This window comes from Rugamonas fusca (assembly GCF_014042365.1).
GTDB lineage: Bacteria > Pseudomonadota > Gammaproteobacteria > Burkholderiales > Burkholderiaceae_D > Rugamonas > Rugamonas fusca.
The window spans coordinates 56,462-113,305 of record NZ_JACEZS010000016.1 but is presented as its reverse complement, the minus strand read 5'-3'; the positions used below and the strand labels follow the sequence as shown (position 1 = coordinate 113,305).

Below are 56,844 nucleotides of genomic sequence, written 5' to 3'. Positions count from 1 at the left end.
GTGCATCTTGGAGTAGCGGTAATCGACCAGGGTGTTGACGTTGCGGTCGGCGATGGCCCAGATCGAGCCGCCTTTGCCGCCGTCGCCGCCGTCCGGGCCGCCGAAGGGTCTAAATTTTTCACGGCAAAAAGAGGCGCAGCCATTGCCGCCGTTGCCGGCGATGACTTCAATTTTTGCTTCGTCGATAAACTTCATAGTGTGCCGCCATAAAACTAAAAAGGCTCTACCTTGGGCAGAGCCTTTCGATTGAAGGCTTGCGCCTTACGGGGTGGCATGCCGCGCGGGCATGCCGGTACCAATTACGCTGGTACGACGGTCACGAACTGGTGCGAGTTCGGGCCCTTGACAACGAACTTCACCTTGCCGTCCACCAGGGCGAACAGGGTGTGGTCCTTGCCCATGCCTACGCCTTCGCCGGCGCGCACTGGGGTGCCGCGTTGACGAATGATGATGCCGCCGGCGTTGATCGCCTGGCCGCCGTAGACTTTAACGCCCAGACGTTTTGATTCTGAGTCGCGGCCGTTTCGCGTAGTGCCGCCGCCTTTTTTGTGTGCCATTCTAAAGCTCCTTCGATACTAGTGTGATTCGGGCAAGCAGCGATTAGCCGTTGATCGAAACGATTTGGATTTCGGTGTAATTCTGGCGATGGCCCTGATGCTTCTGGTAGTGCTTACGACGACGCATCTTGAAAATCTTCACCTTATCGTGACGACCGTGTGCCACAACAGTTACCAGTACCTTCGCACCTTCGACCAATGGAGCACCAAACTTGATGCTGTCGCCCGCGCCAACGGCGAGAACCTGATCGATGGTGATTTCGGAACCAATGTCTGCCGGTATCTGTTCTACTTTGAGTTTTTCGCCAGCGACAACTTTATACTGTTTGCCACCGGTTTTTATGACCGCGTACATGATTTGAAACCTCATCAAATGTTTAGAAAAATTCCCTCCCGGCTCGGCGTTGCAAGCAGGCTGAAAACGGGGGAACCGCTGATTATACATGCGTTGGGATTTCGCGTCAAAAACTATTCACAAACTTGATGCGGCGTGGTATGTCACTCCGGGCGGCCAGCGGTATCGTTATGCGAATGACATCCAAGTTGCAGGCCCTGGCGGCCAAATGCCCCTTGGCGCAAGGCCATGTCGTATAATCGCGGCACCCTATACAGTCCATCGCAGGTTCGCCTTGTCCGACGCTACCCAACACACCAAGCAAAACACCATCGCCCAAACGATCGCCGCCGACATGGACGCGGTCAACACGGTGATCCGCCAGAAATTGCATTCCGAGGTCAGCCTCGTCAACCAGATCGCTGAATACATCATCAGCGCCGGCGGCAAGCGCATCCGGCCGGTGCTGGTGCTGCTGGTGGCCAACGCCTATGCCTACCAGGGGCGGGCGCACCACGAGCTGGCGGCCGTGGTCGAATTCATCCACACGGCGACCCTGCTGCACGACGACGTGGTGGACGAATCGTCGCTGCGCCGCGGCCGCGCCACGGCCAATGCGCTGTTCGGCAACGCCGCTTCCGTGCTGGTGGGTGACTTCCTGTACTCGCGCGCGTTCCAGATGATGGTGGGCCTGAACAACATGCGCGTGATGCAGATCCTGTCGGACGCCACCAACGTGATCGCCGAAGGCGAAGTGCTGCAACTGCTGAACATGCACGATCCGGACGTGAACGAGGAACGCTACCTGCAAGTGATCCGCTCCAAGACGGCCAAGCTGTTCGAGGCGGCGGCCGAACTGGGCGCCCTCGTCTCGGGCGCAACGGACGCCCAGATCGCGGCGGCCGGCGAATACGGCCGCTCGCTGGGCACGGCCTTCCAGCTCATCGACGACGTGCTCGACTACGCGGGCGACGCCGGCGAGATCGGCAAGAACGTGGGCGACGACCTGCGCGAAGGCAAACCCACCCTGCCGCTGATCTACCTGATGGAAAACGGCACGGAAGAACAGCGGGCGCTGGTGCGCAGCTGCATCGAGCAGGGCGACGAACAGCATTTCGACACCATCCTGGCCGCCATCACCACCAGCGGCGCGCTCGAATACACGCGCCAGCAAGCCGTGACGGCATCCCAGCGCGCGGCCGACGCCATCGCCGACCTGCCCGACAGCGTCTACAAGCAATCGCTGCTGCAGCTGGCCCACTTCGCCGTCGACCGCACGCACTGACGCCGCACGGCGGCTTTCAGGGCCGCCGGCGCAGTGACAGGATACTTACAGGATCTCTTTCACCAGATCGGATGGACGGCACAGGCGCACGCCCTTGTCCGTCACCACGAACGGACGGTTGATCAGGATGGGATGGGCCATCATCGCATCGAGCAAGGCTTCGTCCGGCAAGCTCAGGTCCGACAGGCCCAGTTCATTGTACAAATCGCCCTTGTCGCGCATGGCGCCCCGCACCGTGAGGCCGGCCGCCGCGATCATCTGCTGCAGCGCCGCCCGCGTGGGCGGCGTTTTCACGTAATCGACGATCTGCGGTTCCACGCCGGTGGCGCGGATCAGTTCCAGCGTGTTGCGCGAGGTGCCGCATGCCGTGTTGTGATAGATGGTGATGCCCATGTTGATCCTTGCTTGTTCTGGTTAGTCTGAAAACGAGGCAGGCATTATCGCCGAAATGGTGGCCGGGCGCCGGCGCCCGCCGCACTCGCTTAGCTGGCCGGCGCGGGAGCGGGCAGCAACGCCAGCAAGCCCTTGGCCAGGAACACGACCAGCAGCGTGCCGGCCAGGTCACCGATGAACATCACGGCGAAACCGCGCAGCAGATTGGCGTCGCCATGCAGCGCGAACCAGATATGGTGCAGCAGCGGGCTGGCCACCGAGCTGGCCACGGTGCAGGCGAACAGCGTGGCCGGCGCGATCCCGGCCAGCGTGAAGCGCGAACCGAGCTTGTGGTGCAGAACCAGATACACCAGATACGGGCCGATGGCGCCGGCGATGGCGCCCATGGTGGCGCGCAGCGCGTCGCCGGGGAAGTAATACCAGTAGCAGGCGACCCAGCCCGTCAACAGCAGGCCGATGGCGCCCATGCGACCAAACAGCAAGGTGCACAGCAGCCGCGTGCCGGCCGGCAGGTAGATCCAGCCTATGCCCTTCAGGTATTCGGCCTTGAAGATGAACAGCTCGTTGGCCAGCATCATCAGGCCATGCATGGCGACGGTGGCGAGGATCAGGTACAGGTTGCTGCGTAACTGCGCGGATGGCTGGTGCATGCTTTGGGACCGGGGCTTGGGGTCGGGAGCCTGATGGAATAAGGCACACTACCACAGCGCCAAGCGGGCGTCGCATCAATTTCGATTAAAAATTGCAGTTCGATAGTTGAACAATCCACAAATTTCTGGTGTAATTGTTCCTAAGCGGGGTGTAGCTTAGCCTGGTAGAGCGCTACGTTCGGGACGTAGAGGCCGGAGGTTCGAATCCTCTCACCCCGACCACAGGATTCCTTCAAAAACAGCGGCTCATGCGACCCGCTGTTTTTTTTTTGCAGGTCGATCAGTGGCAAATCCGTGGCACTGCGCAGTTTATTGCAGGCGGCGCATGTCAGCGGACTGTTTCATCGACCGCCGCAGTGCGACCGCGTCGGCCTGGATCACAGAACCATTATCCAATCGGAATACTTGCATGGTCTCGGCGACGGACTGCGCCGTCCCCTCCAAAGAACCGGCGGCCGCCGAAATCTCCTCCACCATCGCCGCGTTCTGTTGGGTAATCCCGTCAAGTTCAGTGATGGCGCGGTTCACTTCCGAGATGCCCGTCAGCTGCGCGTGGGATGCGCTGCTGATGTCGCTGACCAGGGCCGACACTCTGCGCACGCCTGCCACAGCCTTGTTCAGCGTGACCTGGGCGGCTGTCGTTTTCGCATGCCCCTGTTCCACTTTGCCGCCGGAGTCGTCGATCAAATGTTTGATCTCCTTGGCCGCGCTCGAGGTGCGCTGCGCCAGGGCGCGCACTTCACTCGCCACCACCGCGAAGCCGCGCCCCTGCTCGCCGGCCCGAGCAGCCTCGACCGCGGCATTCAGCGCCAGGATATTGGTCTGGAAGGCAATGCTGTCGATGACTTGGGTGATTTCACTGATGCGTCCCGACGCGGCCTGGATTTCCTGCATCGTGCTGTTGACTTCATCCACTGCCAGGCGGCTCTGTTCTGCCACTTCGGAAACCTGCTCAGACAGTTCATTCGCTTGGTCAGCCGCGTCAGTTGTTTGACGCACAGTTGCACTTATTTGTTCTATGGCGGCAGCGGTCTTTTCCAGATTGGCCGCTTGCAGCTCGGTTCGGCTGGAAAGTTCCAAATTGCCTTGGGCGATTTCATGCGTCCCCTGGAGCATCGCCATGCTCTGTTCGCGCGCATCCCGCACGATAGACAAAATATTGACATTCAATTGTCCTAAGGCCTGCTGTAACTGGCCCAATTGATCGTCACGCGTGCGCGCCACGATCTGCGTCAGGTCTCCCGCCGCCATCGTATTGGCAGCCGTAATAAGTCCATCCAGCGGCTTGACCATCAGCCAGCTCAGATAGCGCCAGCCGCACAACAAGGTAAATAATTTGAAGAGGAAAAGTCCAGGCCCTGCCATCGGCAGGTTGGCGGGAATCAACGCCGCCACCGCGGCATTAATCACGACGACAACTAACAAAGCCAACAAGATATTTGTCGACAGTCCAAAACGGAACAGCCGCGCCAGTCGCCCCTTGAGGGTGTCGCTCTCTACCAGGCCGCCCGATAGCCGCAAGGTCCGCTTTCCACTCTGCTTCTCAGCGCGCATCCTGGCATACAACTGTTCGGCGGCACGGATCTGGTCGCGCGTCGCCTCTGTGCGCACCGACATATAGCCGACCGGCTTGCCATCGCTCATCAGCGGGGTGGCGTTCGCCATGACCCAATAATAATCCCCGTTGCTGCGGCGGTTCTTCACCGGCGCAGACCATGGCTTTCCGGCGCTGATCGTGGCCCACATGTCGCGATAGGCTTCTTCCGGCATGTCAGGGTGCCGCACCAAATTATGGGGCTGGCCTAACAACTCCTCCTTGCTAAATCCACTGACCTCGATAAATGTTGAATTACAGTAAAGAATACGTCCCTTGGTATCTGTCGTCGAAACTAGCGTCTGCCCTCTAGGGAAAGGGTATTCGTTCTGGGTGACGGGAAGATTTGTACGCATGCGCTAACCCTCGGAAATAGCAAACCTGCTCTACTGATCCATCAACTCCCCTGACCGCGACAACACAGGTCGCCAGGTCAAGCCATTTGGTTGACGCATGGAAACTTTACATGCTGCAACATGCATTCCGCTACTCATTCCACGACAGGAAACATCCAATTTGCGACATTTCAAGTCCTCCATCCCCCCTGCGCTTCGTCAACATGGCGAAGTTCGACAGCCGGCTTCATCCACTGGCGGCGCCTTGTGCGCTGACGGGCACGTCATGAGGCGGCGCGGTGTCCCCAGCGCTACAAGCACCATCTCCCGCAGGCGACAGGACTGCCCAACACTCAAGCGACTCGGCGACGCCACTTTGTCGGCGATTCGCCAAATTGCTTCGAGAACCAGCGCGTAAACGAGTTGGGCTCGGTATATCCCAATAACGACGCGATCTGGCCGATATCGAAACGTCCGCTTGTCAGGTACTGCCGAGCCTGCTCCCGACGGGCTTCATTGAGCATCTCGGAGAATTCGCTGTGCTCAGCAGCCAAGTCCATCTGCAATTTGTGCACACTGACGCCCAGCGACTGGGCCACCGCCTTGATACTCGCACGTTGTATCGGCATGTGCAAATGGATCAGACGACGCACGCGGGCCGTCATGGAACCGCGCGCCGCCGCAGGGATCGATTCGATCAGGCTGCTGGCATAGCGTCCGAGAATGGGATCTGCCATCGGATTGGGGGCGTCCAGATCGGCACGGGCAAAGCGCATGCCGTTGATCTCCGCATCAAACACGCAGCGACAGCGAAAGATGCGCTGATGGTCATCCAACTGACGCGGTGCGCTGTGCTGCAGATAGACCACGCGCGGCGCCCAATTCGGACCGAGCAGTGTGCGAAACAGGTTCAGATTCGACGCCAGCGCCAATTCGATGGACTGCCGTTGAGGCTGGGCGTGGCCGGTCAATACTTCCTCAACCAGCAATGCCGAGTCGCCCTCTTCTTCGATACGCAGGGCGACGGACTCGTTGATCATGGACAGATAGCGATGCACCATGCTCCACGCGTCGCGCAAGTTGCGCTGATGGGCTAACAGCAAGCCCACCACGCCGAAGGCCGACATGCTGCGCGGTTGTGACATGCGCAGGCCAACGGTCTCGCACTGGCTGATCCGCGCCGTTTCTTCGATCAGCTTGGCGACGGGATCGACCGGAATGAGCGCGTCAGGGGTATCGATAATGTGCGGGCGCAGGCCGACCCGCAGCATTTGGGCGGCCCCGTCCACACCCAGCTGCTCGGCCACGTTCAGGTAATTGGCTAATACGGCCGCTCGCACACAGCCCATCGGATATCTCCAGCGTAGATCAAATGATAGATTTCATGAACGAAATGATAGGTCCGATTTTAGCAGCATCATTACACTGTTTCGTACGGCAGCATGCTGACCAGAGAAAAATGACCTTACTGGAGGATGACCATGAAAATTGAACAACTGACCTGTGCCCTGGGCGCGGAGCTGAAAGACGTACGCCTGGCCGATGCCATCAACAATGACGACCTGTTTGCTTCCATCAAGCAGGCGCTGCTCGACCACAAAGTGCTGTTCGTGCGCGACCAGCCCATGAGCGACGCCGAACATGCGGCTTTCGCCAGGCGTTTCGGCCAGCTGGAAGACCATCCGCTGGCCAACAGCGCGGACGGCGAGCCGGGCATCATCCACATCTGGAAAACCCCGGACAACCCGCCCGAGCGTTACGAAAACGCCTGGCATAACGACGCCACCTGGCGCGAGGTTCCGCCCATGGGTTCCGTGCTGCGCTGCGTCGAATGCCCGCCCGTGGGCGGCGACACCATGTGGGCCAACATGGAACTGGCGTACGAGCGCCTGCCCGAGCACATCAAGCAGACCATTGAAGGCCTGCGCGCGCGCCACAGCATGGAAGCATCGTTCATGGCGGCCCGTCCCATCGAAGACCGGCTGGCGATGAAGGCGCGCTACCCCGATCCGGAACATCCGGTGGTGCGCACCCACCCGGAAACGGGCCGCAAGAGCTTGTTTGTCAACGCCTTCACCACCCATTTCACCAACTTCCACACGGCCAAGAACGTCCGCTACGGCATGGACTTTCATCCGGGCGCATCCGATCTGCTGGAATACCTGATCCGCCAGGCCAGCATCCCGGAATACCAGGTGCGCTGGCGCTGGAGCAAGGATGCGGTGGCGATCTGGGACAACCGCTGCACCCAGCACTACGCCGTGATGGATTACGCGCCATGCATCCGCCGCATGAACCGCGCCACCATCGTCGGCGATAAGCCGTACTGATCAGGAACACGCAGGTTCGCCCTGCTGACCGAGCTGGCCTTCGTCGCCGTGCTGGCCGTCCGCGGCCGCCGTGGACGTAGCGGCCGGCGGTTCGCATCCTCTCACCCCGACCAAAATTCCATGACAAAACAGCGAGCCGCGGCTCGCTGTCTTGTTTTCGGGGTGCACGCACTGACACCACCATCGGTTGCCCCCGACGCCTTCCCCTCCCCTTCGATCTCAACATCGCCCGCCCGGCCGCTGCCGGCCGACCGCTCATCTCCCGGCGGCCGGTTATTCCTGCAATGTGACTATTTTTGTTGTTTTTAAGCCATTATTTAATAAAAGACAGCCCCGCTGGCGAACTCAAGCAACTGTTTTCAATATAGTATTCTGGACAAATAAATAAGTTTCTAAAATTCAAGTTGTTTGTATTGCAATAAACCAATAAAGATAGCTAAGATGACAAAATCTTACAGCCATTACGATAGCCTCAACGTCACACGCGACGCGCCGGCCGAGGTCATCCGCGCGGCCTATCGTTCGCTATCGCAAAAGCATCACCCGGATAAGAACGTCGGTGACCAGGCCGCCGCCCAAGTGATGATGCGGCTCAACGCTGCCTACAGCGTGTTGTCGGACGAAGAGCAAAGAAGACGATACGATCTGCAATTTCAAGACGCTCCGGATGGCAACCCCGGCAACAGAGCGCACGCCCTGCTGCGGCAGGTCCGCCGTCTGGCGCGCGGCCGCAATGGGCGGCTCGCCGCTGTGCTGCTCGGCGCGACCGCCATGGTCTCGGCGCCGATCACCTGGCTGATCTGGAAGGACCACCAAACCACGCTGCGCATCGAACAGGGCTTGATCGATGCCGCTGGCCATGCGCCCTCCCCTGCCGCCGAATGGCCTGGCACCGCGGATCAACAACGCGCCATGCCGGCCACGGGCAACGCCCGGCCCACCGGGCCTGCCCGCACCGCGGTGATCCAGATTACTGCCCCGCCGGCCCTGGAGACAAGCTCGGCTGCACGACTGTCGCCGGCGCCGGCAGCGGCGAGCAAGATGACCGATTATGCGCGCCTGAGCGCCATGTTAAAAAGCATGGGCCTGGGCTTGTACAAGCTGGACTCGTCCGCGCCTGCCAAGCCGGCCCAACCGGCGCCGCCGCAAGCGCCCGAGGTGGCAAAGGCGGAACCGGCGCCGCCAGCGTCCATGCCCGCCCCCGTTGCCGCGCCAGCCAATAGCCTCGTGCGCGACGAGACGGCACGCCCCGCCGCGCCGCCGGCCCCCGTGCGCGGCGACGTGAAGTCCGCCACCGAAGCCAGCCCTGTCATCGCTGCGTCGCCGGCCAAAGCGGACGCGGCCGCCGCCAGCCAGGCAGCGCGTGCCGCCGTCGTCGCCGACGCGCACAATTGCGTTGCGCCGCCCTACCCGCTCAATGCCTACCGCAGTGGCAAGACCGGCTCGGTCTTGCTGGCCATGTTGATCGGCAACGATGGCCGGGTCATCGAATCGAAAGTGCAAAAGTCGAGCGGCTCATCCGAACTGGACAGGGCAGCGCGCGATGCGCTCGCGCTGTGCAAATTCAAGCCAGCTGACGGCCAGACCACGCCGGCCTGGGCCAACCTGACCTATGTCTGGTCGATAGACTGACGGCCGGCACGCGGCACACCAGCCTGCCCTTGTAAGGCTCCCGTCAGCGGACGCTGCCAGCATGGAAGGTGTCTAGCGAGGAGCATACGATGGTTCCATTCCGCAAGTGCATGGCGCTGGCCGCCCTGGCCGTCAGCGGCGCCGCGTCCGCCGAGGTCTATTGTTCCGACCCCATCGCCGACTGGCAGCCGCGCGAACAACTGCAGCGCGAAGTCGAACGGCGCGGCTGGACGGTGCAGCGCATCAAGATCGACGACGGTTGCTACGAACTGCGGGCCATCGACCGCAAGGGCAACAAGATCAAGGCCAGGTTCGCGCCCGCATCGCTGCGCATCCGCACACTGGCGGTGGAATTCGACCCCGCCGGCGATGCATCCGACTACCTGCCGGACCTGGCGCCCCCCGGCCCTCGCCGGCAACGTCTCGGCCCCAACTCCCACGGAGAGATCAAATGAAAATCACAACCGCCTGCGCCTGCCTGGCCGGCAGCCTGGCGCTGCCCGGCCTGGCCCAGGCGCGCCCCGTCACGCTTACGGCCCAGATGCAAAACTATGGCGGCAACGGCGCCTACCTGGCCGTCTATGTCACCGACGCCGCCGGCAAGTACAAGAAGACGCTGTGGGTGGCCGGCAAGAAGGTCAAGTATTACAAGCACCTGAGCGACTGGGCCCGCGGCAGCGGCATGAATCCGCGCGAATTCGATGGCGTGAGCGGCGCCAGCGTCGGCAGCGGCAAGGCGCTCAAGGTGACGGTGGAACTGGCCGATGCCCTGATCGACGCCGGCTATGAAATCCGCGTCGACAGCGCCGTCGAGGATGGCCGCGATCATCCGGCCGACGCACGGGCGCCGCTGACGAAACAGGGCGCCGGCAAGCCGGTGGGTGGACGCGGCTACGTCAAGTCCTTCACCTACGACATGTAAGCATCCGGTATGCTGCGCCAGCTGCACGCGCTGCCCGGCCTGATCAGCGCACTGCTGGTGATGCTGATCGGCCTGACGGGCGCCGTGCTGTCCGTCGATCCCGCGCTCGACCGCCTGGGCGCCAGCGTGCCGTCCGGCGTCAGCGTGGCCCAGCTGGCGGACCGGGTCACGCGCCATTACCCTGGCGTGGAACAGATCCAGCGCTCGCCATCGGGCGCCATCATCGTCTACTACAGCGCGGGCGAGAAGTCTGGCGCGGACCTGGTCGATCCGGCCAGCGGCCAGCGCCTCGCAGCCTATGTGCCGCCCGTGTATGCGCGCTGGTTCAAGGAGCTGCACCGTTCCCTGTTCCTCGACACGGCCGGCAGCGCGGCGACCGGCATCACGGCGCTGGCCATGCTGCTGTTGTCCGTCACCGGCCTGCTGTTGCTGGTCAAGCGCGTGGGCGGCTGGCGCCAGCTGGCGCGCCCGCTGCACGGCAACCGCAGCCAGCGCTGGCATGCCCAGGTCGCGCGGCTGGCCGTAGCCGGCCTGCTGTTGTCGGCACTGACGGGCAGCTACATGTCGGCCGCGACCTTCAGCTTCGTGTCCGACGGGGCGCAGGAGGAACCCGATTTCCCCGCCACCACCGCCAGCGGCCCGCCCTTGCCGGCCGCGCACCTGGCCGCCCTGCTGGCCACCGACCTGGGCGACTTGCGCGAACTGGTGGTGCCGGTGCCCGGCAACCAGCCCGCCGTCTACACCTTGCGTACCGTGCATGGCGACGGCTATGTCGATCCCGTCAACGGCGCGCTGCTCGGCTACCGTCCCCATAGCGCGGTGCGCGACGTGTACGACCTGATCTACCAGCTGCATACGGGCGAAGGCTTGTGGTGGCTGGGCCTGCTGCTTGGCCTGTGCGCGCTGGGCGCGCCGTGGCTGGCCGCGACGGGCGCCATCGTCTGGTGGCAGCGCCAGCGCGCCAAGCCTCGCCTGCCCGGTAACAGTGCGCTGGCCTCGGCCGACGCCGTGATCCTCGTCGGCAGCGAGAACAACAGCACCTGGGGCTTCGCGCGCGAACTGCATGCAGGTTTGCGCCAGGCCGGCCTGCGCGTGCATACGGCGGCCATGAACCGTTTCTCCGCCCGCTACGGCGCCGTGCGCCAGTTGTTCATCCTGACCTCGACTTACGGCGACGGCGACGCACCCGCCAGCGGCAGGCAATTCCTGGCCCATCTGGAAGGCGTCCAGCCCGGCCCGGACGCCAGCTTCGTCGTGCTGGGATTCGGCGACCGCCAGTTTCCCAAGTTCTGCCAGTTCGCCCATGACGTGGATGCCGCGCTGGCGGCCCATGGCTGGCGCCGCGCGCTGGCGCTGACCCTGATCGACCGCCAGTCATCGCAGGACTTCGCGCGCTGGGGCGTTGAAGTGGGCAAGCTGCTCGGCCATGAACTCGCGCTCGCGCATACGCCGGCGCATCCGCGCACCCATGCGCTGCAACTGCAGGAGCGCCACGATTACGGCCTGCAGGAACAGGAGCCGACGGTGGTGCTGCGTTTTGTCGCCGCGCCACCGCCGTCCGATGCGGGCTGGCTGGCGCGCCTGGTTGCACGGCGCCACCTGCCCCATTTCGAAGCGGGTGACCTGGCCGGCATCATCCCGCCCGGCAGCCCGATACCGCGCTTCTACTCGCTGGCCAGCGACGCACGCCATGACGTGCTCGAAATCTGCGTGCGCAAGCAGCCGGGCGGCGTATGTTCGGGCTACCTGCATGGCTTGCGTCCGGGCCAACGCATCGAGGCCTTCATCCAGCCCAATCCCCAGTTCCGCCCCAGCTCGGGCAAGGCGCCCGTGATCCTGATCGGCGCCGGCACCGGGATCGGGCCGCTGGCCGGCTTCATCCGCAACAATACCGGCCGCCATCCGATGTTTCTGTACTGGGGCGGGCGCGATCCCGAATCCGATTTCCTGTACGAGCCGGAACTGCGCAACTACCTGGCCGACCGCCGCCTGACCCAGCTGCACACGGCGTTCTCCCGCGTCAAGGATGGCGTGCGCGTGCAAAACCGCCTGCTGGAGGACGCCGACCACATGCGGCGCCTGATCGACAGCGGCGGCCAGGTGCTGGTATGCGGCAGCCGCGCGATGGCCGCCAGCGTCCGGCAGGCCATCGACGAGATCCTGGCGCCGCTGAAGCTGGACGTGCGCACATTGCAGGAACATGGGAGGTATCGTGAAGACGTCTTCTGAGCCATCGCCGGCCCCACTGGAGCGCTACAGCCTGAATGGCCAGACCATGGGCACGCGCTACACGGCCATCTTCTACGGGCCGCCGGGACTGGACCGCGCGGCCATCGGCGCCAGCCTGTTCGCGGCCGTGGACCAGGTCGACCGCCAGATGTCGACCTGGAACCCGGCCTCCGACCTGTGCCGCCTGAACGCGGCGCCCGCGCATGCGTGGATTACCGTGCCGGCGGAGCTGGCGCAAGTGCTGGCGACGGGCCTGCGCATCAGCCTGCAATCGGACGGCGCCTTCGAGATGGGTGTCGGGGAACTGGTGGCGCGCTGGGGTTTCGGTCCCGCGCGGCGGCAAACCCCTGCTGACGGCCTGGCGCCGCCGTCCACCCCGTTCACGCCGGCCACCACGGCGCTGGAAGTGGACCTGGGGCGGCTGCGGGTGCGCAAGCATACGGCGGTGGCGCTCGACCTGTGCGGCATCGCCAAGGGTTACGGCGTGGACAAGCTCGCCCATTGCCTCGATGGCTGGGGCTTGGAGCGCTACCTGGTTGGCATCGACGGCGAAATGCGGGCCCGCGGCACCAAGCCCGATGGCGCCCCCTGGGCCGTGGCGCTCGAAAAGCCCACCTACGGCACGCGCGAAGTGGCCGGTGTGATGGAGCTGGAGGACATGGCGATCGCCACTTCCGGCGATTATCGCCACTGGGTGGACGTTGGGGGAACGCGCTACGGGCACACGATCAACCCGGCACTGGGGCGGCCGCTGTCGAACGGCCTGGCGGCCGTCACCGTGTTGGCGTCAACCTGCATGCTGGCCGACGCCTGGGCCACGGCGCTGATGGTGCTGGGCCCCGTCGAGGGCGTGGCGCTGGCCAGGCAGCGCGGCATGAACGCGCTGTTCGTGCTGCGCGACGGCGACGGGTTCCAGGAAACCTTGATCCTCGCGGGCGAACCCGCCGATCCCTCGTAACGGCCAGCCCTTTACGATCATGCCGGCGGCCAGTGGCCTCAACTCAACTTCGGATTGAGGGTATAAGTCCCCGTGATGTGCGCCTCGGCCAGCACATGGCCGGCGATCGCGCGGCGCACGGCCTGGCCATCCATGACCCGCGCCTTTGGCAACACGGGAATATCGAGCGCATACAGCGTGAACACGTAATGGTGCAGCAGCGTGTCGTTCCACGGCGGGCATGGGCCGTCGTAGCCATGGTAGTCGCCGCCCATCTCGCCATCGCCGGCGAACCAGCCCGTGTAGTCGTTCACGCCGTGCGCCATGCCATGCGGGGCGGCCGGGCCGGACTTGCCGCGCGGCGTGACACCCTCGCTGTGGCTGCCGGCGGCGATCTCGCGCACGGAGGCCGGAATATCAAGCAGCAGCCAGTGGAAGAAGTCCACCCGCGGCAGCGACGCCGGGACTTCGCGGCCTTCCTGGTTCACGTCGTCGCCCCGGCTGGGCACGTCCGGATCGTGGCAGATCAGGACGAAGGACTGGGTGCCGGCCGGCACGTCGCTCCAGGCCAGCTGGGGATTGCGGTTGCTCGACAGCGCGACATGGTTGACAGGGTCGATCACGGCGAACGCGAATTCGCCGGGGATAGGCCCGTTGTCGGCGAAGCTGGTACTGGTCAGTTTCATGGTGTGCTCGCTTTCCCAAAGAGTGATGCTTCGTTCAAAATTATAGAAGGCGCCGGCCGCACGCGGCGCACTGGTCCCGACAAATATTGCCGCCCATGGCGCGCGCCATCAATCCGGCGCAACATTCTTAAGCCCGCGCTCAGCGTTCTTCGCTACACTATCCGCATGCGCCGCTCTTTTCCATCCCTGTTCCGACTGATCGCGTGCCTGCTCGTCATGACCATCATGAATTCGGGCATGGCCATGGCCTTGTACGTCTGCCCGCAGCAGATGGTGGAACCGGCGCAGGCGCGCGCCATGGCCGGCATGCCTTGCGCCGGCATGGACATGGAAAAGCCCATCCAGTGCGCCGAGTACCAGTCCGCCGCCAAGGTGGCGCATGACCACGCGGGCAGCGCGCCCGACCTGGCGCCCGTTTCCATCGCCTACATCATCCCCGCCGCCGTCCCGGCCGTGCCGCCGCAACTGGCACCAGCGTGGTCCGACGTGGTGACGCCGCCGGGCACCGACCCGCCCTACCTGCGCACCCAACGCCTGAGAATCTGACACCTCCCCTTCCGGTTCGCGCCGCCCGGCCCCAGGCCAGGCCGGCGCTCGTCTTTCACCAGAAGGGGTTTTCATGTCCACACTTTACATACCGTTCGCCGACGCGGATCGTCCGCGCCATGGCGGGCTGCGACTGGCGCTGCTCGCCGCGCTGTGCTGCGCCTCGACGCTCGCCTTCGGCCAGGCCGCCAACCTGACGCTCGATGAAGCGCTGCGCCTGGCCTCGCGGGCATCGGCCGCGAGCCGCGCCGCGCAAGCTTCCGTGCAGGCCAGTACCGAGGCGGCCGCCCGGGCCGGCCAGTTGCCCGACCCGATGCTCAAGCTGGGCATCGACAATGTGCCGCTCAGCGGCCCCGATCAATTCAGCACCACGGCCGATTTCATGACCATGCGTAAGCTCGGCATCGAGCAGCAGTGGGTCTCGGCCGACAAGCGGGCCGCGCGCCAGTTGCGCGCCAGCCGCGCCGTGGAAGCGGAGCAAGGCGCCCAGCTCGACACCGTGGCCAAAGTGCGCGCGGAGGCCGGCAAGGCCTGGCTGTCGATGCTGTACGCCCAGCGCGGCCTGCGCCTGGTGCGGCAACTGGAACAGGAGACGGACGCCGACCTGCGCGCCGTGCGCGCCAGCCACCGCGGCGCCCAGGCCACGGCGGCCGACGTGCTGCAAGCGCAACTGGAACAGGCCCAGGCCAGCGACGATACGCGCCGCGCGGAACTGGCGCTGCAGGCGGCGCGCATCACCCTCGCGCGCTGGACCGGCGTGCGGGCCGATGCCGTCGCCGACGCAGCGCCGCAATGGTCCACGCACAGCGCCACCACGACCGAAGCGGCGCTCGAACGGCGCCACCCCACCGCCATCGCGGCCCAACGCGCGCTGGCCCTGGCCGATGCCGACGCGGCGCTTTCCGTGCGCGAGCGCAGTCCCGACTGGACCTTCGAGGCGGGCTTCAGCCAGCGCGGCAGCCAGTACGCCAACATGTTCTCGTTCGGCGTGAGCATCCCGCTTACCGTCAATCGCGGCCAGCGGCAAGACCGCGAGGTGGCCGAAAAATCGGCCATGGCCACGCGGGCCCGCCTGCTGCGCGACGACGCCCTGCTCGAACTGCGGGCCCAGCGCGACACCATGGCGCTGGAGCTGGACAACACCCGGCAGCGCATCGCCCAATACGACGCGGACCTGCTGCCGCTGGCGCGTGAACAGGTCGAACTGGCCACAGCCGCCTACCGTTCCGGCGCCGGCTCGCTGTCGGCCATCTTCAAGGCCCGCCGCACGCTGCTGGAGAAGCAATTGCAGCGCAACGACCTGGAAAAGCAGGCCGCACTGGCCTGGGCCCGGCTCGAACTGGATCTCATCCCAACCGACATGGCGCAAGCCGCAGGGGACGCACAATGAACAAGCCATCCACACCCACCATCCTGATCCTGGCGCTGGCGGCGGCGGGCCTGTCCTACGGCGGCTACCTGCTCGGCGCGCGCGCTGGCGCAGCGGGAGCGCACGCCTCGCCGGCGCCGGCGCCAAAAACCGCCGCGCCCAAGGCGGCCCCTTCCAGCGGCGACAAGATCGACCCGGCCACCGGACGCCGCGTGCTGTACTGGCACGATCCGATGAACCCCGGCCAGCGTTTCGACAAACCCGGCAAGAGCCCGTTCATGGACATGGAACTGGTTCCCGTGTTCGCGGACGAAAACGCCAGCGCAAGCACAAGTGCCGGCGCCGCCGCCACCGGGGATGCAGGTAACGACGATGGCGCCGGCCTGCGCATCAGCCCCGCCTTGCGCCAGAACCTGGGCATACGCTACGCGACCGTGCGCCACGCCGAGGTGCGCGACACCTTATCCCTGGTGGGCACCACCCAGTTCAACGACAGCACGACGGCCGTGGTGCAAAGCCGCGTGACGGGCTACATCGAACACCTGCACGCGCGCGCGCCCATGCAGGCCGTGCGCCGTGGCCAGCCCATCGCCACGCTGTTCGTGCCCGAATGGCTGGCGCCGCAGGAGGAATACCTGGAGCTGCGCCGCAGCGGCAACGAGGCGCTGGCCGACGCCGCGCGCCAGCGCATGCGCGTCCTGTCCATTCCCGATGCGCTGGTGGCCGAGGCGGAACGCAGCGGCAAGGCGCAGCGGGGCTACACGCTGACGGCGCCCGTATCGGGCATCGTCACGGAACTGGGCGCGCGCGAAAGCGCCATGGCCAGCCCCGGCATGACGATCGCAAAGATTTCGGCCATTGACAAAATCTGGCTGCTGGCGGAAGTGCCCGAATCGCTGGTACCCGGTGTGAGCACCGGCATGACGGTCCACGCCTCGTTCGCCGGCATGCCGCAGCGCAGCTACACGGGCCGCGTGCGCGAACTGCTGCCGTCCGTGAATCCGGCCAGCCGCACCGTGCAGGCGCGCCTGGAACTGGACAACCGTGACGGCGCCCTCGTTCCCGGCATGCTGATGCAGGTGCGGCTGGAAGGCGCCAGCGCCGCGCACCGGCTGCTGGTGCCAACGGAAGCCATCATCACCTCCGGCAAGCATGCCGTGGTGCTGGTGGCCGACGAACAGCACGGCATCCGTCCGGTCGCCGTCACCCCCGGCCGCGAGTATGGCGACGACACGGAAATCATCAGCGGCCTGGAAGCGGGCCAGCAGGTGGTGGCCTCGGGCCAGTTCCTGATCGACTCGGAAGCGAACCTGCGTGCAATCTTGCCCAAGTTCGGGGACAGCGCGCCGGCCAAGGGAGGCGTGCAATGATCGCCCGCGTCATCCGGCAGGCCATCGCGCATCGCGTGTGGGTGCTGCTGGCCGCCGCGCTGCTGGCTGCGTGGGGCCTGGTGTCGCTGCGCCAGACGTCGCTGGACGCCCTGCCCGACCTGTCGGACACGCAGGTCATCGTGCGGGCCCAGTATCCGGGCCAGGCGCCGCAACTGGTGGAGGACCAGGTGACCTATCCGCTGACGACGGCCCTGCTGTCCGTCCCCGGCGCCAGGACCGTGCGCGGTTACTCGTTCTTCGGCGACGCCTTCGTCTACGTGCTGTTCGACGACGCCACCGACCAGTACTGGGCCCGTTCGCGCGTGGCCGAGTACATCAACCAGGTGCAAAGCCGCCTGCCCGCTGGCGTGCGCGCCGAGCTGGGGCCGGACGGTACGGGCGTAGGCTGGGTCTACGAATACGCGCTGGTGGACCGCGGCGGCCATCACGACCTGGGCCAGCTGCGCGCCCTGAACGACTGGTTCCTCAAGTTCGAACTCAAGACGGTGCCCAACGTGGCCGAAGTGGCCAGCATCGGCGGCATGGTGCGCCAGTACCAGATCGTGCTGGACCCGGACCGCCTGCGCGCCTTCGGCATGTCACAGGCCAAGGTGCTGGACGCCATCAGCAAGGCGAACCAGGAATCGGGCGGCTCGGTGCTGGAGCTGGCCGAGACGGAGTACATGGTGCGCTCGCACGGCTACCTGCGCTCGCTGGAAGACTTTCGCAACATCGTGCTCGACGCCGGCGACAGCGGCACGCCCGTGCTGCTGCGCGACGTGGCCAGCGTGCGCCTGGGCCCGGAGATGCGGCGCGGGATCGCGGAACTGAACGGCGAAGGCGAAGTGGCCGGCGGCGTGGTCGTCATGCGCTCCGGGAAGAACGCGCTCGATACCATCACCGCCGTCAAGGCCAAACTGGCGACGCTCAAGGCCTCGCTGCCGGCTGGCGTGGAAGTGGTGACCACCTACGACCGCTCGAAGCTGATCGCCGCTTCCGTAGCCAACCTGCGCGACAAGCTGGTGGTGGAATTCATCGTGGTCGCCATCGTGTGCGCGCTGTTCCTGTTCCACCTGCGCAGCGCCGCCGTGGCCATCATCGCGCTGCCGCTGGGCGTGCTGACGGCGTTCATCGTGATGCGCTACCAGGGCGTGAACGCCAACATCATGTCGCTGGGCGGCATCGCCATCGCCGTGGGCGCGGCCACTGACGCGGCGCTGGTGCTGATCGAGAACGCCCACAAGCACCTGGAAGCGTGGCAGCACGCGCATCCGGGCGAGACCATCAACGCGGCCCGGCGCTGGGAGCTCATCACGCAAGCGGCGATCGAGGTGGGGCCGGCGCTGTTCTTCTCGCTGCTGATCGTGGCGCTGTCCTTCATTCCCGTGTTCGGGCTGGAGGCGCAGGAAGGCAAGCTGTTCGCGCCGCTGGCCTACACCAAGACCTACACGCTGGCGGCGGCGGCCGGACTGGCCATCACGCTGGTGCCGGTGCTGATGGGCTATCTGATCCGGGGCCGCATCCCCAGCGAGGCGGCCAATCCCGTCAACCGCCTGCTGGTGCGCCTGTACCGGCCGATGCTCGACGCCAGCCTCAGTCATCCGCGCGCCACCATCGCCGTGGCGCTGGCGGCGCTGGCGCTGACGGCCATTCCCCTGTCGCGCCTGGGCGGCGAGTTCCTGCCGCCGCTGAACGAGGGCGACCTGCTGTACATGCCGTCCGCCCTGCCCGGCCTGTCGGCGGCCAAGGCCGGCGAACTGCTGCAGCAGACGGACCGGCTGATCAAGACCGTGCCGGAAGTGGCCACCGTGTTCGGCAAGGCCGGCCGCGCCGAATCGGCCACCGACCCGGCGCCGATGGAGATGTTCGAGACCACCATCCAGTTCAAGCCACGCGACCAGTGGCGGCCCGGCATGACGCCGGCCAGGCTGGTGGAGGAACTGGACCGCGTGGTCAAGGTGCCCGGCCTGTCGAACGTGTGGGTGCCGCCCATCCGCAACCGCATCGACATGCTCTCGACGGGCATCAAGACGCCGGTGGGCATCAAGGTCACTGGGCCGGACCTGAACCGGATCGACGCCATCGCCACCGAGATCGAGGCGGCCGTCAGGCAGGTGCCGGGCGTGACGTCGGCGCTGGCCGAACGGCTGCGCGGCGGGCGCTACATCGACGTGACGGTGGACCGGGCCCGCGCCGCGCGCTATGGGCTGGCCGTGGCGGACGTACAGTCCGTCGTGACAACGGCCATCGGCGGCGAGAACGTGGGCGAAGTGGTGGACGGGCGCCAGCGCTTCCCCATCAACGTGCGCTATCCGCAGGACTACCGCGACTCGCTGCAATCGCTGCGCGCGCTGCCCGTGGTCACGCCGCGCGGCGCCCAGATCCTGCTGGGCGACGTGGCCACGCTGGCCTTCAACGACGGCCCGCCCATGATCCGCAGCGAGAACGCCCGCCTGTCGGGCTGGGTGTATGTGGACGTGCGCGGCGTGGACCTGGCCGGCGCCGTGCGCACCATGCAGGCGCGCGTGGCGCGCGAGGTGGCGCTGCCGGCACGTTACGCCATCGGCTGGTCCGGCCAGTTCGAATACCTGGAACGGGCCGAGGCCAGGCTGCGCGCCGTGGTGCCGCTGACGCTGGCGGTGATCTTCCTGCTGCTGTACTTCGCGTTCCGGCGCGTGAGCGAGGCGGCCCTGCTGATGCTGACCGTGCCGTTCGCGCTGGTGGGCGGGTTCTGGTTCGTGTGGGCGCTGGGGCATGCCGTGTCGGTCGCCACGGCCGTGGGCTTCATCGCGCTGGCCGGGCTGGCGGCCGAGTTCGGGGTGGTGATGCTGATCTACCTGCGCAACGCGCTCGACGCGCGGCTGGCGCAGGGGCGGCCGCTGTCACGCGAACTGATACTGGAGGCGATCCGGGAAGGCGCCGTGCAGCGGGTGCGGCCCAAAGCCATGACGGTGGCCGTGATCCTGGCCGGCCTGCTGCCCATCATGTCCGGCAGTGGGGCCGGCTCGGAGGTGATGCAGCGCATCGCCGCGCCCATGGTGGGCGGCATGGTGACGGCGCCGCTGCTGTCGCTGTTCGTGATTCCCGCCGCGTGGCGGCTGCTGCAGGAATGGCGGCTGCGGCGGGCGGCCGCATAACCACCAGGAGCAGCGGGGGTCAGTTCCGGCAATCGGCCAAAATGGCACGATGCCGGACCTGACCCCGCCGTTATCAAGGCTTGTAGATGCCGGTGCCGAGGCAGAAGTCGTCCACCTTGACGACATAGCTTTGCTTGGCTTCCACCGTGTTGGTGACGGGGTTGGGCCACTTGTAGTTGACCCAGCCCTTGCCTTCCTTGCTGTTGCAGGTCTTGAAGATTTCGCGGATCAGGTAGACGCCATCCGCGTCGCGCATTTCGGACAAGTCCTTGCCCACAATCTTGGGGTTTTTGCCATGTACCAGTTGACCGGCCGTCACTTGCTTGGCGTTGAACATGAACAGATACAGGTCGCCCTTCTTGTTGATGTCGCTGGTCGAGTTGAACGGGCTGGTGAGCGTGTTGAATTCGGCGATCGACTTCTCGGGACCGTTCTTCTTCAGGTAATCGATGGCCTTGTTGACCAGCGCCACCGCGTCCTCGGCGTTGCTGCGCTCCACCGCCAGCGCCGGCAGCTGCCAGGCCGTAGCCAGCAGCACTCCCACCATCCACTTGTTCATGTCGTTCTCCCAGTTTTGCCGTTAGCGGCTATCGTTATGAAATCATGCTGGAAGCATACACCAGTCGCGTCAACGCCCAGGCAGCAATTCCGTCATGTCCGTCACTGACAGGTGCGTTCGATTTTCCGTCAAACAATAGACATTTCCGTAACTTACGAAAAAAATTCCGGCTGGCGGGGATCCGCGGGCCCCCAGCCGGCCTCGCGGCGCGGCGCCTGGCCCGCGCCGCCGCTGGGCCTTACCGCGGCGTCGGTTCGCGGTAGCGCTTCAGTTCCATCTTGCCGATCTGGGCCCGGTGCACCTCGTCCGGGCCGTCGGCCAGGCGCAGCGAGCGCGCGCCCGCGTAGGCCGGCGCCAGGAAGGGATCGGCCATGCCGCCGCCGCCGTGCACCTGGATCGCCCAGTCGATCACCTGGCAGGCCATGTTGGGCGCGGCCACCTTGATCATGGCGATCTCCTTGGCCGCCACCTTGTTACCGACCGTGTCCATCAGGTGCGCCGCGTTGAGCACCAGGAAGCGGGCCTGGTCGATCAGGATGCGGGCCTCGGCGATGCGCTCCAGCGTCACGCCCTGCTGCGCCAGCGGCTTGCCGAAGGCGACCCGGCTCACGCTGCGGCGGCACATGTGTTCCAGCGCCCGTTCGGCCAGGCCGATCAAGCGCATGCAGTGGTGGATGCGGCCCGGTCCCAGGCGGCCCTGGGCGATCTCGAAGCCGCGGCCCTCCCCCAGCAGCAGATTGGCGGCCGGCACGCGCACGTTCTCGAACACGATCTCGCTGTGGCCGTGCGGCGCGTCGTCGAAGCCGAACACGGGCAGCTGGCGCACGAAGGTCACGCCGGGCGTCTCGCGCGGCACGATGATCATCGATTGCTGCTTGTGGCGGTCCGGATTGTGGGGATCGGTCTTGCCCATGAAGATGAACACCTGGCAGCGCGGATCGCCACCGCCGGACGACCACCACTTGCGGCCGTTGATCACGTAGTCGTCGCCGTCACGCACGATGCTGCTTTCGATGTTGGTGGCGTCGGACGAGGCCACGGCCGGTTCCGTCATGGCGAAGCAGGAGCGGATGCGGCCATCGAGCAGGGGCTTGAGCCATTGCTCCTGCTGGGCCGGCGTGCCGTAGCGGGCCAGCACCTCCATGTTGCCCGTGTCGGGCGCGGAGCAGTTGAACACTTCGGCCGACCAGATCACGCGGCCCATGATCTCGCACAGGGGCGCGTATTCCAGGTTGGTCAGGCCGGCGCCCAGCTCGGACTCGGGCAAGAACAGGTTCCACAGGCCGGCCGCGCGCGCCTGCTCCTTGAGCTCCTCGATCACGCGGGTGGGGATCCACGCATTGCCGGCGGCGCGGTTGGCTTCCACCTCGGCGTGGTAGCGGGATTCGGCCGGATACACGTGTTCGTCCATGAAGGCCGTCAGGCGGGCCTGGAGCTGCTGTACTTTGGGGCTGTATGCGAAGTCCATGGGATTGGGTTCCTGGTTAGATGTAGGTGATGGCGCCAGCTTCGCCCAGCCATTCCAGATGGGCGTAGTTGTTCAGGGAGCTCAGGCTGATCTGGCCCGGCGTGTGGCGCAGCCGCGTGACGGCGCCATTGGCCAGGCTCCAGTTGAGCGTGACGACCTGCTGGTCAGGCAGGCCAAGCAGATGCTGGGTCAGGGCCGCGATCACGCCGCCCGAGGTGAACACGATGCTGGCCTGCGACGGCGCGTTGTCGCCGGCCGCGCCCTGGGCCGCGTCGGCCTGGGCCGCCACGCGCTCGAGCGCAGCCACGCAGCGCTGGCGGAACTGGGGCCAGCTTTCCACGTAATCGTCTTCATGCGCGCCGCTCATCCAGCGCTGCATGGCTTGTTCAAACAGGTTGCGGAACGCCAGTTGCGGCTGCGGCGACTGGGCCAGCAAACGCTTGAACGCTTCCGTGTCGCCGAATTCGGGGCAGTGGCGTTGCAGCACCTGGAGGTGGTCGAATTCCGCGAAGTCCGTGTCGGTGCGCCATTCCGTGTCGTGCAGCAGGGCCTTGGGCAGCTCGGCCAGGCAGGTGTCGGCGCTCTGGCGGTGGCGCTGCATGCCCCCCATGACGACGCGGTGGAAGCCCTGGCGCGTGTTGGCGAACCATTGGCCCAGCAAGCGCACCTGCTCGAATCCCAATTCGGACAGCTGGTCGTAATTGGCGCTGCCGAATGACGCCTGGCCGTGGCGCACCAGATAAATAGTTCCCATTTCGCTCACTCGTTCGTTGCAGATGAAGACACAGCTTACCGCCGCGCCTATAATTCATCAAATGAATAGTATTAATCGTCCTGTATAAATATCATGCATATATCGCGTGTCGACCTCAATCTGTTCATCGTGTTCGAAGCCATCTATGCGGAAGGCAGCCTGACGCGCGCCAGCCTGAAGATGAACCTCACCCAGCCCGCCATCAGCCACGCGCTGGGCCGGCTGCGCCAGCTGTTCGACGATCCCCTGTTCGAGCGCCAGGGCCACGTGATGGTGCCCACGCCGCTGGCGCGCACCATCATCGATCCCGTGCGGCAGGCGCTGCGCGGCTTCGAGGTGACGCTGAACGGGGTGGAGCGCTTCGACCCGGCCAGCAGCGAGCGCACCTTCTCGGTGGCGCTGCGCGACGTGCTGGAGGCCAGCGTGCTGCCGCCGCTGATGGCGGAGCTGGCGCACAGCGCGCCGTCGGTGGGCTTGAACGCGCTGCAGGTGGGACGGCGCGAACTGGAGAGCGAACTGGCGGCCGGCACGCTGGACGCGGCCATCGACATTTTGCTGCCCCTGACACCGGACGTGCGCCACTCCCGGCTGGTGCGCGACAAGACGGTGGTGCTGGTGCGGCGCGAGCATCCGCTGGTGCAGGGCGGCATGCTGGACATGGACACTTATTTGCAACTGGAGCACATCATGGCCAGCTCGCGCCGACGCGGGCCGGGGCTGGAGGATTTCGAGTTGAGCCGCATGGGGCTGCAGCGCAAGATACGTCTGCGCTGCCAGCACTACTTCTCGGCCTGCCGCGTGGTGAGCCAGACGGACCTGGCGCTGACCATCCCGGAACGGCTGGCGCAGGTGGTGAACCAGCAGTTCGACAACCAGATCCTGCCCTTCCCGCTGACCATGCCGTCGCTGGACATCTACCTGTACTGGCACGCCAACGTCGACAACGACCCGGCCAGCATATGGCTGCGCGAGCGGCTGATGGCGGTGACGGCCATGCTGCCGCATTAATCAAGAACCAAACCGGGGACGGAAAATTGGGGACGGACCCTGATTTTCACTAGGTGAAAATCGGGGTCCGTCCCCAATTTTCCGTCCCCGATTTTCCCCGATCTTCAGCAGCCGGCGCCGCCGCTGGCCAGGCGCCGCACGGCCGCGCCGATGGCATCGGCCAGCCGGCCGACGGCGCGCCGGTGGCCTGCCACCAGCGCGTCGTAGCCAGGGGCGACCTGCTCTTTCAGTTCGCTGCGGCAGGTCAGCACCTTGGGGCTGCCGGCCAGGCGCACGCTCCACACCACGTCCAGCAGCGCGTACTGGCCCGGCGCCGATTCGAAACGCTGCACGCTGGTGCTGATGCGGTAGATGGCCGCATGTTCGGGCGTGGGCGTGCGGAACACGTCGATCGCGCCCAGCCGCGCCGTCAATGCCAGCGACAGGGCTTGCCCAAGTTCCGCTCCCAGTGGCGCGGCCCAGCGTTCCTGTTCCAGCAGGTCGATGCGACCGGCGCCGGACGTCACCACCAGCTGGCTGCGCGCCACTTGCGGCGGCACGCTTGGCGCCAGCACTTCGATGAAGTAGGGCGCGGCGGTGCTGGCAGCGCCGGTCGCGTTGGCGGCAGTGGCGCCGCTTGCGGGTACGGTGGCCGCCAGCGGCAAGACCGGCAAGGCGCTGCTCAAGCTGTAAAAGTGTTCGGGCGGCGGGCTGGTGCAGCCGGCCAGCGCCACCGTCAACGCCATCGTCAACGCGACCGGCGACGCCAGCGGAGCGGCACGCTTGCGCACGCAAGATGGCGGCGCTGCCATGAAGCGGCGTACGGGGGACGTGGACGTCATTTTCGTTCTCCTTGTTTGCCGCGTATGAGCGCCTCGGGATGGCGCTCCAGGTAGTCCGACAGCGCGTTCAGCGATTGCAGCGTTTGCGTCAGCTGCTGCAACGCTTCGCGCAGATCGGACTGCACCGGCGAGTCCTTTTGCAGCAGCACTTCGGCCGTGCCGAAGGTCTGGCGGGCCGCGCCCAGGGTCTGCTTCATTTCCGGCATCAGCTGCGCGTCGACCTGCTTGAACAGGGTGTCGGCGCTCTTGAGCGTGTCGCGCAGGTTGGCGCCGATTTCCGCGAACGGGACCTGGTCGAGCTTGTGGGCGATGCTGGCGATCTGGGTCTGCAATTCATCGAGGCTGTTGGGCACCGTGGGCATCACCATCGGGTACTGGCTCACATCGAGCTTCACGTCGGGCGCTTTGGGGAAGAAGTCCAGCGCCACGTACAACTGGCCGGTCAGGAGGTTCCCCGTGCGCAGCTGGGCGCGCAGGCCACGGCTGACCATGCGCTCGAGCACGGCCTGGCCCGCGTTGCGGTCCGGGTCGGCCGCCATCGCCTGCTGGAAGCGCTTGCCCAGCCGCTCGGGATACATGTCCACCGTGACGGGCATGCGGAAGCTCTTCTTGGCCGGGTCATATTCGACGCCGACGGAACGCACCTCACCGAGCACGATGCCGCGGAAGTCCACCGCCGCCCCCGGCGACAGGCCGCGCAGCGACTGGTCGAAATACAGCACGGTGGTGATCGGCATGCCATCCGGTTCGCGCATGGCGCTGGCCTGATCGGACGCCAGCAGGAAGCTGGTGCCGGTGGGCGCGGACGCTTCCGGCTTCTGGCCGCTGATCGACTCGAACGCCAGCCCGCCCACCAGCAGCGCCGTCAGCGACTGGGTGTTGAGCTTGAAGCCGTTCGAGTCCAGCCGCACGTCCACGCCGCTGGCGTGCCACCAGCGCGTGTTGACGCCCACGTAGCGGTCATAGGGCGCGTTGACGAACACGGTCACGCTCACGCCGCGCCCCTTGTCGTCCAGATCGAAGCCGATCACCTGCCCGACCTGGATGCGGCGGTAGAACACGGGTGAACCGACGTCGATCGAGCCGAGGCTTTCGCCGTGCAGCGTGAACTGGCGGCCCTTCTGGTCGCCTGTCACCTGCGGTACCCGTTCCAGTCCCGTGAATTCGTTGCGGGTGACGGCCGACTTGCCCGCGTCCACGCCAATGTAGGCGCCCGACAGCAGCGTGCCCAGGCCCGACACGCCGCTCGCGCCCACGCGCGGGCGCACCACCCAGAAGCGCGTGTCCTCGGCCGTGAAACGTCTGGCTTCCTTGCTCATGTCGATCGTCACCAGCACTTTCGACAGATCGGGCGACAGCGAAATGGCGCGCACCAGGCCGATGTCGACGTCCTTGTATTTGACCTTGGTCTTGCCCGGTTCCAGCCCGTCGCCGGTGCGGAAGCTGACCACCACGGTGGGGCCCTGCTCCAGTATCGCCTTGACCACCAGCGTGGCGCCAATCAGCGCGGCCAGCAGCGGCACCAGCCACACCAGCGAGGGCAGCCAGCGGCTGGCCTTTTCCACCACGGGCGCCGGCAGGTGGAGGTGACCATTCTCGGCGTCAGGGCCGGTTTCTTCCATCGTTTTCTCCATTGGCGCCAAGATGATCCCAGATCAGGCGCGGGTCGAACTGCATCGATGCCAGCATGGTCAGCACCACCACCGCGCAAAAGGCCAGTGCGCCGGGGCCGGCCGTGATCACGGCCAGCGTCTGGAAGCGCACCAGCGCCACCGTCAGCGTGATGACGAAGACATCGAGCATGGACCAGCGGCCCACCAGCTCCACCAGCCGGTACAGCACGGTGCGCTGCGAGGGCCGCCAGCGCGAGCGGCGCTGCGCCGTCCACGCCAGCAGCGACAGCGCGGCCAGCTTCAGCACCGGCACCACGATGCTGGCGATGAAGATGATGGCCGCCAGCGCGGGCGAGCCGCTATGCCAGAAGTAGATCACGCCGCTGATGATGGTGTCGTCTTCCTTGCCGAACAGCGAGTGGGTGACCATCACGGGCAGCAGGTTGGCCGGGATGTAGAGGATGGCGGCGGCCAGGAGCAGCGCCCAGGTGCGGGCCACGCTGTCGGGCCGGCGCCGGTGCAGGACGGCGCCGCAGCGCGCACAACGTTGACGTTGATGCCGGCCCCGGTCCTCGGCCACCAGGCCACAGGCGTGGCAGGTCAGCGTGGGCGCGCGGCCGGCCAGCACGGGCGCGGGCAGCGCGGCCCCGCGCGCGCGGGCCTGCTCGTCGGTCAGCTGCCACAGGATGCGCGGGTCGAATGCGGTGACGATGGCCAGCATCAGCGTGAGCGCGCCGAACGCGAACAGGCCGGGCTGGGGCTCCACCTGCGCCAGGCTGGTCATCTTGACGACGGTGATCAGGATGCCGATCATCAGCACTTCCGTCATGCCCCAGTGGTGGGCGGCGCGCACCACGCGCAGCAGCGGATGCAGGCCCGGCGGATGCAGGCCGGCGCGCAGGCTCAGTGTGACGTACAGCAGGCTGCCCAGCTCCACGGCCGGCAGCAGCACGGTGCACAGGAAGACTATGGACGCCACCACCTGCATGTTCTCGTTCCACAGCACGTGGATGGCGCCCAGCAGCGTGGCGCTGGAGCGCAGGCCGTTCACGTCCAGCGCGACGATGGGGAACAGTTGGGCGATCAGGAAGGTGAACACGGCGCCCAGCACCAGGGCCGCCATGCGGTTGGCGTCGGAAGCGATGCCGCGATAGAGGACGCAACGGCAGCGCACGCAGCGCGCCTTCTGGCGCGGCGCGAGCGGGTGGCGGCGGTGCAGCTTGCCGCAGTCATGACAGCTGATCAGGTCGTATCTATGCACGGTCACGCTCAGGCTGGGTCCAGCCTGCATGATACGACAAGCGGCCGCACCGTGGCGCGGTGCGAGGCGCAGCCGCGCGGCCGCCCTGCCGGCTTACGCGGCCAGGAAGTCGAACAGCGTCATGGCCACCACCTTGGTCGCCTTGCGCAAGTCTTCCAGCAGCAGCCGCTCGTCCGCCTTCTTGGCGTTCGACTCGGGCACGGTGCGCGGGCCGGCGCCGTACAGCACGGCCGGGATGCCCTGCTCGCCGTACAGGCGCGCGTCCGCATACAGGGGCGTGCCCTGGGCCGGAATGTCTTCGCCGATCACGGTTTTGGCATTGCGCTGAATGTTGGCCACCAGCTTCTCGCCCCCGGGCAGCGGGCGCAGCGCGTGCGACAGCAACAGGCGCTTGATCTCGATGCGGATGCCAGGCTCGCCGCGCACGGCGTCCTCGATCAGCGCGCGCACCTGCGCCTCCACTTGCACCGGGTCTTCTTCCGGGATCATGCGGCGGTCCATCTTCATCACCACTTTACCGGGCACCACGTTGGTGTTGGTGCCGCCGTCGATGCGGCCCACGAGCATGGTGGGCGAGTCGATACCGGGCACTTTCGATTTGATCTTCTTCAGCTCCGGCAGCTGGCCGTAGATGGCGTTGAGGATCCTGGTGGCTGCCTGCAGCGCGTCGTGGCCCGTCTCGGGCATGGCGCCGTGGCCGGACTTGCCGTGCACGCTGATCTCCAGCTGCAGGCAGGCGTTGTGCGCGGTGACGATGTTGTAGCTGAAGCCGGCCGCGATCACGAAGTCAGGCTTGGTCAGCTTCTGCTGCAGCAGCCAGCCCGGTCCCAGCAGGCCGCCGAATTCCTCGTCATAGGTAAAGTGCAGTTCCAGCCCGCCCTTGAGCGGCACGCCCAGCGCTTCAAGCGCGCGCACGGCGAAGATGTAGGTGGCGAAGTCGCACTTGGAGACGGCGGCCGCGCGGCCGTAGATGTAGCCGTTGTCGATCACGCCGCCGTAGGGTGGATAAGTCCAGTTGTCGCCCGGCGGTACCACGTCGCCGTGTGCGTTCAGGGCCACCGTCGGGCCGCCCGGCTGGTACGGACGGCGCACGATCAGGTTGGTGATCGTCTCCATGCCGTAGTCGTGCACCACGTCGCTGGGCACGGCGTACTTTTCCGCCTGCCAGCCATAGGCCTTGACCAGTTCCGCCACCATGTCCGCATGGGGCGCGTTGTTGCCGGGCGGGGTGTCGGTGGGCACGCGCAGCACTTGCTGCAGCACGCCCACTTCCTCGTCGAAATGGGCATCGATCCACGCCGCCAGTTGTTCCTTTTGAGTGCTCATCCCGCTGTTCTCCGTATTGGTGGTGGCGCGCTTATTTGGCGCCCGATTCGTACCAGGCCGCGATGGTGGCCCGTTCCGCATCCGTCATATTGGTCAGGTTCCCGATCGGCATGGCCTTGAGCTGGACAGCCTGCTTGTAGATTTTCTCCGCGCTCTGGCGGATCTGCTGGTCGGTGTCGAGCACCATGCCCAGCGGCGCCGTGGCGAAACCGGGCTGGGTGGGATGGGCCGAATGGCAGCTCACGCAGCGCTGGCCGATGACGGCCTTGACGTTGTTGAAGGCGGCCGCCGGATCGGCCGCCGGCGCCACCGCCACCGGCTTGGGCGGCGCGATGGCCACGGCTACGGCCAGCAGCAGGGCCACGCCGGCCACGGGATAGCGCCACTCGACGCGGCCCTTGTGGCGCAGGTTGAAGAAGTGGCGGATCAACACGCCGGCCGCCATGATGAAGGCCAGCACCAGCCAGGCATGCTCGTTCCGGTAGGTCATCGCGTAGTGGTTGCTGATCATGATGAACAGCACCGGCAGCGTGAAGTAGTTGTTGTGGACGCTGCGCTGCTTGGCCTTCTGGCCATGCTTGGGATCGGGCAGGCCGCCGGCCTGCATGGCCTCGACCATCTTGCGCTGGCCGGGAATGATCAGCATCAGCACGTTGCCAACCATGATGGTGCCGATCAGCGCGCCCACGTGGATGTAGGCGGCGCGCCCGCTCAGCACATGGGTCAGGCCATAGGCCGCGGCGACGATCAGCACGAAGATCACGATCCCGAACGGCAGCTCGCGCTGGCCCAGCGGCGAGCGGCACAGCAGGTCGTACACGGTCCAGCCGGCGACCAGCGTGCCGATGCCGATGCCGACCGCCTGCCAGCTGCCGATGTCGGCCACCTGCTTGTCGATCATCATGGCCTGGGCGTTGAAATAATAGGCGATGGTGAGCAGCGCGATACCCGACAGCCAGGTGGTGTAAGCCTCCCATTTGAACCAGTGCAGTTCCTTGGGCAGTTCGGCCGGCGCCACCAGGTATTTTTGGGGGTTGTAGAACCCGCCGCCATGGACGGCCCACAGTTCGCCGGACACGCCTTTCCTGGCAAGCTCGGAGCCCGGCGCGGGCGGGCGGATCGAATTATCGAGCCACACGAAATAGAACGAGGCACCGATCCAGGCGATGCCGGTGATGATGTGCAGCCAGCGCACGATCAGGTTGAGCCACTCGAGGCCATACGGGATCAGATAGGCAAATGCGTCCATGCGTTCCTAGGGTAAGAGAAGTGGCGAATTTACAGAAGATAGTCGTATTTGGTTCCGGCAACATGAAGATTAGAGTATATTTAACATATCGTCTAACATATATCGCACCATGCCCGCCCTGCCGCAACACCTGGACCTGCACCTGATCCGCATTCTCTATCTGCTGCTGGTGGAGAAGAACGTGTCGCGCGTGGCACTCAAGCTCAATCAACCGCAACCTTCGATTTCCGCCTCGCTGCGCAAGCTGCGCGAACTGACGGGCGATCCATTGCTGGTGCGCGGCGCGCGCGGCATGGTGCCCACCCAGCATGGCGAAAGCCTGCTGGCGCCGGCCAAGCGCATCCTCGACGAGACGGAGAACCTGTTCGTCAAGAAGACGCCGTTCGTGCCGCAGGAGGAAGCGCGCGTGTTCCACATCGCCGCGCCCGATTACCTGGACAGCCAGTTCCTGCCCAACGTGGTGGCCCTGCTGCGACGCGGTTCGCCCCTCAGCCGCATCAAGATCCACAGCCTGGGGCCGGGTTCCGACTATGTCCGCCTGCTGTCCGATGGCGACATGGACCTCGTGATCGCCAACTGGGACGAACCGCCCGAGCACCTGCACATGTCCAAGCTGTTCGAGGATCCCATCATCTGCACCATGCGGGCCGATTGTCCCTACGCCATGCGCACCGGCAGCGAGGACATGACGCTGTCCGATTACCTGAGCCTGCCCCACGTGCGGCCCACGCAGATGCTGCCCGGCTACCACGGCGTGGTGGACTCCTACCTGGAAGCGCAAGGCATGCAGCGCAACGTAATGGTGGAATCGGCCTACTTCGGCCTGATCCCCTACATGCTGACCCAGACCGACCTGGTGCTGACCACGGGCCGCCAGTTCGTGCGCTATTACGAGCGCAACCTGCCGCTCAAGACGTTCACGGTGCCCGTCAAGTTCCCGGCCATGCGCTTCTACCAGTTGTGGCACGAGCGCGTGCACCAGGCGCCCGAACACAAATGGCTGCGCGACCAGGTCAGCGCGGCGGCCCGCACGCTGCAGAAGTAAGCGGCGCTCATCCTCGGTGGCATATACCGGCCACGCGATTCACATAAAATTTGTGATGGCCGATGCGCCGGCGCGACACTGCTGCCCGGCGTTTTCGGTTATGCGCGCATTGGCTGCGCCGCTAGTCGCATTTCCCCCGCAGCTTGGCCACGGCCACGAACGGCAGCGCCAGCAGGCCAAAGAAGATGTAGGTGGGCTGGAACTTCAAGCCATCCGAATGCAGGCAGCTCGGTATCTGGGCCTGGTCGAACGCAGCCGACAGGACGTCGGCTTGTGCGTTGCCACGGTACACCACGCCGCCGGGTGCGACGCCCGGCAGCATCTGCTTGTTGGCGACGGCCTGGCGCTCGGCGGCGGCTTGCCGGTCCGCTTCTGCCAGCGTGTCGTGGATGGCTTCGCGGATCGCGGCGTCGGTCATTGGCGGATGGCTGGTTGCCGGTGGTGGCGCGAATGGATCAGGGGCAGCGGCGCCAACGCTCCGCGTGGTCGCCGGCGCCGGCGCGGATGCGGACACGGGCGCGGCGGGCGGCGCAGCGCAGACCGCACAACTGAAGGCGGACAAGGTGATCACGGCAAAAACTTGAGCCACACGTCGCATCAGGATCACACCCAAATCAGGCCGCGCGACGACGCCGCGCATACGAGCCATTTTTCACTATATAGCCCGCTACGCTAGCAGTTATCAAAAATAACATGTTGTTACAATCCGGGGACGCGGCTAACTGTCCCAGCGCAGATATGCGATTTCAAAATAATGCTTATTGGAAATAAAAATTGGCCCTGCACTGTGCGTCGCGGCATAATGCACCTGTCTCCTCCAACTCCCTAAGAAGAATTGGATTTCACCCGCCAACATTGGCGGGTTTTTTTTTGAGCTGGCGGCACAACGGACCGCTGTGGAGCGGCAGGCTCCGTGTGGATTCCGTTCTGCTTTGCCTCCTGAATTTTTCTGCATCCTTCTCTTTAGCTCGGCAATCGCAGAACAGGCCCCAACCGAAGAAAGCAGAAGAAAATAGAAGCGGAAATAGAAGCTTCTCCACATGGTCTGCAGGCGCCGACCGGGGCCTGCCTTCCCGCGCATTCCGGTTCCCTTACTGGCTGCGTGCTCAACGGAAGATATGCGATTCGAAAATAATGCTTATTGGAAATGAAAATTGGCCTTGCTTGCCGCGACGCAGCATAATGCAACTGTCTCCTCCAACTCCGTAAGAAGAATTGGATTTCACCCGCCAACATAGGCGGGTTTTTTTTTGCGTACGCACGCAAAAAAAACAGCCCGCGCATCTTGCGATGGGCGGGCGCTGGGGTGGCCAGGGGCCGCTGACAATTTAGCCGGCCGTGCGGGCGTTGTGCTTCTTGCGGTAGATCTTGTTGCTGGTGTGATCCAGCTCCCGGTTCAAGTGGACCCGTTCCTTGCGCGTCACCTTGCCATCGGCCTCGGCTTTCATTTTGTCCGACTCGATCTTCGCTTCGCGCTTGTCCAGGTTCGCCGTTTCCTTGGCCGTCAACTGGCCGCTATTGACGCCTTGCTCGATGCGCATTTCCTGCCGCTCCTGGCGGGCATCGATCTTGGGGGTGGCCGTGTTCTGGGCGAAGGCCGGAGCGATCAAGGTGGCCAGGGCGGCGGTCAACAGCACTTTATTGATCTTCATGTTCGTATCCTCTATCGTCGGGGTTGCGGGCAACGCGCCCATGGACACTTTAACGAAACACCGGCCAAACGGTGCACCACTGAGCTGTAAGGGATGTAACGAGATGCTACATCCCCGCCCACGCTACTAGCTGGCGATACCGGCCCGCTCCAGCATCGCGTGCAGCAGCACGTTGCAGCCGGCCTCCAGGTGCTCGGCCTTGGCATCCTCGATCTCGTTGTGGCTGATGCCGTCCTTGCAAGGCACGAAGATCATGCCGGCCGGCGCCACGCGGGCCGCGTAGATGGCGTCATGCCCGGCGCCGGAGACCACGTCCATGGTCGAATATCCGAGCTTCTCCGTCGCCTTGCGCACGGCCCCCACGCAGTCCGGATGGAACGGGCATGGCGGGTAGTAGGATACGCGCTCGATGGAGATGCCCAATCCCGTGTCGCGGCGCGTGCGCTCGACGAAGGCCAGCATCTCCTCGTGCATGGCGTTGAGCAGCGTGTCGTTCACGTTGCGCAGGTCGATGCTGAATTTGACTTCGCCCGGTATCACATTGCGGCTGTTGGGGAACACCTGCACCATGCCCACCGTGCCCCGCCCATACGGCGGATAGCGGTTGGCGATGGCCACCACTTCCTGCATGATCCTGGTGGCCACCTGCAGCGCGTCCTTGCGCAGGCCCATGGGCGTGGGGCCGGCGTGCGCCTCCATGCCGCTCACCACGCAGTCGTACCAGCTCAGGCCCATCACGGCCGGCACCACGCCGATCACCTTGCCGGCATCTTCCAGCACCGGCCCTTGCTCGATGTGCGCTTCAAAATACGCGCCGATCGGATGCTGGCCGGGCACTTCGCTGCCCTTGTAGCCGATACGTTCCAGTTCCTCGCCCACGGTCTTGCCTTCCACGTCGCGCGCCGCGTAGGCCGTCTCCAGCGTGAAGGCGCCGCAGAATACGCCGGAGCCCATCATCACGGGCACGAAACGCGAGCCTTCCTCGTTGGTCCAGAATGCGACTTCGATCGGCGCCTCGGTCTGGATGTTCAAGTCGTTGAGCGTGCGCACCACTTCCAGCCCGGCCAGCACGCCGTAGTTGCCATCGAACTTGCCGCCCGTGGGCTGGGTGTCGATATGGCTGCCCGTGACCACCGGCGGCAACGCGTTGTTGCGGCCGGCGCGGCGCATGAAGACGTTGCCGATCTGGTCCACCGTGACGGTCAAACCAGCGGCCTTGCCCCAGCCGACCACCAGGTCGCGCCCCTGCCGGTCCAGGTCCGTCAGCGTCAGGCGCTTGACGCCGCCTTTCGGTGTGGCGCCGATGCGGGCCAGTTCCATCAGCGCCGTCCACAGGCGTTCACCGTTGATACGCAATTCGCTCCGCAGTTCTCTCATCTCTCGCTCCTCGATCAAGACTGGGCCGACACCGGCACGAAGGCCGACCGTTCCACATAGCGGCCCGCGCCCTCCTCCGCCATCAATACGCCACGGTCGAACACCACCTTGCCGGCGGCCATCGTGGTGCTGGGGATGCCGCGCACGGTGCGCCCTTCGAATACATTGAAGCCGCCCTTGGCGTGCTGGGTCTTGGCGCTGATGGTGCGCGTACCTTGCGGGTCCCACACCACGATGTCGGCGTCCGAACCCACGGCGATCACACCCTTGCGCGGATACATATTGAAAATCTGGGCCGCGTTGGCCGACGTCACGCGCACGAATTCGGATGGCGTCAAGCGGCCCGTGTTCACGCCCGCGTCCCACACCACGGCCATGCGTTCCTCCACCCCGCCGCAGCCGTTGGGGATTTTGGTGAAGTCGTCCTTGCCGGCCGCCTTTTGCGCGGCGCAGAAGGTGCAATGGTCGGTGGCCGTCGTGTGCAGGTTGCCGCCCTGCAGGCCGTGCCACAGCGCGGCCTGATGATGCTTGCTGCGGAACGGTGGACTCATCACGTGGCCGGCCGCGAATTCCAGGTCAGCGCTGCGATAGACGCTATCGTCGATCACCAGGTGGCCCGCCAGCGCCTCGCCATACACGCGCTGACCGTTGGCGCGCGCCCGCGCGATGGCGTCCAGCGATTCGGCGCACGACACGTGCACGATGTAGAGCGGGGTGTTGAGCACCCCGGCGATGGTGATGGCGCGGTTGGCCGCCTCCGCCTCCACGGCCGGAGGGCGCGACAGCGGGTGCGACGACGGCCCCGTCAAGCCCCGGCGCAGCAAGTCCTGCTGCAACTGGAATACCAGCTCGCCGTTCTCCGCGTGCACGGTGGGGATGGCGCCCAGCTCCAGCGCGCGGCGGAAGCTGTTCACCAGCGTCTCGTCATCGGCCATGATGGCGTTCTTGTAGGCCATGAAGTGCTTGAAGCTGTTCACGCCATGGTCGCGCACCAGGATGCCCATTTCCTCGCGCACGCTGTCGTCCCACCACGTTACGGCCACGTGGAAGGTGTAGTCGCCGGCCGCCTTCCGGGCCCAGCCGCGCCATGTGTGGAACGCCTCCAGCAAGGACTGCTTTGGGCTGGGGATGACGAAGTCCATGATGGTGGTGGTGCCACCAGCCAGCCCGGCCGCCGTGCCGGTGAAAAAATCATCCTGCGTGACGGTGCCCATGAACGGCAGATTCATGTGGGTGTGCGTGTCTATCCCGCCCGGCATCACGTACTGGCCGTGCGCGTCGATCACGCGCGCGGAATGGGGGGCTTCCAGGTTCTCGCCGACGGCGACGATCTTGTCGCCGAAGGTCATCACATCGGCACGAAAGGCGCGGTCCGCGTTGACGACGGTGCCGCCGCGAATAATCATGGTCATAGGCTGGTCCTTTCTGTTATGGCTGCGCGGCCGCGCGCATGGCCGGCAGCGCCTTACCCTTCATCAGCACACCATACACCAGCGCCGAAATGGCGATGCCGACAAACCAGGCGTAGGTGTAGATGGTCTTGAAGCCGTCCGCCACGCCGGGGAACGAGGACGGGAAGGCGGCGTTCAGGAAGCCGGGGATATTGGGCAGCACGCCGATCACGAAGGCTACCAGCGCCGCCGTGTTCCAGCCGTTGCCATAGGAGTAGCTGCCGTCCTCGCGGTACAGCTGCGGCACGTCCAGCTCCGTCTTGCGCACCACGTAGTAGTCGATGATCAGGATGCCGGCGATGGGGCCCAGCAGCGCGGAATAGCCGATCAGCCAGGTGAAGATATAGCCCTGGGTCGATTCCAGTATTTTCCAGGGCATCATCAGGATCGCGATCGAGGCCGTGATGTAGCCGCCCGTCTTGTACGAGATCAGCTTGGGCGCCAGCGAGGAAAAATCGTAGGCCGGCCCCACCAGGTTGGCCGCCAGGTTCACGCTGACCGTGTCGATCAACAGGATCAGCAGCGCCACCAGCACCGCCACGCCCGTCATGCGGCTGGACAGGTCGACCGGATCCCAGATCGCCTTGCCGTACAAGACCACCGTGGCCGAGGTGACGATCACCGCCATCATGGCCAGCAATCCCATGGGCACGGGCAGGCCGACGGACTGGCCCAGCACCTGGTCGCGCTGCGAACGGGCGAAGCGGGTGAAGTCGGGAATGTTGAGCGCCAGCGTGGCCCAGAAGCCCACCATGGCCGTCAGCGAAGGCCAGAACGCGGACCAGAACTGGCCGGCCTTCTTGCCCCCTTCGACAAACTGCGACGGCGCCGACAGCAGGTCGCCAAAGCCGCCGGCCTTGTTGTACACCCAGCCCAGCAGCACGAAGCAGATCAGAATTTTCAGCGGCGCCGTGTAGGTTTCCAGTTTGCGGATGGCGTCCATGCCGTGCACGATGTACCAGAACTGGATGCCCCAGAACGCCAGGAAGCACGCCAACTGCGCACCGTTGATGCCCAGCCCCGCGAGCTTCGCGCCGCCGATCTCGCCGCCCATCATCACGCCCAACAGGGTGTAGATCATCTGGCCGCCGAACCAGGTCTGGATGCCGTACCAACCGCAGGCGACGATGGCGCGCATCAGCGCCGGCAGCCGCGCGCCCATGGTGCCGAACGAGGAACGGGCCAGCACGGCATAAGGGATGCCGTACTTGGTGCCCGCATGGCCGATGGCCAGCATCGGCAGCAGCACGATGGCGTTGGCCAGGAACACGGTCAACACGGCCTGCCAGCCGGACATGCCGCCTTCGATCAGGCTGGCCGACAGGGTGTAGGCCGGGATGCACATCACCATGCCCACCCACAGTGCGGCGAAGTGATACCAGCGCCAGGTACGTTGCGCCGCCGAAGTGGGCGCCAGGTCTTCATTCCACAGTTGCGTGCTGCCAGTCGCTTCTTTGCTCACGTTGGTCTCTCCTAGGGTTGATGATGCATCCGGCCCGGCCACCTGAACGTGTCAGGTGACCGGGCCAGTGTATCCCAGTCTTTGCAATTTTTATACCTAACCCTGTACTCGCTGCGAACTAGTCTTGTGCCACCTCCGTCGCCTCCTGCGCCGCGCCTTGTACCGCGATTGGTGCAGGTTCTGCGCGCGGATTGCGCGGGTCCTGCGTCCAGTTCATGTACGGCTTGCCCGTTTTCTGCGGCACCATCGTGATGCAGCCCTGCACCGGACAAGTGATTTCGCACAGGTTGCAGCCCACGCACTCCTCCTTGATCACTTCGTAGCGGCGCCCGCCCTGCTGGTCGATCAACTGCGCGATCGACTGGTGCGACGTGTCCTCGCACGCCACGTAGCAGCGGCCGCACTGGATGCAATCGTCCTGGTTGATCTGGGCGATCACCTGGTAGTTCATGTCCAGGTATTTCCAATCCGTCGTGTTGGGCACGGCCTTGCCGGAGAATTCGCTGATGCTGCGGTAGCCCTTCTCGTCCATCCAGCGCGACAGCCCGTCCTTCATTTCCTCGACGATGCGGAAGCCATGCAGCATGGCAGCCGTACACACTTGCACCGAGCCGGCGCCCAGCGCGATGAACTCGGCCGCGTCGCGCCAGTTGCCGATGCCGCCGATGCCGGAGATGGGCAGCCCTGCCGTGGCCGGATCGCGCGCGATCTCGGCCACCATGTTGAGCGCGATCGGCTTGACGGCCGTACCGCAATAGCCGCCGTGCGTGCTGGCCCCGCCCACGGTGGGGAAGGCCACCATGCGGTCCAGGTCCAGGTGGGTGATGGAGTTGATGGTATTGATCAGCGAGACGGCATCCGCCCCGCCCTCCTTGGCCGCGCGGGCTGGCCCGCGGATGTCCGTAATGTTGGGCGTGAGCTTGACGATCACGGGCAGCTTCGAATGCTTCTTGCACCAGCTGGTCACCATGCGCACATACTCCGGCACCTGGCCCACGGCCGCGCCCATGCCGCGCTCCGGCATGCCGTGCGGGCAGCCGAAATTGAGTTCAATGCCGTCCGCGCCGGTCGCCTCCACCAGCGGCAGGATATCGGCCCAGGCCTGTTCCTCGCACGGCAGCATCAGCGACACGATCAGCGCGCGGTCCGGCCAATCCTTCTTGACCTGGGTGATCTCGCGCAGGTTGATCTCCAGCGAGCGGTCCGTGATCAGTTCGATGTTGTTAAAGCCGATCACCTCGCGGTTCTTGCCATAGTGGGCCGAGTAGCGCGACGACACATTGACGGCTGGCGGATCCTCGCCCAGCGTCTTCCACACCACGCCGCCCCAGCCGGCTTCGAAGGCACGCACCACGTTGTAGGCCTTGTCGGTCGGCGGCGCGGAGGCCAGCCAGAACGGATTGGGCGACTTGATGCCGCAAAATTCTATGCTCAGATCAGCCATGGTGCGGCTCCTTGTTCGATTGGATATCGCGGTGGATGGCCAGCGCGGCCAGCTTCCCGTGCTGCACGGCCTGCACCGTCAGATCCTGTCCCGGCGCCACGCAGTCGCCGCCCGCGTAGATGCGCGGCAGGATGGTGCGGAACTGGTCGTCCACGTGGATTTTGTCGCCGTCGCGCTGCAACGTTTTCGCCAGCGGATCGCTGATGCTGTCCTCATCCATGCTCTGGCCGATGGCCTTGAAAATGGCATCGGCCGCGATCTCGAACGTCTCGCCGGTGCCGGCCAGCCGGCCGTTGTTCAGCGCCGTCTTCTCGAAGCGCATGCCGCGCACGCGGCCCGCCTCGTCCAGCAGCACTTGCTGCGGCTGGGCCCAGGTACGCATGCGGACCTGGTTTTCCCTGGCGATGTGCTGCTCGTGGCCGGTGGCGCTCATGGCGTCAAAGCCGCGCCGGTACACCAGCGTCACTTCCTCCGCACCCAGGCGCTGGATCTGCACCGCCATGTCGATGGCCGTGTTACCGGCGCCGATCACGATGGCGCGCGCCGGCACGGGTAGTTGCGACAAATCGTCGGCCTGGCGCAGCGCGGCGATGTAGTCCACGGCCGCCAGCAGGCCCGGCGCATCCTCGCCCGTCAAGCCCAGGCGGCGGCTGGCGCCCAGGCCCAGTCCCAGGAACACGGCGTCGTACTGCGCCTGCAAGTCCTTCAGTTGCACATTGCCGCCCAGGGTCTGGCCGTGACGGATCTCGATGCCGCCTATGCCGAGCAGGAACGCCACTTCCTTCTGCGCGAAATCGTCCGTCAGCTTGTATTTGGCGATCCCGTATTCATTGAGGCCGCCCGATTTTTCCCGTGCCTCATAGATGACGACATCGTTGCCCAGCATGGCCAGCCGGTGCGCGCACGACAGGCCGGCCGGCCCGGCGCCCACCACGGCGATCCTGCGCCCCGTGGCCGGCGCGCGCTGGAACGGATGCTGGGCGAACGTCATGTTGTCAATCGCATAGCGCTGCAGCAGACCGATCTTCACGGGCTGGCCTTCCGCGTCGTGGTTGCGCACGCAGGCGTCCTCGCACAGGATCTCGGTCGGGCATACGCGCGCGCAGCTGCCGCCCAGGATGTTCTGTTTCAGGATGCCGGCGGCGGCGCCGTTCACATTGCCTTCGTGAATATTGCGGATGAAGCTGGCCACGTCAATCTCGGACGGGCAGATGCGCGTGCAAGGCGCATCGTAGCAATACAGGCAACGCGCGCTTTCAATGGCCGCCTGGCGCGCGTTGAGCGCGGGCGCCAGGTCGGTGAAATGCTCGGCCAGCGCGCTGCCCGATTGCCGGGACTGCGGCATGTACTTCAGCGATTCGATCATCATTGCACAATTCCTGACTTTGCTGGTTGACGGGGACGCGGGCCAACATGCTGCACGGGACCGGCCTTACTTCATCTGCGGGAATGCAAATTCCGCGCCGGCGCTGGCCGTGTTGGGCCAGCGCTGCATCACGGCCTTGTGGCGCGTGTAGAAGCGCACACCCTCCGGGCCGTAGGCGTGATGGTCGCCGAACAGGCTGCGCTTCCATCCGCCGAAACTGTTGAAGGCCATGGGCACGGGCAGCGGCACGTTCACGCCCACCATGCCGACCTGGATCTGGCGCACGAACTCGCGCGCCACACCGCCGTCGCGGGTGTAGATGGCCACGCCGTTGCCGTACTCGTTGCGGTTGATCAGGGCCACGGCCTGGCCCACGTCGGGCGAGCGCAGCACGCACAGCACGGGGCCGAAGATCTCCTCCTTGTAGATGCTCATGTCCGGCGTCACATGGTCGAACAGCGTGCCGCCCACGAAGAAGCCATTCTCGCGCCCGGCCACGTGGTAGTTGCGGCCATCGACCACCAGCGTGGCACCCTGCTCCACCCCTTCGCCGATCAGCTTCTCGATGCGCTCCTTGGCCGCGCGCGACACCACCGGCCCCATTTCCGCGTCGGCCGCCATGCCGTCGCGGATCTTCAGGGCAGCGGTGCGCTTGGCCAGCGCGCCGATCAGCTTGTCGCCGGCATCGCCCACGGCCACCACCACGGAGATCGCCATGCAGCGCTCGCCGGCCGAACCGTAGGCCGCCCCCATCAGCGCATCGACGGCCATCTCCATGTCGGCATCCGGCATCACCACCATGTGGTTCTTGGCCCCGCCCAGCGCCTGCACCCGCTTGCCGCTGGCGCAGCCGCGCGCGTAGATGTATTCGGCGATCGGGGTGGAGCCGACGAAGCTCACCGCCTGCACCACCGGATGGTCAAGCAGCGCGTCCACCGTGACCTTATCGCCCTGCACCACGTTGAACACGCCGTCCGGCAAGCCCGCCTCTTTCAGCAGCCGCGCATGCAGCAGCGACGGCGACGGGTCGCGCTCGGACGGCTTGAGCACGAAGGTATTGCCGCAAGCGAGAGCGACGGGGAACATCCACATCGGCACCATCACGGGGAAGTTGAACGGCGTGATGCCGGCCACCACACCCAGCGCCTGGCGCATGGACCAGGCGTCGATGCCGCGCGCAATCTGGTCGGTGAATTCGCCCTTGAGCATTTGCGGTATGCCGACGGCAAATTCCACCATCTCGATCCCGCGCGCCACCTCGCCCTGCGCATCGGCGAAGGTCTTGCCGTGTTCGCGCGTGAGCATGGCCGCGAATTCGTCCGTGTGCTGCTGGCACAGTTGCAGGTATTTGAACAGCACGCGGGCCCGCGTCAGTGGCGGTGTCGCGGACCACGCCGGAAAGGCGGCGGCGGCCGCCGCGACGGCCGCATCCACTTCCTGCGCCGTGCCCAGCGCCACGCGCGCCACCGGCTCGCCCAGCGCGGGGTTGTACACGTCCGCATAACGGCCGCTGGTGGTATCGGCCTTGGCGCCGTTGATGTAATGGGTGATGGTGTCAAGCGTAGTCATGTTGTTCCGTTCAAATGATCAGGTTAGGAGCGCTCAGCCCAGCAGGCTGTCCGCTTCGACATAGTGATAACCCAGGCCATGGGCCACCGCTTCATAGGTGACGTGGCCGTGGCAGACGTTCAATCCGTTCTTTAGGTGCGGGTTGGCCCGCAGCGCCTTCTGCCAGCCCTTGTCGGCCAGCGCCAGCGCATGGCCGATGGTGGCGTTGTTGAGGGCGAAGGTGGAGGTGCGCGCCACCGCGCCCGGCATATTGGCCACGCAGTAGTGCACCACACCGTCCACGACGAAGGTGGGCTTTTCGTGCGTGGTGGCGTGCGACGTTTCGAAGCAGCCGCCCTGGTCGATGGCCACGTCCACCACCACGGCGCCCTGCTTCATGCGTGAGATCATGGCCGCCGTCACCAGCTTGGGCGCGGCCGCGCCGGGCACCAGCACGCCGCCCACCACCAGGTCCGCGTCCAGCACCGCTTCCTCCACCGTGTGCGCGTTCGAGTACATGGTGCTCACGCGGTTGCCGTAGATGAGGTCCAGCTGGCGCAGGCGGTCGATGTTCTTGTCGAGGATGGTCACGCGCGCACCGATGCCCACGGCCATCTGCAGCGCATTGGTGCCCACCACGCCGGCGCCGATGATGGCGATATGCCCGGGCGCCACGCCGGGCACGCCCCCCAGCAGCAAGCCCATGCCGCCCTTGGATTTCTCCAGGTGGGCGGCGCCGGCCTGGATCGCCATGCGGCCCGCCACCTCGCTCATGGGCGCCAGCAGCGGCAAGCCGCCGTTGGGGCCGGTGATAGTTTCGTAGGCGATGCAGACAGCGCCCGAGGCCACCAGCGCGCGGGTCTGTTCCGGATCCGGCGCCAGGTGCAGATAGGTGTACAGGATCTGGTCGTGGCGCAGCATGGCGCACTCCTCGGGCTGCGGCTCCTTGACCTTGACGATCATCTCGGCGCGCGCGAAGATTTCCGCCGCCGTGTCGACGATGGTGGCGCCCGCACCCTCGTACATCGCGTCGGTCAGGCCGATGGCGGCGCCGGCGTTCTGCTGCACCAGCACCTGGTGGCCGCGCAATACCAGCTCCTTCACGCTGGCCGGCGTCAGGCCCACGCGCGATTCCTGGTTCTTGATCTCTTTAGGTACGCCGACTAGCATGCCGTTCTCCTCGCTGTTGTAAGAGTGGTTGTAGCTGCTGAGCAAAACCGGGGTACGTCCCCGATTTTTCCCCCATTCAAAATCAGGGACGGACCCCGGTTTTTCTTTCGGTTAATCGAGCGTTTTGAGCACTTTGGCCAGCTTGCCGAACAGCTCATCGATGTGCTTCTTCTCCAGTACCAGCGGTGGCGACAGCGCGATGATGTCGCCCGTGGTGCGGATCAGCACACCGTCCGCGAACGCCTTCTTGAACGCGTCGAACGCGCGCGCACCGGGCTTGCCGGCGATCGGTTCCAGCTCAATGCCGGCGATCAGGCCGATGGTGCGGATGTCGATCACGTGCGGCAGGCCGCGCAGCGAATGCACGGCGTCCTCCCAGTACGACTGCAGGCTGGCCGCGTGCTCGACGATCTTCTGTTCGCGGAACACTTCCAGCGTGGCCAGCGAGGCGGCGCAGGCCAGCGGGTGGCCGGAGTAGGTATAGCCGTGGAACAGTTCGATGCCGGCCGGCGCCTGCATGAACGCCTCATACAGGAAGGGCTTGGTGAACACGGCGCCCATTGGCACCACCCCATTGGTCAGGCCCTTGGCCGTCGTCATCAGGTCCGGCTCCACGTCGAAGTAATCGGCCGCGAATGGCGTCGTCAGGCGGCCGAAGCCCGTGATCACTTCGTCGAAGATCAGCAGGATGCCGTGCTTGGTGCACAGCTCGCGCAAGCGCTTCAGGTAGCCCTTGGGCGGAATCAGCACGCCGGTCGAACCGGCCACCGGCTCCACGATCACGGCCGCGATGGTGGACGCGTCGTGCAGCGCGACGATGCGTTCCAGTTCGTCGGCCAGATTGGCGCCATGTTCCGGCTCGCCGCGCGTGAACGCGTTCTTTTCCAGGTTGTGCGTGTGCGGCAGGTGGTCCACGTAAGGCAGCATGGCGCCATACGGCTTGCGGTTGCCGGCGATGCCGCCCACCGAGATGCCGCCGAAGCCCACGCCGTGGTAGCCCCGTTCGCGGCCGATCAAACGGGTGCGGCTGCCCTCGCCGCGCGCACGGTGATAGGCCAGCGCGATCTTGAGCGCCGTGTCCACGGCTTCGGAGCCGGAGTTGGTGTAGAACACATGGCCGAAGCGGTGGTTGGTGTACGCCATCAGCTGTTCGGCCAGGTCGAAGGCGGCCGGGTGGCCCATCTGGAAGGTGGGCGCGAAATCGAGCTGGCCGATCATCTCGCGCACGGCCGCCACAATCTTGGGCTGGGCGTGGCCGCAGGGCACGCACCACAGGCCGGCCGTGCCGTCCAGGATGGTGTTGCCGTCCACGTCCTTGTAGTACATGCCTTCGGCCGATACCAGCAGGCGTGGGTGGAGCTTGAAATCGCGGTTGTTCGTGAATGGCATCCAGAAGGACGCCATCGATGCCGGACGGGTTTCGTTCATGTCTGTCTCCAGTTCCTTGGGACGGCGCCGCGGCGCGGGCGCATCGTAAAAATAATTTACCAGTTGGCAAAATGATGATGCAATAATAGACAGCACAACAACTATGGCACAGATACACAAATATCAAAACTCGCCAACCGTACAGGCGGCAAAAACACTACAGTTTTGTTCAGTGCAACATTAAGGAGAACACGGATGGGGGACGCGCACACTGCGCCCGATCAGCACCCGGACACGCCACCCGTCGGCGGCTGGCCCGTGGTAGCCATCGCGCGCGGCGGCAAGGGCAGCCTGGTGGACCAGATCGTGGCCGCCATCAGCGCCCTCGTGGGCAGTCGCGAGTTGCGCGTGGGCACCAAGATGCCTTCCGTGCGCCAGTTCGCCAAGTGTAATGGTGTGAGCACCTTCACTGTGGTGGAAGCGTATGACCGGCTCGTCACGCTGGGCCTGCTGTCCTCGCGGCGCGGCTCCGGCTACTTCCTGGCCCGCCAGGACGTGCCGGCCGCGCTGCTGCCGGCCCCGTTCCACCCCACCCCGGCCGCCATCGACGCGCTCACGCCGGAACTGTATTCGGGCATGTCGGACGCGCTGCCCGTGGGCGCCGGCTGGCTGCCGCCCGAATGGTATGGCGAGGATACCATCCTCGACGCCGTGCGCCACGCCATGCGCATCCCCGCCAACCGGCTGCGCGGCTATGGCCACCCGCTGGGCTTTCCCACGCTGCGCCAGCACATGGCGGCCACGCTGAGCGAGGAACTGTATGCCATCGAACCGGAACAGATCCTGCTCACGCACGGCGCCACCCATGCCTTCGATCTGATCCTGCGCACCCTCACCAAGCCGGGCGACACGGTGCTGGTGGAAGATCCCGGCTACAGCAACCTGCTGTCGCTGATCCGCCACCACGGCTGCGTGGCCATCGGCATCGCGCGCGGCGAACAGGGGCTGGACATGGACCAGCTGGCGGCCCAGGCCAAGGCCACGCAGCCCAAGCTCATGTTCGTCAACACGGCCCTGCAAAACCCGCTCGGCACCTCGCTCAGCGCGGCCCAGGCCCACCGCCTGCTGGCCCTGGCCGAGCAGTTCGACTTCTGGCTGGTGGAGGACGACATCTACCGCGAACTGGCGCCGCGCGGCGAAGCGTCGCTGGCCGCCATGGATGGCTTGCGGCGCGTGATCCGGGTCGGCAGCTTCTCCAAGACGCTGTCGCCCGTGCTGCGGGTCGGTTCCATCTGCGCCTCGTCCTCGCTGCTGCCCGAACTGCTGCGGGTGAAAATGCTGGCCGGCCTCACCACGTCCGAGATCAACGAGCGGGCCGTGTACCACGCCATCACGGCGCGGCCTTACAAGCGCATGGTGGAACGCCTGGTCGCCCAGCTCGACGCGGGACGCGAGCGCACCATCGCCCTGCTGCGCGAGGCGGGCATGACGCCGCTGGCGCGCCCGCGCGGCGGCATGTTCGTCAGCGCCGGCTGGCCGGACGCGCCCACGCCGGACTTGAACGGCAAGGTGGTGGCCGAGCAGGCGCTGAAAGCCGGCATCCTGCTCTCGCCCAACGACTTCTTCCTGCTGCACCCGGCCGCAACGGTGTGGTTCCGCTTCAACGCGGCCTACGCCGATCATCCACAACTGCTGCAATTCCTGCGTTCGATACGCCCTCGCTGAAAGACGATCCCATGCCGACCGCCAAATCCCCAGCCGGACCACTGCCGAAAAACAGCCGGCGCGCCCTCAACCGCGACCGCCTGGAAGCGGACATCGCCGCCGAAGCCGTGCGCGTGTTCGCCGAATGCGGCTACGAAGGCACCTCGATCGCCACCGTGGCCGAGAACGCGGGCCTGTCCAAGCAGAACCTGATGTACTACTTCCCGTCCAAGCAGGCCCTGTACCAGCGCGTGCTCGACAACGTGCTCGACGAATGGCTGGAACGGATGGAGAACCTGGCCGATCCGACCCAGGAGCCGCAGGACGTGCTGCGCGCCTACGTGCAGGCCAAACTGCGCTTCTCGCGCGAGCAGCCGTGGGCCTCGCGCGTGTACGCGATGGAGGTGATCGGCGGCGCGCCCCTGTATGGCACGCAAATCCAGGAACGCGTGGTGCCGCTGCTGCGCAAGGATATCGACGTATTCGAACACTGGATCGCCGCCGGCAAGATCGCCCCCATCAACGCCACCCACCTGCTGTTCGCCATCTGGGCCATGACCCAGTCGTACGCCGACTTCTCGACCCAGATGGCGCTGGTCCTGGGCCGCAAGCAGCTCAACCGCAAGGACTTCGACGACGCCGAAAAGCTGATCGTGGACATGGTGCTGGCCGCCATTCGCGTCCAAGCGCCGGCGCCGGCGAGCACTCCCGCCTGAACTGAATTTTTGCGAAGTTGACCACCATGCCCGTGTTCGAACCCTTCACCCTGCAAACGCCGCGCCTGACGCTGCGCTTCCTGGAACCCTACGACGCCGACGCCCTGTTCGCCATCTACGCCGACCCGCAAGCGATGCGCTACTGGAGCTGCGCGCCATGGCGCGAACTGGGCCAGGCGGCCAGCCACATCGACACCTCGCGCCAGCACTACGAGAACGGCGAATCGCTGCGCATGGCCGTCACGCTGGCCGCCACCGGAGAGCTGATCGGCACGGCCACGCTGTACGGCTTCCACCGCGCCAACCGGCGCTGCGAGATAGGCTACATGCTGTCGCGCGCGCACTGGGGCCAGCGCTACATGCCCGAAGCGCTGGCCGCGCTGATCGAGCATGGCTTCGATAAGCTCGACCTGCACCGCATCGAAGCGGACCTGCACCCGGCCAACGACGCCTCGGCCACCATCCTGGAACGGCTGCACTTTCGCCAGGAGGGCCGGCTGCGCGAACGGTGGTTCGTGGACGGCGAACTGTCCGACAGCGTCATCTACGGCCTGCTCAGGGAGGACTGGCGGGCCGCCCAACGCTGACGACAAGGCCGCCGGCAACGCGGGAGCGCGCCGTTCGTCGCCCTGTGCCGCAGGCCATACCCCGCCAGCTGCAGTTGGTCGGATGGCGCTGTCGACGCCGGCCCGCTTGCGCTACATTGACGGCATCGGTCATCTTTGAAAGGAGTAGCCAGATGAGCAAGATCACCCGCCAGGGCGTGCTCGACGTCCTCAATGAAGTGGGCACCGCCTTCCTGAACACGGCCCGCTATGGCGCGCGCACGCTGCAACGCATGTCGTGGCCGGCGCTGCTGGTGGCCTGCATCCTGATGGCCATGATCCTGACCCTGCTGCCACTGGCGCTGCTGCTGTTTGCGGCCTTGCTGCTGCTCAAGCTGGCCGTGGGCGCCTGCATCCTCGAACGGCGCAGCAAGGCCCGGCCGCCGGAGCGCCATTCGTGACAGCGGCCAGGCGCGCGCCGGGCCGCGTGCTCGGCTTTTTGCGGGAGCTGGGCGACACCGCCAGCGCCCTGTGGTGGCGCTTTTTCGACTGGCTGGCCCAGGTGGCATGGCGCAAGCTGATCATCATCTGGGTACTGGTGCTGCTGCTGGACCTGACGCCATTCGGCCAGCCCGAGCAGGCGCTGGCCTTCATCCTCGCCTCGTTCGGCCTCAAGGTGCTGGCCGGCGGCAAGCGCAAGGCCGAACTGGAAGCGCGCCAGGCTTCCGCCCACGCGGGCGAGGAATCGCTGGAACGGCGGCTGGTGGAAGCCCGGCTGGCCGCCCTGCAAGCCCAGGTCGAGCCGCACTTCCTGTTCAACACCCTGGCCCTGATCGGCCAGCTGATCGAAACCGACCCGCCCGAGGCGGCCCGCATCCACGCCCACCTGATCGACTACCTGCGCGCCACCCTGCCCCAGATGCGCGCCAAGGGCAACGGCACGCTGGGCCGCCAGCTGGACATGGCGCGCGCCTACCTGGCCATCATGCAGGCGCGCATGAAGGCGCGGCTGGCCGTGTCGATCGACGTGCCGGCCGAGATCCAGAGCGCCAGCTTTCCGCCCATGATGCTGCAGATCCTGATCGAGAACGCCATCAAGCACGGGCTGGAACCGAAGATCGAGGGCGGGCGCATCGACATCCGCGCCAGCGTCACGGGCAAGCAGTTGCAGGTGGACGTGATCGACGACGGCGTCGGCTTTTCCGCCCACGCCGGCGACGGCATGGGCCTGGCCAATGTGCGCGAACGGCTGCAACTGCTGTATGGCTCGCGCGCCGAACTGGTGATCGAAGCGCCGCTGACGGGCGGCGCCCGCGCCACGATACGGCTGCCGTACGCGCCCGATATTTTCGCCAACGGAGGCACGCGATGAACCCGCAACAGCGCGCCACGGCATTGATCGCCGACGACGAAGACGCCATGCGCGCCCAGCTGCGCACCCGCTTGCGCGACGTGTGGCCGGCGTTGGAGATCGTGGCCGAAGCGGCCAACGGCATCGAGGCCGTGGCGCTGGCTGGCCAGCACCAGCCCGACATCGTGTTCCTCGACATCCGCATGCCCGGCCTGTCGGGCATCGAGGCGGCCCGCATGCTGTTCAACCGCTGCCACCTGGTGTTCGTGACGGCCTACGACCAGTACGCGATCGAAGCGTTCGAACAGGGCGCACTCGACTACGTGCTCAAGCCGGCCGGCGGCGAGCGCCTGAAGACCACGTGCGACCGTCTACAGGCGCGCCTGGGCAAGCAGCCGGCCAACATCGAACAGCAGTTGACGGCCCTGCTGCGCGGCCAGCATGGCGGCAAGGCGGCCTCCCAGCCGGACTACCTGCGCTGGATCCAGGCCGTGGTGGGCAACAGCCTGCGCATGATCAGCACGCGCGAAGTGCTGTTCTTCCAGGCCGACGAAAAATACACGCGGGTGCAGACACGCCAGTCCGAAGTCTTGATCCGCAAGACGCTGAAGGAACTGGCCGACGAGCTCGATCCGGACGAATTCTGGCGCATCCACCGCGCCACGCTGGTGCGCGTGGACGCCATCGAGGAAGTCACGCGCGACTTGCGCGGACGTCAAATGGTGCGCGTGCGCAACTTTCCCGAATTGCTGGAAGTGAGCCGGGGCCACGCCCACCTGTTCCAGCAGATGTAATGGCGCGCCGGTTGTGGCTACGGTCCCACTGGTCTATATTGGAGCCAGCCACCGGATTTGCCACCCAATCGCCGTCCCTCTGAGCGATATCAATACGGCCCCCTGGCGGGCCGGCCACGGCGAACCCCCTGGGCCTCGGCACGATCGAAGCAGTTCCACACCAGATTGGGAGAGAACCATGTCCACGATACCGAAAGCCACCAAGGCCACCGTCATTCCCTGTATGCGCTACCACGATGCGCCCGCCGCCATCGAATGGCTGTGCGACACCTTCGGCTTTGTCAAACAACTGGTGGTGCCCAACGACGATGGCACCATCGCCCATGCCCAGCTCGCGTACGGCAATGGCATGATCATGCTCAGCTCCGTGTTCGACACGGAATACGGCCGCCTGATCCGGCAGCCCACCGACAAGGACAAGGCCGTCACCCAGTCCGCCTACCTGGTGGTGAACGACGCCGACCTCGTGTACGGCCGCGCGCTCGAAGCGGGCGCCCACATCATGTTGGACATCAAGGACGAAGACTACGGCGGGCGCGGCTTCACCTGCCGCGACCCGGAAGGCCACCTGTGGAGCATCGGCACCTACGATCCCTGGCAGGGCTGAGGGTTAAGGGTTGAGACCCGCGCGGCCACGGGGCGCGCCGGCGCGTGTTCGTCAGCCGAGTGCGGCCACCAGTCCAGCGTCGGCCACTTGCGTGGGGCGGATGCGGATGACGTCGCGGTACAGCGGCGGGAAGCCCGCGCACAACGCGGCCAGCGCGTCCGGCTCCATGCGCGGCCGCACGTACTGGAACTGGGCCGGATTCGACAGCGGCAGCGGGCCTTCCATGGTCGAACCGTAAGCACCGAGGTCCATGAAACTGAGCGCGCTCTCGTCCGGCCCTTGGGCGAAGACGAACGTCCCGTCCTTGGGATGGCCCAGATACTGGCGCACCTCGTCGCGCTGGGCGGGCGTTGCCTCGGCCATCAGCTGGTAGCGCAGCCGTGCGTAGGCGCGCGTGGTCTCCATGAACGCCGTGCGGATGCCGGACGCGCCACGGCCGCCGGGCAGGCAGAGCAGCAGGTTGCCGAACGAATCGAGTAGCGCGACGGCATCGCCTGCACCGCCAAGCGCACGGTCCTCGGCCATGGCGCGCAACAGATAGGGGGCCAGGTCCGCGTCCGGCTGCTGCGGCGTGCAGCGATAAGTGAGCGCATCGGGATACGCGGCCTTGAGCGCGCGCACGATGGCATGATCGGGCGCCAGCGTGGCCGGGCACTTGAGCTGCGATTGCGGCAAGTCCGTATTGAACAGCGCCGTCACCTCCTCCTCCGTGGCCTCGAACACGAGCGAGCACAAAGCCTGGGTCGGTTCCGACACGGTCTTACCGATGAAGAAGGACTTGGGCGCGGCGCCCGTGGCGGCCCGCGCGTACTGCGACGATCCCAGCACGGCCGGATAGCTGAACGTGGCGCCGGCCTGCTCGCGCAGCGGCGCCGGCAGGGCGGGGAACGTCGCGCTGGCGTCGAAGTTGATGCCGGCCTGCCGGTCCGGCGCGGCCGCCACCACGTTGAAGCCGGCGGCCAGGATGGCCCCGCTGCACATGCAGCACGGATCGAGCGAGGTGACGATGGTGATGTCCTGCGGCGCCGGCAGATCCCGCCCCTTGTCCAATTCAGAGAAATACCAGTCGATCAACTGGCGCTCGCCGTGGGCCGTGGGATCGAAAATCAAGCCGTGGCGGACCACGTTGTTATGCAACGACATCAGCACGGCCCCGTGCTGGTCGAGCATCACCCCGCCCACGCCGAACGTGCCCTGGGTCTTGGCCGCGATGGCCTCGGCCGCCGCGATGGCGACGGCGGCCTGTACGTCGATGGTCTTCTTGAGCGCCAAGGTGCTTACTTCTTTTTCAGGTCGGCGCCGCCGAAGGCGTTGGGCAGCTGGGCCGCCGCCGTCGTCTCGAACACATCGCCCTTCAGGTTACTCAGCACCACGGGCAGCTCATTGCCACCCAGTTCCAGGATCACCTGGCGGCATGCGCCGCACGGGGCGATGGGGCCATCCGTCTCGCCGATCACGGCCAGCTTGTCGAAGTCGCCCGGCTGGTAGCCATGGGCGAAGGCACTGAAGAAGGCAGTACGCTCGGCGCAGTTGCACAAGCCGTAGGACGCGTTCTCCACGTTACAGCCGTGGAACACGCGGCCATCGTTGCACAGCAGGGCCGCCCCCACCTTGAAGTTCGAGTACGGCGTATAAGCCTTGAGGCGGGCAGCGGCCGCCTCGGCGATCAATTGTTGATTATCCATAAAAGTCCCTGCCAAAAAATATTTCGTCACACCAAAATCGGGGACGGACCCCGGTTTTCCCATGCGGGAAAATCGGGGTCCGTCCCCGATTTTTCTGCCTTATTTGATGGCGCGGTAGACCACGGGGTTGGCGGCCGGCGCGGCGTCGGCAATATGATACGCGGCCTGGAGCTCGCGTACCGCTTGCTCCGCTGCCGCTTCCGTACGCGCGTGCACCATGGCCAGCGGCTGGCCCGCTTCGATGCGCTCGCCCAGGCTGGCCAGCTCCGTCAGGCCGACGGCGAAGTCGATGTTGTCGCTTGGACGACGGCGGCCACCACCGAGGCTGACCACGGCCAGGCCGATACCACGGCAGTCCGTGCTTGCCGCATAGCCGGCCTTGGGTGCCGGCACGGGCACGACGATGGGTGCGCGCTCCAGGTGCTTGTCCGGGTTGTCGATCAGGTCGGCCGGGCCGCCCAGCGCCACCACCATGCGCGCGAAGCGGCTGGCCGCTTCGCCGCTGTCGAGCGCCGCTTGCAGCCTGGCGCGCGCCGCCGTTTCGTCGGCGGCCAGGCCGCCCAGCACCAGCATTTCCGCGCACAGCGCCATCGTCACTTCATGCAGGCGCGCGGGACGCGAACGGCCCGTCAGGTAATCCATCGCGCCGCGCACTTCCAGCGCGTTGCCGGCATACGGCGCCAGCGATTCGTTCATGTCCGTCAGGATGGCCGAGGTGCGCATGCCGGCGCCATTGCCGACCGTGACAATACTCTGCGCCAGTTCCAGCGATTTGTCATAGGTCGGCATGAAGGCGCCGCTGCCCACTTTCACGTCCATCACCAGCGCATCCAGCCCGGCCGAGAGCTTTTTCGACAGGATGGAGCCGGTGATCATGGCCACCGATTCCACCGTGGCCGTCACGTCGCGGATCGAATAGAAGCGCTTGTCGGACGGGGCCAGCGAGGAGGTCTGGCCGATGATGGCCACGCCGACGTCGCGCACCACCTGGCGGAAGCGCGCGTTGTCGGGCACGGTGCAGTAGCCGGGGATGGCGTCGAACTTGTCGAGCGTACCGCCCGTGTGGCCCAGGCCGCGGCCGGAAATCATGGGCACGTAGCCGCCGCAGGCGGCGATCATGGGGCCCAGCAGCAGCGACACGACGTCGCCCACGCCGCCGGTGGAATGCTTGTCCAGCACGGGGCCGGGCAGGTTCAGCGAGCGCCATTCCAGCACCTCGCCCGAATCGCGCATGGCCAGCGTGAAGGCCACGCGTTCGTCCATGTTCATGTCGTTGAAGAAGACGGCCATGGCCAGCGCGGCGATCTGCCCTTCGCTGACGCTGCCGTCCGTGATGCCGCGCACGAAGAACTGGATCTCCTCGGCGCTCAGTGCGCCACCGTCGCGCTTTTTACGGATAATCTCTTGGGTTAAAAACATGCGATGCTCCGCTTGAAATGGGGGGACAAAAAATTGCGGGCCGGAAAAATCGGGGACGGACCCCGGTTTTTCCGCACGGGAAAACCGGGGTCCGTCCCCGATTTTTCCGGCCCGCAATTTGCGCTTAGACGCCGTAGGGGATCCAGATGTTTTTCACCTGGGAGGCGTGCGCCAGCACGGCGCGGCCGCCCGCCTGGGACGTGCTGTACCAGTCGCGCCCTTTGGCGCCACCCACCCAGGTGCGCTTGAGCGTGCCGGCCGACAGGCGTTCCACTTCGGCGCAGCCTTCGGCCGAGCCATCATGGCGCCACACGGCGTCGATGTCGGCGTGGGTGGCCAGCGTGCGCGCCAGTTCGTCGGCGCTGCCGGTGACGATGTTGACCACGCCACCCGGCAAGTCCGACGTATCGAACACCTGGTACAAGTCCGTGGCCGACAGCGGGTGCGCTTCCGACGGCACCACCACCACCCGGTTGCCCAGCGCGATGGCCGGCGCCACCAGCGAAATAAAGCCCAGCAGCGGCGCCTCGTTCGGGCACACGATGCCGATCACGCCCACCGGCTCATTGAGCGCGACGGTGATGCCGTGCATGGGCGGCTGGTGCGCCTGGCCGTCGTACTTGTCGGCCCAGGCGGCGTAGTAGAACAGGCGTTCGATGGCGGCCTGCACTTCACGTTCGGGGTTGCCGGCGCCCGTCATGGCGCCGATGCGGGCCGCGAATTCCTCGCCGCGCGCGGCCAGGTTCTCGGCGATGTAGTACAGCACCTGGGCGCGGTTGTGCGCCGTGGCCTTGGTCCAGCCGCCGGCCTTGTGCGCCGCTTCCACGGCGTTGCGGATGTCCTTGCGGTTACCCTCGCCCACTTCGGCGATGAATTCGCCGTTGGCGCCGTGGATGGCGCGGCTGTAGGCGCCGTCCGGGCGCGCCTGCTTGCCGCCGATGTACAGCTTGGCCGTGCGGTCGATGCCGAACGGGCTGTCGTGCGGCGCCGGCGCGTTGGCCTTTGCCTTGGCCTTCGCTTCCACCAGCGGCGCAGCCGGGCGCGCGTCTTCCGACAGCGCCGTCAAATACTCGTACATGCCTTCGCGGCCACCCTCGCGACCGAAGCCCGATTCGCGGTAGCCGCCAAAGCCGCAGGCCGCATCGAACTGGTTGGCGGTGTTGATCCACACCACGCCAGCCTTGATCTGCGGCGCCACGTCCAGCGCCAGGCTGATGTTCTCGGTCCACACGCAGGAAGCGAGGCCGTACACGGTGTTGTTGGCCAGCTGGACTGCTTCTGGCGGCGTGCGGAAACTCATCGCCACCAGCACCGGGCCGAAGATTTCAGCCTGCGCCACGGCGGCCGTGGTGGAGGCGCCCGTGATCAGCGTGGGCGGGAACCACGAGCCGTCGGCCGGCAGTTCGCAAGCCGGCTGGTAGATGGTGCAGCCTTCGGCACGGGCCGATTCCACCAGGTTGGCGATGCGCTGGCGCTGCACGGGATCGACCAGCGCGCCGATGTCGATCGACTTGTCGAGCGGCGAACCGAGCGTCAGCTTGTCCATGCGGGCGCGCAGCTTGGCCAGGAATTTGGCTTCGATCGATTCCTGCACCAGCAGGCGCGAACCGGCGCAGCATACCTGCCCCTGGTTGAACCAGATCGAATCGACCAGGCCTTCCACGGCCGCGTCCAGGTCGGCGTCCTCGAACACGATGAACGGCGACTTGCCGCCCAGTTCCAGCGACAGCTTCTTGCCGCTGCCGGCGGTGGCGATGCGGATCGCGCGGCCCACTTCGGTCGAACCCGTGAACGCGATCTTGTCGATGCCGGGATGCCTGACGATGGCTTCGCCCACACGGCCGTCGCCGGTGACGATGTTGACCACGCCGGCCGGCACGCCAGCCTGCACGCACAGTTCGGCGAACAGCATGGCCGTCAGCGGCGTGAATTCGGCCGGCTTGAAGACGATCGTGTTACCGGCCGCCATGGCCGGTGCGATCTTCCAGGCCAGCATCAGCAGCGGGAAGTTCCACGGCACGATCTGGCCCACCACGCCCACGGCGCGGTAGTCGGCGAATTCCTCGGCCTGCAGCTGGGCCCAGCCGGCGTGGTAGTAGAAGTGGCGCGCGGCCAGCGGCAAATCGACGTCGCGCGTTTCGCGGATGGTCTTGCCGTTGTCCAGCGTTTCGAGCACGGCGAACAGGCGCGCGTGTTTTTGCAGCAGCCGCGCCAGCGCGTACATCACGCGCGCGCGGCCGTGGCCACCGAGGCCCTGCCAGAGCGGCTGGGCGCGGCGGGCGGCGGCCACGGCGCGCTCCACGTCCGCTTCCGTGGCCTGGGTCAGGTCGGCCAGCTTGCTGCCATCGGCCGGATTGGCCGAGGCGAACAGCTCACCGGGCTCGCTCCACGCGTTGTCGATGAACAGGCCGAAAGTACGGCCGCGCTGCTCCAGCCAGGCTTGCGCTTCCTTGGTGCTCTCGGGGGCTGGGCCGTATTCCATGGTGTTGAGAATCTCGTTAATAGTTGGCATGACGAATCCGTTGTGATCTTAAGGTTGCGCGTGGCGGTGGGCGGCCGAGTAAGCACCCGTGACGTAGTGCTCGAGCTGGCGCTCGATGTCCGTCAGCAGGCTGGAGGCGCCGATGCGGAACAGGTGCGGCTCCAGCCATTCGTTGCCAAGTTCTTCCTTCATCAGCGTCAGATACTGCAACGCGGCCTTGGCCGTGCTCACGCCGCCGGCCGGCTTGTAGCCGATCTTGAAGCCGGTCTGCTCATGGTATTCACGGATCGCGCGCACCATCGTCAGCGAAACGGGGATGGTGGCGTTCACGGGTTCCTTGCCAGTGGAGGTCTTGATGAAATCGGCGCCCGCCATCATGCACACCCACGAGGCCTTGGCCACGTTTTCCAGCGTGACCAGTTCGCCCGTGGCCAGGATGGCTTTCACGTGCGCGTCGCCGCAGGCCTGGCGGTAGGCCACCATCTCGTCGTACAGCGCCTGCCAGTTCCCCGTCAGCACGTGCTGGCGGGTGATGACGATGTCGATCTCGGAGGCGCCGGCGGCCACCGAGAGCTCGATCTCGCGCACCTTGGTCTCCAGGCTGGTCAAGCCGGCCGGGAAGCCGGTGGAGACGGCGGCGATCGGCAGGCGGCCCTGCAGCACTTGCGCGGCCGGCTTGATCATCTCGTGGTAGACGCACACGGCGCCCGTCGTCAGCGGGTAATCCTGCAAGCCCATGGCCTGCACCAGGTCGGCGCGCAGCGGGCGCAACGCCTTGCGGCACAGGCGCTCCACGCGGCCCGGCGTGTCGTCGCCCGACAGCGTGGTCAGGTCGATCAGGCCGATGGCCTTGACCAGCCACGCGGCCTGGTATTCCTTCTTGACCGTGCGGCGGTTGGCCAGGCTGGCCGCGCGGCGGTCGGCGGCGGCCTTGTTGATGTGGATGTGGTTGATCCAGCCCAGGTCCAGGGGGACCGCTTCGTTGCGCTTGAAGCCGGGAGTAGTGCTCATAACAGGTTGGTTCCGTTCGAAAGAGGTTGGACGCCGAGGTGGTGGGCCACGGTCTGGCCGATGTCGGAGAAGGTCTCGGAGATGCCCAGCGCGCGCGGCTGCACGCCGGGGCCGAAGAAGATCATCGGGATGTGTTCGCGCGTGTGGTCCGAGCCGGTCCAGGTGGGATCGCAGCCATGGTCGGCCGTCACCACCACCAGGTCGCCTTCGCGCAGCTTGGCCATGAATTCGGGCAGGCGCGCATCCATCTCGTGCAGCGCATTCGAATAGCCGGCCACGTCG

At 65.9% G+C, this 56,844-nt stretch carries 52 protein-coding genes and 1 tRNA gene (2 of these 53 only partly in view); 21 read left to right on the top strand and 32 right to left on the bottom strand.

The genetic code is table 11. The features are described 5' to 3' along the window. The 3 genes from obgE to rplU form a co-directional block, all read right to left on the bottom strand. Positions 1-195 carry the 5' portion of a GTPase ObgE gene (gene obgE / locus H3H36_RS18345; protein WP_182219540.1) on the bottom strand. It extends 915 nt beyond the left edge of the window, so the window shows 195 of its 1,110 coding nt (coding positions 1-195); it begins with the start codon at positions 193-195; the stop codon falls past the left edge of the window. A 104-nt stretch (positions 196-299) separates the two neighbouring features. After that, positions 300-557 carry a 50S ribosomal protein L27 gene (gene rpmA / locus H3H36_RS18340; RefSeq protein WP_182160621.1) on the bottom strand — a complete coding sequence of 86 codons (258 nt, stop codon included), beginning with the start codon at positions 555-557 and terminating at the stop codon, positions 300-302. A gap of 43 nt (positions 558-600) precedes the next feature. Beyond that, positions 601-912 carry a 50S ribosomal protein L21 gene (gene rplU / locus H3H36_RS18335; RefSeq protein ID WP_056149930.1) on the bottom strand — a complete coding sequence of 104 codons (312 nt, stop codon included), beginning with the start codon at positions 910-912 and terminating at the stop codon, positions 601-603. Between the two features lie 274 nt (positions 913-1,186). Between rplU and ispB the strand changes: the two genes are divergently transcribed. Then, positions 1,187-2,176 (top strand): octaprenyl diphosphate synthase, encoded by a 990-nt coding sequence (gene ispB / locus H3H36_RS18330; RefSeq protein WP_311196655.1) that lies wholly within the window; start codon positions 1,187-1,189, stop codon positions 2,174-2,176. Positions 2,177-2,221: 45 nt separating this feature from the next. On the opposite strand, the gene arsC is transcribed toward ispB, so the two are convergent. Together arsC and H3H36_RS18320 are read right to left on the bottom strand one after the other, a co-directional pair. Then, positions 2,222-2,569 (bottom strand): arsenate reductase (glutaredoxin), encoded by a 348-nt coding sequence (arsC, locus tag H3H36_RS18325; protein WP_182219538.1) that lies wholly within the window; start codon positions 2,567-2,569, stop codon positions 2,222-2,224. Between the two features lie 89 nt (positions 2,570-2,658). Further along, positions 2,659-3,219, bottom strand: coding sequence for a hypothetical protein (locus tag H3H36_RS18320; protein WP_229219973.1), 561 nt, complete (start codon positions 3,217-3,219; stop codon positions 2,659-2,661). A 145-nt stretch (positions 3,220-3,364) separates the two neighbouring features. Between H3H36_RS18320 and H3H36_RS18315 the strand changes: the two genes are divergently transcribed. After that, positions 3,365-3,441, top strand: a tRNA-Pro gene (locus tag H3H36_RS18315). A gap of 87 nt (positions 3,442-3,528) precedes the next feature. Here the strand turns inward: H3H36_RS18315 and H3H36_RS18310 are convergent. Both H3H36_RS18310 and H3H36_RS18305 read right to left on the bottom strand, forming a co-directional pair. Next, on the bottom strand, positions 3,529-5,169 hold the full coding sequence (locus H3H36_RS18310; RefSeq protein ID WP_182219537.1) for a methyl-accepting chemotaxis protein: 1,641 nt from the start codon (positions 5,167-5,169) through the stop codon (positions 3,529-3,531). Between the two features lie 332 nt (positions 5,170-5,501). Further along, the gene (locus H3H36_RS18305) at positions 5,502-6,497 is read right to left on the bottom strand and encodes an AraC family transcriptional regulator (RefSeq protein WP_182219536.1); all 996 of its coding nucleotides are present in this window, start codon (positions 6,495-6,497) and stop codon (positions 5,502-5,504) included. A gap of 132 nt (positions 6,498-6,629) precedes the next feature. Between H3H36_RS18305 and H3H36_RS18300 the strand changes: the two genes are divergently transcribed. From H3H36_RS18300 to H3H36_RS18275, 6 genes are all read left to right on the top strand, one after another. After that, positions 6,630-7,478: a TauD/TfdA dioxygenase family protein gene (locus tag H3H36_RS18300; protein WP_182219535.1), complete on the top strand. Its 849-nt coding sequence runs from the start codon at positions 6,630-6,632 to the stop codon at positions 7,476-7,478. A gap of 441 nt (positions 7,479-7,919) precedes the next feature. Beyond that, positions 7,920-9,110: a TonB family protein gene (locus H3H36_RS18295; protein WP_182219534.1), complete on the top strand. Its 1,191-nt coding sequence runs from the start codon at positions 7,920-7,922 to the stop codon at positions 9,108-9,110. 89 nt (positions 9,111-9,199) lie between these two features. Next, a complete protein-coding gene (locus H3H36_RS18290; protein WP_182219533.1) occupies positions 9,200-9,565 on the top strand; it encodes a PepSY domain-containing protein in 366 nt (121 codons plus the stop codon). After that, entirely contained in the window at positions 9,562-10,032 is a 471-nt protein-coding gene (locus tag H3H36_RS18285) for a DUF2271 domain-containing protein (protein ID WP_182219532.1), read from the top strand. Before H3H36_RS18290 ends, H3H36_RS18285 begins: the two co-directional genes overlap by 4 nt. Before the next feature lie 9 nt (positions 10,033-10,041). Further along, the gene (locus H3H36_RS18280) at positions 10,042-12,261 is read left to right on the top strand and encodes a PepSY domain-containing protein (RefSeq protein WP_182219531.1); all 2,220 of its coding nucleotides are present in this window, start codon (positions 10,042-10,044) and stop codon (positions 12,259-12,261) included. Beyond that, positions 12,242-13,219 (top strand): FAD:protein FMN transferase, encoded by a 978-nt coding sequence (locus tag H3H36_RS18275; protein WP_311196657.1) that lies wholly within the window; start codon positions 12,242-12,244, stop codon positions 13,217-13,219. The genes H3H36_RS18280 and H3H36_RS18275 overlap by 20 nt, the downstream gene beginning before the upstream one ends. A gap of 38 nt (positions 13,220-13,257) precedes the next feature. On the opposite strand, the gene H3H36_RS18270 is transcribed toward H3H36_RS18275, so the two are convergent. Then, the gene (locus H3H36_RS18270; RefSeq protein WP_182219530.1) at positions 13,258-13,884 is read right to left on the bottom strand and encodes a YbhB/YbcL family Raf kinase inhibitor-like protein; all 627 of its coding nucleotides are present in this window, start codon (positions 13,882-13,884) and stop codon (positions 13,258-13,260) included. Positions 13,885-14,100: 216 nt separating this feature from the next. Here H3H36_RS18270 and H3H36_RS18265 point away from each other — a divergent pair, with 216 nt between their 5' ends. From H3H36_RS18265 to H3H36_RS18250, 4 genes are all read left to right on the top strand, one after another. Continuing rightward, on the top strand, positions 14,101-14,430 hold the full coding sequence (locus tag H3H36_RS18265; protein ID WP_229219971.1) for a hypothetical protein: 330 nt from the start codon (positions 14,101-14,103) through the stop codon (positions 14,428-14,430). Between the two features lie 73 nt (positions 14,431-14,503). Further along, positions 14,504-15,820: a TolC family protein gene (locus H3H36_RS18260; protein WP_182219528.1), complete on the top strand. Its 1,317-nt coding sequence runs from the start codon at positions 14,504-14,506 to the stop codon at positions 15,818-15,820. Beyond that, positions 15,817-17,169 carry an efflux RND transporter periplasmic adaptor subunit gene (locus H3H36_RS18255; RefSeq protein ID WP_182219527.1) on the top strand — a complete coding sequence of 451 codons (1,353 nt, stop codon included), beginning with the start codon at positions 15,817-15,819 and terminating at the stop codon, positions 17,167-17,169. Before H3H36_RS18260 ends, H3H36_RS18255 begins: the two co-directional genes overlap by 4 nt. After that, positions 17,166-20,306, top strand: a complete 3,141-nt coding sequence (locus H3H36_RS18250) for an efflux RND transporter permease subunit (protein ID WP_182219526.1) — start codon at positions 17,166-17,168, stop codon at positions 20,304-20,306. Before H3H36_RS18255 ends, H3H36_RS18250 begins: the two co-directional genes overlap by 4 nt. A 73-nt stretch (positions 20,307-20,379) precedes the next feature. On the opposite strand, the gene H3H36_RS18245 is transcribed toward H3H36_RS18250, so the two are convergent. From H3H36_RS18245 to H3H36_RS18235, 3 genes are all read right to left on the bottom strand, one after another. Continuing rightward, positions 20,380-20,865, bottom strand: a complete 486-nt coding sequence (locus tag H3H36_RS18245) for a cache domain-containing protein (protein ID WP_182219525.1) — start codon at positions 20,863-20,865, stop codon at positions 20,380-20,382. Positions 20,866-21,103: 238 nt separating this feature from the next. After that, on the bottom strand, positions 21,104-22,333 hold the full coding sequence (locus H3H36_RS18240; protein WP_182219524.1) for an acyl-CoA dehydrogenase family protein: 1,230 nt from the start codon (positions 22,331-22,333) through the stop codon (positions 21,104-21,106). Positions 22,334-22,349: 16 nt separating this feature from the next. Continuing rightward, positions 22,350-23,087, bottom strand: coding sequence for a histidine phosphatase family protein (locus H3H36_RS18235; RefSeq protein WP_182219523.1), 738 nt, complete (start codon positions 23,085-23,087; stop codon positions 22,350-22,352). A gap of 93 nt (positions 23,088-23,180) precedes the next feature. Here H3H36_RS18235 and H3H36_RS18230 point away from each other — a divergent pair, with 93 nt between their 5' ends. Continuing rightward, positions 23,181-24,095, top strand: coding sequence for a LysR family transcriptional regulator (locus tag H3H36_RS18230; RefSeq protein ID WP_182219522.1), 915 nt, complete (start codon positions 23,181-23,183; stop codon positions 24,093-24,095). Positions 24,096-24,199: 104 nt separating this feature from the next. Here H3H36_RS18230 and H3H36_RS18225 read toward each other — a convergent pair whose 3' ends face one another. From H3H36_RS18225 to H3H36_RS18205, 5 genes are all read right to left on the bottom strand, one after another. Beyond that, a complete protein-coding gene (locus H3H36_RS18225) occupies positions 24,200-24,916 on the bottom strand; it encodes a PqiC family protein (RefSeq protein ID WP_229219970.1) in 717 nt (238 codons plus the stop codon). Continuing rightward, positions 24,913-26,538 carry a PqiB family protein gene (locus tag H3H36_RS18220; RefSeq protein WP_229219969.1) on the bottom strand — a complete coding sequence of 542 codons (1,626 nt, stop codon included), beginning with the start codon at positions 26,536-26,538 and terminating at the stop codon, positions 24,913-24,915. The genes H3H36_RS18225 and H3H36_RS18220 overlap by 4 nt, the downstream gene beginning before the upstream one ends. Continuing rightward, the gene (locus H3H36_RS18215) at positions 26,519-27,790 is read right to left on the bottom strand and encodes a paraquat-inducible protein A (RefSeq protein ID WP_311196654.1); all 1,272 of its coding nucleotides are present in this window, start codon (positions 27,788-27,790) and stop codon (positions 26,519-26,521) included. Before H3H36_RS18215 ends, H3H36_RS18220 begins: the two co-directional genes overlap by 20 nt. A 93-nt stretch (positions 27,791-27,883) precedes the next feature. After that, positions 27,884-29,116, bottom strand: coding sequence for a M20/M25/M40 family metallo-hydrolase (locus H3H36_RS18210; RefSeq protein ID WP_182219519.1), 1,233 nt, complete (start codon positions 29,114-29,116; stop codon positions 27,884-27,886). A 31-nt stretch (positions 29,117-29,147) separates the two neighbouring features. After that, positions 29,148-30,365 carry a urate hydroxylase PuuD gene (locus tag H3H36_RS18205; protein ID WP_182219518.1) on the bottom strand — a complete coding sequence of 406 codons (1,218 nt, stop codon included), beginning with the start codon at positions 30,363-30,365 and terminating at the stop codon, positions 29,148-29,150. Positions 30,366-30,474: 109 nt separating this feature from the next. Between H3H36_RS18205 and H3H36_RS18200 the strand changes: the two genes are divergently transcribed. Beyond that, positions 30,475-31,410 (top strand): LysR family transcriptional regulator, encoded by a 936-nt coding sequence (locus tag H3H36_RS18200; protein WP_182219517.1) that lies wholly within the window; start codon positions 30,475-30,477, stop codon positions 31,408-31,410. Positions 31,411-31,531: 121 nt separating this feature from the next. On the opposite strand, the gene H3H36_RS18195 is transcribed toward H3H36_RS18200, so the two are convergent. From H3H36_RS18195 to aptA, 10 genes are all read right to left on the bottom strand, one after another. After that, positions 31,532-31,828 (bottom strand): hypothetical protein, encoded by a 297-nt coding sequence (locus H3H36_RS18195; protein ID WP_182219516.1) that lies wholly within the window; start codon positions 31,826-31,828, stop codon positions 31,532-31,534. A 910-nt stretch (positions 31,829-32,738) separates the two neighbouring features. After that, positions 32,739-33,062, bottom strand: a complete 324-nt coding sequence (locus tag H3H36_RS18190; RefSeq protein WP_220459784.1) for a DUF3316 domain-containing protein — start codon at positions 33,060-33,062, stop codon at positions 32,739-32,741. 126 nt (positions 33,063-33,188) lie between these two features. Next, the gene (locus H3H36_RS18185; RefSeq protein ID WP_182219515.1) at positions 33,189-34,439 is read right to left on the bottom strand and encodes a Zn-dependent hydrolase; all 1,251 of its coding nucleotides are present in this window, start codon (positions 34,437-34,439) and stop codon (positions 33,189-33,191) included. A gap of 14 nt (positions 34,440-34,453) precedes the next feature. Continuing rightward, positions 34,454-35,851: a dihydropyrimidinase gene (gene hydA / locus H3H36_RS18180; RefSeq protein WP_182219514.1), complete on the bottom strand. Its 1,398-nt coding sequence runs from the start codon at positions 35,849-35,851 to the stop codon at positions 34,454-34,456. A gap of 16 nt (positions 35,852-35,867) precedes the next feature. Further along, on the bottom strand, positions 35,868-37,352 hold the full coding sequence (locus H3H36_RS18175; protein ID WP_182219513.1) for an NCS1 family nucleobase:cation symporter-1: 1,485 nt from the start codon (positions 37,350-37,352) through the stop codon (positions 35,868-35,870). A gap of 118 nt (positions 37,353-37,470) precedes the next feature. Further along, positions 37,471-38,796, bottom strand: coding sequence for an NAD-dependent dihydropyrimidine dehydrogenase subunit PreA (preA, locus tag H3H36_RS18170; RefSeq protein WP_182219512.1), 1,326 nt, complete (start codon positions 38,794-38,796; stop codon positions 37,471-37,473). Next, complete coding sequence (locus H3H36_RS18165) at positions 38,789-40,165, bottom strand: NAD(P)-dependent oxidoreductase (RefSeq protein ID WP_220459783.1); 1,377 nt, start codon at positions 40,163-40,165, stop codon at positions 38,789-38,791. Before H3H36_RS18165 ends, preA begins: the two co-directional genes overlap by 8 nt. A gap of 63 nt (positions 40,166-40,228) precedes the next feature. Next, the gene (locus H3H36_RS18160; protein WP_182219511.1) at positions 40,229-41,731 is read right to left on the bottom strand and encodes a CoA-acylating methylmalonate-semialdehyde dehydrogenase; all 1,503 of its coding nucleotides are present in this window, start codon (positions 41,729-41,731) and stop codon (positions 40,229-40,231) included. Positions 41,732-41,764: 33 nt separating this feature from the next. Continuing rightward, positions 41,765-42,880, bottom strand: a complete 1,116-nt coding sequence (gene ald / locus H3H36_RS18155) for an alanine dehydrogenase (RefSeq protein WP_182219510.1) — start codon at positions 42,878-42,880, stop codon at positions 41,765-41,767. A 111-nt stretch (positions 42,881-42,991) separates the two neighbouring features. Next, the gene (aptA, locus tag H3H36_RS18150) at positions 42,992-44,308 is read right to left on the bottom strand and encodes an omega-aminotransferase AptA (protein WP_182219509.1); all 1,317 of its coding nucleotides are present in this window, start codon (positions 44,306-44,308) and stop codon (positions 42,992-42,994) included. Positions 44,309-44,503: 195 nt separating this feature from the next. Here aptA and H3H36_RS18145 point away from each other — a divergent pair, with 195 nt between their 5' ends. The 7 genes from H3H36_RS18145 to H3H36_RS18115 all read left to right on the top strand — a co-directional run bounded on the left by H3H36_RS18145 (position 44,504) and on the right by H3H36_RS18115 (position 49,965). Further along, positions 44,504-45,973, top strand: a complete 1,470-nt coding sequence (locus H3H36_RS18145; protein WP_182219508.1) for an aminotransferase-like domain-containing protein — start codon at positions 44,504-44,506, stop codon at positions 45,971-45,973. A gap of 11 nt (positions 45,974-45,984) precedes the next feature. Beyond that, positions 45,985-46,668: a TetR/AcrR family transcriptional regulator gene (locus tag H3H36_RS18140; RefSeq protein ID WP_182219507.1), complete on the top strand. Its 684-nt coding sequence runs from the start codon at positions 45,985-45,987 to the stop codon at positions 46,666-46,668. Between the two features lie 26 nt (positions 46,669-46,694). Further along, positions 46,695-47,255 (top strand): GNAT family N-acetyltransferase, encoded by a 561-nt coding sequence (locus H3H36_RS18135; protein WP_182219506.1) that lies wholly within the window; start codon positions 46,695-46,697, stop codon positions 47,253-47,255. A gap of 152 nt (positions 47,256-47,407) precedes the next feature. After that, the gene (locus H3H36_RS18130; RefSeq protein ID WP_182219505.1) at positions 47,408-47,674 is read left to right on the top strand and encodes a hypothetical protein; all 267 of its coding nucleotides are present in this window, start codon (positions 47,408-47,410) and stop codon (positions 47,672-47,674) included. After that, positions 47,671-48,585, top strand: coding sequence for a sensor histidine kinase (locus tag H3H36_RS18125; RefSeq protein ID WP_182219504.1), 915 nt, complete (start codon positions 47,671-47,673; stop codon positions 48,583-48,585). Before H3H36_RS18130 ends, H3H36_RS18125 begins: the two co-directional genes overlap by 4 nt. Then, a complete protein-coding gene (locus H3H36_RS18120) occupies positions 48,582-49,358 on the top strand; it encodes a LytR/AlgR family response regulator transcription factor (protein WP_182219503.1) in 777 nt (258 codons plus the stop codon). The genes H3H36_RS18125 and H3H36_RS18120 overlap by 4 nt, the downstream gene beginning before the upstream one ends. Before the next feature lie 178 nt (positions 49,359-49,536). Then, positions 49,537-49,965, top strand: a complete 429-nt coding sequence (locus H3H36_RS18115; protein WP_182219502.1) for a VOC family protein — start codon at positions 49,537-49,539, stop codon at positions 49,963-49,965. Positions 49,966-50,016: 51 nt separating this feature from the next. Here H3H36_RS18115 and H3H36_RS18110 read toward each other — a convergent pair whose 3' ends face one another. The 6 genes from H3H36_RS18110 to H3H36_RS18085 all read right to left on the bottom strand — a co-directional run. After that, positions 50,017-51,237, bottom strand: coding sequence for a nucleoside deaminase (locus H3H36_RS18110; protein WP_182219501.1), 1,221 nt, complete (start codon positions 51,235-51,237; stop codon positions 50,017-50,019). 5 nt (positions 51,238-51,242) lie between these two features. Next, on the bottom strand, positions 51,243-51,650 hold the full coding sequence (locus H3H36_RS18105) for a cytidine deaminase (protein WP_182219500.1): 408 nt from the start codon (positions 51,648-51,650) through the stop codon (positions 51,243-51,245). Positions 51,651-51,749: 99 nt separating this feature from the next. Then, positions 51,750-53,069: a thymidine phosphorylase gene (gene deoA, locus H3H36_RS18100; RefSeq protein ID WP_182219499.1), complete on the bottom strand. Its 1,320-nt coding sequence runs from the start codon at positions 53,067-53,069 to the stop codon at positions 51,750-51,752. Between the two features lie 124 nt (positions 53,070-53,193). Beyond that, the gene (locus tag H3H36_RS18095; protein WP_375539606.1) at positions 53,194-55,581 is read right to left on the bottom strand and encodes an aldehyde dehydrogenase family protein; all 2,388 of its coding nucleotides are present in this window, start codon (positions 55,579-55,581) and stop codon (positions 53,194-53,196) included. Positions 55,582-55,599: 18 nt separating this feature from the next. Further along, positions 55,600-56,562 (bottom strand): deoxyribose-phosphate aldolase, encoded by a 963-nt coding sequence (deoC, locus tag H3H36_RS18090; RefSeq protein ID WP_182219498.1) that lies wholly within the window; start codon positions 56,560-56,562, stop codon positions 55,600-55,602. Next, on the bottom strand, positions 56,559-56,844 hold the final stretch of the coding sequence (locus H3H36_RS18085) for a phosphopentomutase (RefSeq protein ID WP_182219497.1). Its footprint extends 908 nt past the window's final position; 286 of the gene's 1,194 nt are visible here — the last part of the coding sequence; the start codon falls outside the window, past its right edge; it ends in the stop codon at positions 56,559-56,561. The genes deoC and H3H36_RS18085 overlap by 4 nt, the downstream gene beginning before the upstream one ends.

Coding starts and splice junctions, on each gene's coding strand:
- H3H36_RS18165 (WP_220459783.1), bottom strand. CDS start 40,165: ATGATGATCGAATCGCTGAAGTACATGCCGCAGTCCCGGCAATCGGGC.
- aptA (WP_182219509.1), bottom strand. CDS start 44,308: ATGAACGAAACCCGTCCGGCATCGATGGCGTCCTTCTGGATGCCATTC.
- H3H36_RS18270 (WP_182219530.1), bottom strand. CDS start 13,884: ATGAAACTGACCAGTACCAGCTTCGCCGACAACGGGCCTATCCCCGGC.
- H3H36_RS18295 (WP_182219534.1), top strand. CDS start 7,920: ATGACAAAATCTTACAGCCATTACGATAGCCTCAACGTCACACGCGAC.
- H3H36_RS18135 (WP_182219506.1), top strand. CDS start 46,695: ATGCCCGTGTTCGAACCCTTCACCCTGCAAACGCCGCGCCTGACGCTG.
- H3H36_RS18285 (WP_182219532.1), top strand. CDS start 9,562: ATGAAAATCACAACCGCCTGCGCCTGCCTGGCCGGCAGCCTGGCGCTG.
- H3H36_RS18200 (WP_182219517.1), top strand. CDS start 30,475: ATGCCCGCCCTGCCGCAACACCTGGACCTGCACCTGATCCGCATTCTC.
- H3H36_RS18145 (WP_182219508.1), top strand. CDS start 44,504: ATGGGGGACGCGCACACTGCGCCCGATCAGCACCCGGACACGCCACCC.
- H3H36_RS18115 (WP_182219502.1), top strand. CDS start 49,537: ATGTCCACGATACCGAAAGCCACCAAGGCCACCGTCATTCCCTGTATG.
- hydA (WP_182219514.1), bottom strand. CDS start 35,851: ATGACCATGATTATTCGCGGCGGCACCGTCGTCAACGCGGACCGCGCC.
- H3H36_RS18140 (WP_182219507.1), top strand. CDS start 45,985: ATGCCGACCGCCAAATCCCCAGCCGGACCACTGCCGAAAAACAGCCGG.
- H3H36_RS18240 (WP_182219524.1), bottom strand. CDS start 22,333: ATGGACTTCGCATACAGCCCCAAAGTACAGCAGCTCCAGGCCCGCCTG.
- H3H36_RS18185 (WP_182219515.1), bottom strand. CDS start 34,439: ATGAGAGAACTGCGGAGCGAATTGCGTATCAACGGTGAACGCCTGTGG.
- H3H36_RS18225 (WP_229219970.1), bottom strand. CDS start 24,916: ATGACGTCCACGTCCCCCGTACGCCGCTTCATGGCAGCGCCGCCATCT.
- H3H36_RS18105 (WP_182219500.1), bottom strand. CDS start 51,650: ATGGATAATCAACAATTGATCGCCGAGGCGGCCGCTGCCCGCCTCAAG.
- deoC (WP_182219498.1), bottom strand. CDS start 56,562: ATGAGCACTACTCCCGGCTTCAAGCGCAACGAAGCGGTCCCCCTGGAC.
- H3H36_RS18305 (WP_182219536.1), bottom strand. CDS start 6,497: ATGGGCTGTGTGCGAGCGGCCGTATTAGCCAATTACCTGAACGTGGCC.
- H3H36_RS18290 (WP_182219533.1), top strand. CDS start 9,200: ATGGTTCCATTCCGCAAGTGCATGGCGCTGGCCGCCCTGGCCGTCAGC.
- H3H36_RS18220 (WP_229219969.1), bottom strand. CDS start 26,538: ATGGAAGAAACCGGCCCTGACGCCGAGAATGGTCACCTCCACCTGCCG.
- H3H36_RS18320 (WP_229219973.1), bottom strand. CDS start 3,219: ATGCACCAGCCATCCGCGCAGTTACGCAGCAACCTGTACCTGATCCTC.
- H3H36_RS18280 (WP_182219531.1), top strand. CDS start 10,042: ATGCTGCGCCAGCTGCACGCGCTGCCCGGCCTGATCAGCGCACTGCTG.
- H3H36_RS18260 (WP_182219528.1), top strand. CDS start 14,504: ATGTCCACACTTTACATACCGTTCGCCGACGCGGATCGTCCGCGCCAT.
- H3H36_RS18265 (WP_229219971.1), top strand. CDS start 14,101: ATGACCATCATGAATTCGGGCATGGCCATGGCCTTGTACGTCTGCCCG.
- arsC (WP_182219538.1), bottom strand. CDS start 2,569: ATGGGCATCACCATCTATCACAACACGGCATGCGGCACCTCGCGCAAC.
- H3H36_RS18210 (WP_182219519.1), bottom strand. CDS start 29,116: ATGAGCACTCAAAAGGAACAACTGGCGGCGTGGATCGATGCCCATTTC.
- deoA (WP_182219499.1), bottom strand. CDS start 53,069: ATGTTTTTAACCCAAGAGATTATCCGTAAAAAGCGCGACGGTGGCGCA.
- H3H36_RS18250 (WP_182219526.1), top strand. CDS start 17,166: ATGATCGCCCGCGTCATCCGGCAGGCCATCGCGCATCGCGTGTGGGTG.
- H3H36_RS18190 (WP_220459784.1), bottom strand. CDS start 33,062: ATGAAGATCAATAAAGTGCTGTTGACCGCCGCCCTGGCCACCTTGATC.
- H3H36_RS18230 (WP_182219522.1), top strand. CDS start 23,181: ATGCATATATCGCGTGTCGACCTCAATCTGTTCATCGTGTTCGAAGCC.
- H3H36_RS18120 (WP_182219503.1), top strand. CDS start 48,582: ATGAACCCGCAACAGCGCGCCACGGCATTGATCGCCGACGACGAAGAC.
- H3H36_RS18195 (WP_182219516.1), bottom strand. CDS start 31,828: ATGACCGACGCCGCGATCCGCGAAGCCATCCACGACACGCTGGCAGAA.
- H3H36_RS18245 (WP_182219525.1), bottom strand. CDS start 20,865: ATGAACAAGTGGATGGTGGGAGTGCTGCTGGCTACGGCCTGGCAGCTG.
- ald (WP_182219510.1), bottom strand. CDS start 42,880: ATGCTAGTCGGCGTACCTAAAGAGATCAAGAACCAGGAATCGCGCGTG.
- H3H36_RS18300 (WP_182219535.1), top strand. CDS start 6,630: ATGAAAATTGAACAACTGACCTGTGCCCTGGGCGCGGAGCTGAAAGAC.
- H3H36_RS18255 (WP_182219527.1), top strand. CDS start 15,817: ATGAACAAGCCATCCACACCCACCATCCTGATCCTGGCGCTGGCGGCG.
- H3H36_RS18095 (WP_375539606.1), bottom strand. CDS start 55,581: ATGCCAACTATTAACGAGATTCTCAACACCATGGAATACGGCCCAGCC.
- rplU (WP_056149930.1), bottom strand. CDS start 912: ATGTACGCGGTCATAAAAACCGGTGGCAAACAGTATAAAGTTGTCGCT.
- H3H36_RS18130 (WP_182219505.1), top strand. CDS start 47,408: ATGAGCAAGATCACCCGCCAGGGCGTGCTCGACGTCCTCAATGAAGTG.
- H3H36_RS18235 (WP_182219523.1), bottom strand. CDS start 23,087: ATGGGAACTATTTATCTGGTGCGCCACGGCCAGGCGTCATTCGGCAGC.
- preA (WP_182219512.1), bottom strand. CDS start 38,796: ATGGCTGATCTGAGCATAGAATTTTGCGGCATCAAGTCGCCCAATCCG.
- H3H36_RS18205 (WP_182219518.1), bottom strand. CDS start 30,365: ATGGACGCATTTGCCTATCTGATCCCGTATGGCCTCGAGTGGCTCAAC.
- H3H36_RS18160 (WP_182219511.1), bottom strand. CDS start 41,731: ATGACTACGCTTGACACCATCACCCATTACATCAACGGCGCCAAGGCC.
- rpmA (WP_182160621.1), bottom strand. CDS start 557: ATGGCACACAAAAAAGGCGGCGGCACTACGCGAAACGGCCGCGACTCA.
- H3H36_RS18310 (WP_182219537.1), bottom strand. CDS start 5,169: ATGCGTACAAATCTTCCCGTCACCCAGAACGAATACCCTTTCCCTAGA.